Raw genomic sequence first — 57,179 nt, 5'->3', positions numbered from 1 at the left:
CCGGGCGCGAAGGGCGAGGCCACGGACGAGTGACGTGGTTGGGCCGATGCGGCCTCTCGGCGTGCGGCCCCACCGCACACGCCTCAACCTGCCGGTGCGCGGGTGGACGGTCCACCCCCGCCCGGGAGGTGATGTGGTGTCAGGAAGGCTGCTGCGCCTGGTCTGTACGGCGGCGGTCGCGGCCGGCGCGGCCCTCGGGCCCACCCCGTCGGTCGCCGCGCCCGACCCGCTGGACCCGCCCACCGCCGACAACCGCTCCGCCGACAACCGCCCCGCCGACAACCGCTCCGCCGACAACCGCTCCGTTGCCGAGCTGCTCACCGACCTCCAGCGTCTCTACCGCGAGGCCGAGAAGGCCACCGAGACCTACAACGCCACCGAGGAGAAGCTGAGGAAGCAGGCGGCGGCGGTCGAACGGATCGAGTGGCGGCTGGCCCGGGCCCGGCTGTCCCTGCAGGACAGCCGGGGCAACGTCGGCCGGCTGGCGCGGCAGCAGTACCAGAGCCGTACCGACATCTCCCCCTACGTACGGCTGCTGCTGGCCCGCGATCCGCAGCGGGCCCTGGAGCAGGGCCATGTGATCCGGCAGGTGGCGCTGGAGCGGGCGGAGACGGTTCAGCGGCTGGTGAGGAGGGAGGAGAGGGCCGACCTCCTGGCGCGGAAGGCGCGCAGGGCCCTCGACGTGCGGCTCTCCCTGGCCGAGCGGCTGAAGAAGAAGCGGGACGGCGTCCTCGGGCGCCTCAGGGCGGTCGAGGAACTGCTCGCCTCCCTCACGTACGAACAGCTCGACGCGCTCGCCGAGTTGGAGCGGAGAAAGGAGGCCGGGGCCCAGCGGGAGTTCGTGGCCTCCGGGGCCGCGAGCAGCGTACGGCCGCCGACCGCGGAGGGTGCCCGGGCGCTCGCGTTCGCCGTGGAGCAGATCGGCAAGCCGTACCAGTGGGGAGCCGAGGGCCCGGAGGCGTACGACTGCTCGGGGCTCACCTCGCGGGCCTGGGCGCACGCCGGGGTGCCGATTCCCCGGACCAGCCAGGAGCAGTGGGCGAAGCTGGAGCGGGTGCCCATGGAGCGGCTGCGGCCCGGGGACCTCGTCGTGTACTTCCCGGAGGCCACGCACGTCGCCCTCTACCTGGGCAACGGCATGGTGGTGCAGGCGCCGCGGCCCGGGGCGCGGGTCAAGGTGTCGCCCATCGCCGCGAACCCGGTCCTGGGAGCCGTGCGGCCCGACCCCCTCGGGGAGCCCCTGGCGCGCTACACGCCGCCGAAGCTGCCCGAAGGGGCCCTGGACGGGTCCGACACGGGTTACGCGTCGGCGGTGGCGCCGGTGGAGGAGGACCCGGTGACAGAGGACCCGGTGACAGAGGAGAGATAGGCCTCGGTCCTCGCGGGGTCGTAGAAGAAGTTCTCGAAGTCGGCCGGGTCGTCGAAGCCGTTGGCGAAACGATTCGCTACCGGGGGCAGCGAACCGGCCGCTCCGATCAGGTCGAGGACGTGCTCCGGGGGCGCGCCGAGCATGGCGTTCGTCCACTTGGTGACGTGCCGGGCCGTGTCCCAGTAGCGGTCGAAGGTGGACCGCATCCAGGTCTCGTCGAACTCCTTCTCGCCGTGCTCCAGGATCGCGTCCAGGTAGGCGGCGGCGCACTTCGACGCCGAGTTGGAGCCCTGGCCGGTGATGGGGTCGTTCGCGACGACGACGTCGGCGACGCCCAGGGCCAGGCCGCCGCCGGGGAGGTGGGCGACGGGGTTGCGCACGGTGGGGGCGTAGCGGCCGCTCAGCACACCGCCCGCGTCGGTGAGCTCCACCTTGGTGGCCCGGGCGTGCTCCCAGGGCACGAACCGCTCCATCAGATCCAGGGTCAGGGAGAGGTGCTCCGCCGGGTCCTTGACGCCGTTGAAGACGTCGAGCGGGCCGCCGGGTATGCCTTCCCAGAACAGGATGTCGGCGCGGCCGGAGGTGGTCAGGGTCGGCATGACGAAGAGTTCGCCGACGCCGGGGACGAGGTTGCAGCGGACCGCGTAGTGGTCCGGGTGCTCCGGGCGCGGGCCCAGGCCGTGGACGTACGCGACGGCGAGCGCGCGCTGCGGCTCGGTGAAGGGCGAGCGGGAGGCGTCACGGCCGAACATCGACACCAGCTCGCCCTTGCCGGCCGAGACGAGGACGAGGTCGTAGAGGCGGGAGAAGTAGTCGAGGTCGGAGACGGCGGCGCCGTGGATGACCAGCTGGCCGCCGCGCTGCGCGAAGGTGTCCATCCAGCCGGCCATCTTCACCCGCTGGTCCACGGACTGGGCGTACCCGTCGAGCCTGCCCACCCAGTCGATGGCGCGCTGTGTCGGGCCCGGGTCGTGCGAGCCGGGGGCCGCGACCGAGACGCCGAGCCCTTCGATCTTCGGGGCCTGGGACTCCCAGAAGTTCAGCTTCAGGTCGCGCTCGTGCTGCAGTGCCGTGTGGAACATGCACTGCGTCGACATGACCCGGCCGGTGCGGATCTCGTCCGCCGTCCGGTTGGACATCAGGGTGACCTCGTACCCGTGCGACTGGAGTCCGAGGGCGAGCTGGAGTCCGGACTGGCCGGCTCCGACGACGAGTATCTTCCGCATGCGGGGGCTTGTCTCCTGGTGGGGCTACTCGGGCAGGGCGGCTATCGCGTGGGCGCACAGTGCCAGCAGGGTCTCGGTCACGGACCTCCGTTTCCGGGCGTCCATGATCATGACGGGCACGTGGTCGGGGACGGTGAGGGCCTCGCGCACGTCCTCGGGTTCGAACCGCTCGCTGCCCTCGAAGTGGTTGACGGCGACGACGTACGGCAGTCCGTAGCTCTCGAAGTAGTCGAGCGCCGCGAAGCAGTCGGTCAGGCGGCGGGTGTCGGCGAGCACGACCGCGCCGATCGCGCCGCGCACCAGGTCGTCCCACATGAACCAGAACCGCTGCTGGCCCGGCGTGCCGAACAGGTAGAGCACCAGGTCGTCGTCGAGCGTGATGCGGCCGTAGTCCATGGCCACCGTGGTGGTGGTCTTGCCCGGGGTGGCCGTCAGGTCGTCGGTGCCCTCGCTGGCCTCGGTCATCAGCGCCTCCGTCTGGAGGGGCCTGATCTCCGAGACGGCGCCGACGAGCGTGGTCTTGCCGACGCCGAAGCCGCCCGCCACCACGATCTTCGTCGCGATCGGGGCGCGGGTGACGTCCTTCTGCCAGGGTTTCAGCTCCTCCTCGGACTCGGCGGCGGGGGCGAGTCCCCCGGGGACGCGGGGGGAGGCGGGTTCTTGCGCGAGACCCCGGGCGGCGGGGTCTCGGGTGACGCCGGTCAGGGCGTCGGAGCCGCCGGTGGGCGCGGCGGCGGGGGTGACGCCCGGGGAGGAGGCGTCAGAGACGACGGAGTCCACTCAGCACCCTTTCCAGCAGAGCGCGGTCCGGCTGTACCGGTCCGTGCTCCGTTCCGTACACACGGATCTTTCCCTGGTCCGCGAGATCGCTGAGGAGGACACGGACCACACCGAGCGGCATTCTCAGCAGCGCGGCGATCTCCGCCACCGTCCGCATGCGGCGGCAGAGTTCGACGATGGCCCGCAGTTCGGGCATCACCTTGGTGTTGAGTGAACCATTCGTCAGTTCCCGCCGCTCATCGGGGGCTTCGAGAGCGGCGACGAACGTCTCGACGAGCAGGACGTGGCCGAAGCGGGTGCGCCCGCCGGTGAGGGAGTACGGGCGGACCCGGGCGGGTTTGCGGTCCCCGCCGCGGACCGGGAGCTTCGTCCGCGAGCCGCTCATCGCGCGCTCCCCGCCGTCTCCGCCTCCAGCGACCTGCGTAGCTCACTGCGGAGTTCGGGGGTCAGCACGTGCCCGGCGCGGCCGACGAAGAGCGCCATGTGGTACGCGACGACGCTCATGTCGCAGTCCGGGGAACCGTGCACCCCGAGCAGCGAGCCGTCGCTGATCGACATGACGAAGAGGCTGCCCTCGTCCATCGCGACCATCGTCTGCTTGACCCCGCCGAAGTCCATCAGCCTGGCGGCGCCGATGGTGAGGCTGCCGATGCCGGAGACGATGGTGGCCAGGTCGGCGGAGGAACCCCTGGGGCCGGCGGGCCGGCCGGTGCCCGCCTGCCGTGCGTGGGCGTTCCTCCCGGGGTCGGAGGAGAGCAGGAGCAGGCCGTCGGAGGAGACCACCGCGACCGACAGCAGGCCCGGCACCTCCTCGACGAGGTTGGTGAGCAGCCAGTGCAGGTTGCGGGCTTCGTTGCTCAGTCCGAAGGTACTGGGCGCGGTCAACTGCTTGCCTCCTCGGATGTGCCCCCCGATGTGTCCACAGCGTCGTGCTCGTCGTACTGGTCGTGCCGGCGCGCCGCGGGCGCCTTCGTCTCACCGGTCCGTTCGGCGATCTCCGCCGCGACGTCGCGGTGGCCGTTCTTGGCCCCCTGGTGGAACCCGCCGAGGCGGCGGCGCAACTCCTCGGCGTTCACGCCCCCTGTACGCGGCCTGGGGGCCGCCGCGGGCGTGGTGATCCTGGGCGTGCGCTTGGGCAGGCCCTTGTCGGTGAGCCTCGGGGTCTCGCCCTGCTCGGTGCGGCCGGCGTGCGGGTCCTGGGCCGGGTGCGCCGCTTCCCCCTCGTCGGCGGCGCGCTCGTGCAGGTCGGGGCCGATGGCGTACGGGTCGGCGGCGGGCGCGGGGTCCGGGTCCGGGTCCGCCGGCGGGACGGGGGCGAACAGCTCCATCGTGGTCTCGGAGATGCTCTCGGGGGCCGGCTCGGGGACCGCCCCGGACACGGGCTGGTCCTCGGCGGGCTCGTCCGGCCGTACGGCGTCGTCGTCCGGTCGTGCGGCGTCGTCGTACCCGGTGTCGGTCTGCCCGCCGTCCTCCTGCCGGCCGGCGGCCTCGCGCTCCCTCAGCGCGCGCTCGGCCGCTTCGATCAGCGGGTCGCCGTCGCCGTCCGACTCGCGGACGACGACGGTCGAGCGGCCGCGCAGGACGTTGGAGTTGGCCTCGGCGTCCGCGCCGGGCAGGGAGGTGGCGGTGTCGGCCCCTCCCGACCCGGAGGTGGGGACGGCGGTCGCGGGCGCGGTGGCCAGCAGGGGCTTCGGGACGACCACGACGGCCGCGATACCCCCCTGCTTCTGCTCGCGCAGCCGGACCCGGACGCCGTGCCGGTGGGCGAGGCGGGCGACGACGTACAGACCGAGCCCGAGGCCGTCGCCGCCCTCCTGGTCGTACGGCTCCTCGGGGTCGAAGTGCTTGAGGCGGGCGTTGAGCCGCTCCAGCCGGTCGGCGGGGATGCCGAGGCCGTCGTCCTGGACGGACAGCATGACCTCGCCGTTCTCCAGCAGCCAGCCGGAGATCTCGATCGGCTGCTCGGGCGGCGTGGCCGAGGTGGCGTTCTCCAGGAGTTCGGCGACCAGGTGGCTGAGGTCGTCGGCGGCGAACCCGGCGATGTGCGTGTGCGGCGGCAGGGCGGCGATGCGGACGCGGTCGTAGCGCTCGATCTCGCTGACGGCGGCCCGGACGACGTCGACGAGCGGGACCGGACTCGCGTGCTGCTGGCCGTGCTCGGCACCGGCGAGGACGAGGAGGTTCTCGCTGTGGCGGCGCATGACGGTCGCGAAGTGGTCGAGCTTGAACAGCGTGGCAAGCCGCTCGGGGTCCTGCTCGCGCTCCTCCATGCCCTCGATGACGGCGAGCTGGCGCTCGACGAGGCCGAGGGTGCGCAGCGCGAGGTTGACGAAGGTGCCGTGGATGCTGTGCCGGACCTGCTCCAACTGGGCGGACGCGGTGGCGAGTTCGGCGCGCAGCCGGTCGCGTTCGTCGGCCATGGTCTGGCGCTGGCCGATGAGGTGCTTGCGGTCGCCCTCCAGGGGCGTGAGCCGCTCGTGGAGGGCGAGGGCGTGCGCGTGGAGCGCGTTGACGGAGCGCACGACCTGGGCGAACTCGTCGTTGCGGCCGGTGAACGTGACCGGTTCCTCGTGCGCGGGGTCGGCGGCGACGCGGGCCGAGCCGATGCGCAGCACGGCCAGCGGGCGGGTGAGGGTGCGGGCCATGGCGGTGGCGATGCCGATGGTGACGAGGAGGAGGGCGCCGAGGACGGCGACGCGGATCTCCAGCGCGGTGACGTCGTCGTCGCGGAGCTGGGCGAGGTCCTTGGTACGCCGGTCGTTGAGGGAGGCCTCGACACCGCGCATGAGCTCCACGCGGGCGGACAGCGCGGCGTCCAGCTTCGTGGTGCCGGTGTTCAGCTCAGCCCCGGAGAGCGTCGGCTGGTCGGTCAGCTTGGCCAGGTAGGTGTCGGCGGAGGTGACCTCGGGGCCGGTGACCGTGGAGTCGTAGGAGGAGCGGGCGGCGGCGGGTGCCGTCTCGCGGAAGTCGTCGAGGGCGGCGTCGGAGCGGACGCGGGCCTCCTGGGCGGCGGCGGTGAGCTCGTCGCGCTGCTTCCTGTCGGCGGCCGAGGTGGTGGTCTCGGTGGTGGGCAGGCCCGTCACGGGGTCGGTGACCGTCTGCGTGGTCTTCGGCACGCTCAGCGCGGCGAGGAGCAGTCCGCGGGCGGCCGCGGACTGCTGGACGGCGGTGTCGAGCTCGGTGAGCGCGTGGGAGCCGTCGCCCGCGCGGGGCGGGAGCTTCTCGGCCAGTTCCTCGGCGACCGCGTGCAGCTCGGCGATGGCGGCGGAGTAGGCCTCGTGCGCTTGGAGAGCACTGCTCCTGCCGGTGAGCGCCGTTCGCCGGACGGAGGCGATCTCGTTCAGGTCCCGGGCGAGTCGCGCGGGCGCGTCGGCCCTGAGTTCGTCGACCCGCCGGTCGACGCGGGCGCTGCGCTGCTCGCTGGGGGCCTTGGACTTGGGGCGCCCGGCGGCGACGTACGCGGTGACCTCGTCCCGCTCGTCGGCCAGCGCGTGGGCGAGGGTGAGCGCCTGCTGGGTCCGCTCGGCGAGCGTCACCAGGTTCTGCGTGTCGTTCAGCTGGCTGGAGGCGGCGAGGATCGAGGGGGCTCCGGCGCCGGCGACGGCGGCGGCGACCACGGCGACGGCGCCGATGAGCCGATTGCGGACGTGCGCGGGGCGTCCGGTGCCGACGGTGGGCTGGTCGCCGGCCTGCCCACCCGGGTTCGGGGCGGCCTTGGGGGCCGTCTGCCTGCCTGTGCGCCGAGGCCGCTTCTTCTGCACCGGTGCTCGCATTCCTGACTCGTTTACCCATGGGCCCGGGTGACGTCCCGTCAACCTGTGCGTCTTCCCGGTACGGCTCCCGACCCTCCCAGTGCCGGTGGACGGTGATCTCGCATCATCAGACCCGCCACCCGAAGGAGTGAACCCCGGACCGGAGTTGGCGGGCAAGTTTCTCCGGCGCGCTCGACGCGCCCGCGCGGCAGGCCCATTGGACGTGGGCGGCGGCCTTTGGCAGTATTCGCCACCGCGCTTCACCGGACCCGATCATTCCACGCCAAACCCGACGTCTGACCTGCCGGGTCGCGCCCGCCCCGCAACCAATGCAGGCCTTTCGCGATCGTTGTGAAGGGCTCGTGCAGACTGGCCGAATGCGTACGGAACTCGTCTCGGAGCCCGGTGACCCGGCCCGCCCCAACGAGGACTTCGCCGCGGTCGCGCTTCCCGCTTCGGGACAGGGCGGTTCGCTGGTCGTCCTCGACGGCGTGACGCCGCCGCCGGGTGATGACGGCTGTCGACATTCGGTCGCCTGGTTCTCCTCCCGCCTCGGCGGCGCCCTGACCGAACTGTCCGTTTCAGAACGGCATTTGACGCTGTCCGAAGCCCTCGCACAGGCCATCTCTCGTACCGCCGCGTCCCACGCCCAAACCTGTGACCTTTCTCACCCACGCACCCCACAGGCCACAGTGGTCCTCGCCCGATGGTCCGCCGAGACCGTCGAGTACCTGGTGCTGTCGGACTCGGCGCTCCTGCTCGCGGCCCCGGACGGCGCGGTGACGGCGGTCCTCGACGACCGCCTGTCCCGCGTGCCGCGCGCCACGCTCACGTCGGCCGCGCTCACCGACGCGACGCTGCGGAACCGGGAGGGCGGTTTCTTCACCGCGGCGGCGGATCCGTCGGTCGCGTCACGCGCCGTGACGGGGGTGCTCCCCCGTTCCTCGGTCCACGCCCTGGCCGCCCTGACGGACGGCGCCACCCGCTGGGTGGAGAGGTTCCACGAGGGCGACTGGGCAGACCTCCTCACCGTCGTACGGAAGGAGGGGGCCCGGGCGCTGGTGCAGCGCGTACGGGCTCTGGAGACGTCCGGCACCGAGGGGACGCACCTGGGCCGCGGTAAACGGCACGACGACGCGACGGTGGTGTACGCCGAGCTGTGACGCCCCGCGGGCTGGAGGGCGCGCCGGGGGTCAGCCCTCGCTGGTCTGGTTCAGCTGGTGGAGGAGGCGGGCGAGTTCGGCGACCTCGTGGCGGTCCCAGCCCGTCATCTGCCGTACGTACCTCTCCCGGCGGGCGTCGCGTACCCGGCGGAAGCGGGACCGGCCCTCGTCCGTGAGGTGGACGAGCCAGGCGCGGCCGTCCGCGGGGTCGGGTTCACGGGCCACGAGGCCCAGGTGCTCCAGGGCGCGGAGCTGGCGGGACATCGTGGCCTTGCCGACGCCGATGTAGGCCGCGAGGTCCGTGGCCCGCAGCCGGCCCGCCTCGTCCAGGCGGGCCAGCAGCCCGTACGCGGCGGACTCCAGGTCGGGGTGGACCGCGCGGGCCATCTCACCGGACTTGGCGCGGGCGCGGCGCAGGAACACCGTCAGCTCCCGCTCCAGTTCCAGGAAGGCGTGGTCCATGCCTGCCTGCGGGGCGCCGGACTCGATCCGATGCCCCTCACCGTTACCGCCCTCGTGCACGTCAGCGCTCCTGATCCCGTTCCGCGTGGCTGAAGCTTCCGCCAAAGGCCGCCATTGCCGCAGCCGAGTAAGTATTTCGCAGCGGCGGATCAACGGTGGTCTCCGACCCTGTGTCTCACGAGGGTGTTCTCCAAGTGCGGCTTCCTCGCCGGGGGGCTTCTTCCGCCCCCGCCGCCCCTACCCATTCCCGTCCCCTGGGGGCTGCGCCCCCAGACCCCCGCCATCGGCCTGACGGCCTCGTCCTCAAACGCCGGACGGGCTGAGAATCCAAGCCCCGGCTGCGGAAACTCAGCCCCTTGGGGGCGCCTCCCAGCGGTAGCTGGGGGAGTTCGAGGAGCGGGGGCCCGGGGGCCGGCCCCCGAAAACGGGGTCCGGGGCGGAGCCCCGAGCGGGGTCGAAGGGGCAGCGCCCCGAACGGGGTCGAAGAGGCAGCGCCCCGAACGGGGTCGAAGAGGCAGCCCCCGAGCGGGGTCGAAGAGGCAGCCCCCGAGCGGGGTCGAAGGGGCGGAGCCCCTGGGGATGGGACGGGTAGGGGCGGCGGGGGCGAGGGAAAGCCCCGCGCCCCCGCCGCCCCCCTGGACCGGCCCGGGTCAGGCCGCAGCCGGAACCGCCGCCTCCGCCGGGGAGAGGGCCAGGTCGAGGACCTGGCGGACGTCCGTGACGGCGTGGACGTCGAGCTTGTCCAGGACCTCGGCGGGCACGTCGTCCAGGTCGGGCTCGTTGCGCTTCGGGATGATCACCGTGGTGACCCCGGCCCGGTGCGCGGCGAGCAGCTTCTGCTTGACGCCGCCGATGGGCAGGACCCGGCCCGTCAGCGAGACCTCACCGGTCATCGCCACATCCGTACGGACCAGCCGGCCGGAGAGAAGGGAGGCGAGGGCGGTCGTCATCGTGACACCCGCGCTCGGACCGTCCTTGGGCACGGCCCCCGCCGGGAAGTGGATGTGCACGCCCCGGTCCTTCAGGTCGCCCACGGGCAGCTCCAGCTCGGCACCGTGCGAGCGGAGGAAGCTGAGCGCGATCTGCGCGGACTCCTTCATGACGTCACCGAGCTGACCGGTGAGGGTGAGCCCGGCCGCGCCCGTCTCCGGGTCGGCCAGGGAGGCCTCCACGTACAGCACGTCACCGCCGGCGCCGGTCACGGCGAGTCCGGTGGCCACGCCCGGCACGGCCGTGCGCCGCTCCGCCGGGTCCTGGGCGGACTCGGGCACGTGGTGGGGACGCCCGATGAGGCCGCGCAGATCCGCCTCGGTGACCGTGAACGGCAGCTCGCGCTCGCCGAGTTCGTGCTGGGCCGCGACCTTGCGCAGCAGCCGGGCGACGGACCGCTCCAGGTTCCGTACGCCGGCCTCGCGCGTGTACTCACCGGCGAGCTTGCGCAACGCTCCCTCGTCCAGGGTGACTTCGTCGCTCTTCAGCCCGGCACGCTCCAGTTGGCGCGGCAGCAGGTGGTCCCGCGCGATGACGACCTTCTCGTCCTCGGTGTACCCGTCGAGCCGGACCAGCTCCATACGGTCGAGCAGCGCCTCCGGGATGGCCTCCAGCACGTTCGCGGTGGCAAGGAACACGACGTCGCTCAGATCCAGCTCGACCTCCAGGTAGTGGTCCCGGAAGGTGTGGTTCTGCGCCGGGTCGAGGACTTCGAGCAGGGCGGCGGCGGGGTCGCCGCGGAAGTCGGAGCCGACCTTGTCGATCTCGTCGAGCAGCACCACCGGGTTCATGGACCCGGCCTCCTTGATGGCCCGGACGATACGGCCGGGCAGCGCGCCCACGTACGTACGCCGGTGGCCGCGGATCTCCGCCTCGTCCCGCACACCGCCGAGCGCGACCCGCACGAACTTGCGGCCCATGGCGTGGGCGACGGACTCGCCGAGCGAGGTCTTGCCGACGCCGGGCGGGCCCACGAGCGCGAGAACAGCGCCCCCGCGCCGTCCTCCGACCACACCCAGCCCCCGGTCGGCGCGCCTCTTCCGCACCGCGAGGTACTCGGTGATGCGCTCCTTCACGTCCTTCAGGCCGGAGTGCTCGGCGTCCAGGACGGCTTGGGCGCCCCGGATGTCGTACGCGTCCTCGGTCCGCTCGTTCCAGGGCAGTTCGAGGACGGTGTCGAGCCAGGTACGGATCCAGGACCCTTCCGGTGACTGGTCGCTGGACCGCTCCAGCTTGTCGACCTCCTTCAGGGCGGCCTCGCGCACCTTCTCCGGGAGGTCGGCGGCCTCGACGCGGGCCCGGTAGTCGTCGGACTCCTCACCCTCCTTCTCGCCGTTCAGCTCGCGCAGTTCCTTGCGGACGGCTTCGAGCTGACGGCGCAGCAGGAACTCGCGCTGCTGCTTGTCCACGCCCTCCTGTACGTCCTTGGCGATGGACTCGGCGACGTCCTGCTCCGCGAGGTGCTCACGCAGCTGCTCGGTGGCGAGCTTCAGCCGGGCGACGGGGTCGGCGGTCTCCAGCAGCTCCACCTTCTGCTCGGTGGAGAGGAAGGGCGAGTAACCGGAGTTGTCGGCGAGGGCGGAGACGTCGTCGATCTGCTGCACGCGGTCGACGACCTGCCAGGCGCCGCGCTTGCGCAGCCAGCTGGTGGCGAGGGCCTTGTACTCCTTGACCAGCTCGGCGACCTGTCCCGGCAGCGGCTCGGGCACGGTCTCCTCCACCCGGGTGCCCTCGACCCACAGCGCGGCACCCGGCCCGGTCGTCCCGGCGCCGATCCGCACACGTCCGCGCCCGCGGATGAGCGCCCCCGGGTCTCCGTCGGCCAGCCGTCCCACCTGCTCGACGGTCCCGAGCACACCCGTACGCGCGTACGTCCCGTCGATCCGCGGCACCAGCAGCACCTTCGGCTTCCCCGGCTCCGAGCGCGCGGCGGCCTGCGCGGCCTCCACCGCGGCCCGTACGTCGGCGTCGTTCAGGTCCAGCGGCACCACCATTCCCGGCAGCACGACGTCGTCGTCGAGCGGCAGCACGGGCAGGGTGAGCGGTGTGGACGTCGAAGCCATGATCTCTCCCTCGGCAGTCAAGTTGAGCTATGCCGACTCAATGCTCGTGAGCCCTTGATTGTTCCCCCGGGGGTGTTCGCTGTGAGCGATCAAGGATCCGACCGGGCCGAGGAGAGCACGAACAGCCGTCCGCAGAGGCCCGGGACCCCCTACGAATGAGCAGATCAGAGGCGTTGTCAGTGCTCGCCCCTACGATCCGGCCCATGGGCATGATCGGGAATTACGCGCGACTGACGCCGACCGAGTACGAGCGGGCACGGCGGGATCCCGAGTGGGCGTACGCGTTCGTCCAGGAGATGGCCGAGAGCGAGTGGGACGAGGACGACGCGCCGGACGCCGCCGCGGCCCGCTGCCTCGACATCGACAAGGCATGGCACGCGATCGACTTCCTGCTGCAGCGGATCGGCTTCCCCGTCGACATCGTCTTCGGAGAAGAGGAACTCGCCGGGGCCGAGGACTGGGGCTACGGGCCACCGCGCCACCTGCCCCCGGACCGGGTCCGGGCGGCCGCCGAGACGCTTCGGACGATCTCCGCCGACGACCTGACGAAGGGCACCGGCCCCGCGGACCTGGCCGCGGCGGAGATCTACCCACCGGTCTGGGAGCGCGGCGACGGAGCCGAAGAACTCGCGTACGTGACGGGCCATTATGAGGCGCTGGTGCCGTTCTTCGAAGCGGCCGCCCGGGACGGTGACGCCGTGATCGTCTGGTTGAGCTGAGTTCTGGAGAGCGGTTCTAAGAACCCGGCGCCCACCCCAGCCCTGGAGGGCCTCGCGCCGACAGCACCGACGTAATAGGCTTACTGCAAGATCACCTATTACCGAGTGCGTGGGGGGCAGCCGTGGACAACCTGGTGGAAGCCTGGACCGACGGCTGGGTCGTGTCACGGGGTGCCGCCCCACCCGTGACCGAACCCTGGGGCCGCACCATCGACGTGGGCACCGCCGACCACGTGACCCGCCACGTGTTCACCGCCACGAACGGCGAGGTCGACGAGACGGCGGTCCGCAAGGTCGCCGACTCCGTGACCGGCACCGGCGTGTGGCTCAAGGTCTTCGCGGCGCCGGAGACGGTCGGGCCCTGGCTGGGCGAGGGCTGGTGGGTCGACCCGGAACCGGGCTACCTGATGTCCGTGCGCCTGGCGGCCACGACCACCCCGGCCCCCGGCTCCCCACCCCCCGGTTACCGGCTCCGCGCCTGGTCACGGGGCGGCGTGACCCGCGTGATCGTCGCCGCGCCGGACGGCTCCTGGGCGGCACGCGGCCAGACCGCCCCGACGGGCGCGACGGCCGTCGTCGACCAGATCGAGACCTCCCCCGCCCACCGCCGCCGCGGCCTCGGCACCCTCGTCATGCGCACCCTCGCCCACGCGGCGGCCGAACAGGGCGCGGAGAGGGGCGTACTGGCGGGGACACCGGAGGGGCGGGCCTTGTACGCGTCACTGGGCTGGCGGGTCGAAGCACCGCTGACCAGCGCGAAGTTCACCGGGAAGCCGTAACAGCGTGCTGTGCGACGGCGGCGTCCGGGAGCAGGGCCGCACCGGTGTGGAGACCGTCCCGCCCTGGCATCACGGCAGCCCCGCGGGCCGCCCCGCACGGTGCGGAGCCGCCCGCACAACACCGCGGCCCGGCACCGAAATTCACGGTGCCCCCGCGGCGCGGCTGCCAGGATGGCCCCATGAGCACCTCGTACGACGTCCCCGAAGTCATCGATCGTCGCGAGGGCCCGTACGGCGAGGTCGTGTTGCGGCGCCACGGCGAACTGCTGCAGATCATCGCGAACGGGTGCTTCCTGATGGACACCTCCGACGGCCGTTCGGAACGGCTCCTCGTCGACGCGGCCCTGGACGCCTTGGGCGAACGGCCGGAGCCGAGCGTGCTGATCGGCGGTCTCGGCGTCGGGTTCTCGCTCGCACACGCGGCGGCCAACCCGCGATGGGGGCGCATCACGGTGGTGGAGCGCGAGCCGGCCATCATCGACTGGCACCGGCGCGGCCCGCTCGCCGAGTTGTCCTCCGATGCGCTCGCGGACCCTCGTACGGAGATCGCGGAAGCGGATCTCGTGACTTTCGTCAATGAGATGTCCGACACATATGACGCGCTGTGCCTGGACATCGACAACGGACCCGACTGGACCGTCACGGAGGACAACGACAGCCTGTACGCGCCCTCCGGACTCACAAGCTGCGCAAGCGTGTTGAAGCCGGGCGGGGTACTCGCGGTGTGGTCGGCGCAGCCGTCAACGGAATTCGAGGAAACCTTGGGGAATGCCGGGTTCCAACACGTGCGTACCGAAGAGATCCCGGTTGCCCGAGGCGTTCCCGACGTCGTGCACCTCGGGATCCGCCCTGGATAGCCGCGGCACCGTAACTGCCCGTACGCTGCTCCTCTGACGCCGATCATTCATGCGGCAACCGCAGTCATGCGCAATCAAGGGATCACCCCACGGATTCCGGAAAGCAACACAGGGGCGGGCGATGGAGCAGACACACACCTCCCACAACGGCACGGCGACGACCCCGGGCGCGCAGCGCCGGGTCCTGGTCGTGGAGGACGACACGACGATCGTCGACGCCATCGCGACCCGCCTGCGGGCCGAGGGGTTCCTCGTGCAGACCGCGAGTGACGGTCCGGCCGCCGTCGACACCGCCGAGGCCTGGCAGCCCGACCTGCTGATCCTCGACATCATGCTGCCGGGCTTCGACGGCCTTGAGGTGTGCCGCCGGGTGCAGGCGCAACGGCCGGTGCCGGTGCTGATGCTCACCGCGCGGGACGACGAGACGGACATGCTGGTCGGCCTCGGCGTCGGCGCCGACGACTACATGACGAAGCCTTTCTCCATGCGGGAGCTGGCCGCGCGCGTGCACGTCCTGCTGCGCCGGGTGGAGCGCGCCGCGCTGGCCGCGTCGACCCCGCGCTCGGGCATCCTGCGCCTGGGTGAGCTGGAGATCGACCACGCGCAGCGCCGGGTGCGGGTGCGCAGCGAGGACGTGCACCTCACGCCGACCGAGTTCGACCTCCTGGTGTGCCTCGCGAACACCCCGCGTGCCGTACTCTCTCGCGAGCAGCTGCTCGCCGAGGTGTGGGACTGGGCGGACGCGTCCGGGACACGGACCGTGGACAGCCACATCAAGGCGCTGCGGCGGAAGATCGGGGCGGAGCGGATCCGCACGGTGCACGGTGTGGGGTACGCGCTGGAGACCCCGACGCCCTGAGCCGGTGGTCGCGTAGGGGGCTGGTGGCGGTATGAGCGGTCTCGGTGAGTCACGCAAGGGCGAGGGACCCCTGGGCGGTCTGCGCCCGTTCTCGATCAAGACCAAGCTGGGCACGCTCGTCGTCGTCTCGGTCCTGATCACCACGGGTCTGTCGATGATCGCGGTGCACACCAAGACAGAGCTCCGCTTCATCACGGTCTTCTCGATGATCGCCACACTTCTCATCACGCAGTTCGTGGCGCATTCGCTCACCGCGCCGCTGGACGAGATGAACGCGGTCGCCCGGTACATCTCGCACGGTGACTACACGCGCCGGGTGAACGACAGCCGCCGCGACGAGCTGGGCGACCTGGCCCACACGATCAACCTCATGGCCGACGAGCTGGAGGCCCAGGACCGCCAGCGCAAGGAACTCGTGGCGAACGTCTCGCACGAGTTGCGCACGCCCATCGCGGGCCTGCGCGCCGTCCTGGAGAACGTGGTGGACGGCGTCTCCGCCGCCGACCCCGAGACGATGCGCACGGCCCTGAAGCAGACCGAACGCCTCGGGCGCCTGGTCGAGACCCTCCTGGACCTCTCCCGCCTGGACAACGGCGTCGTCCCCCTCCGCAAGCGCCGCTTCGAGGTGTGGCCCTACCTGTCGGGTGTCCTCAAGGAGGCCAACATGGTCGCCTCGGCACGCGGCGGCATCGCCTCGGACTCCGGCAAGCACACGCGCACGGACGTCCACCTGCACCTGGACGTGCACCCTCCGGAGCTCACGGCCCACGCCGACCCCGAGCGCATCCACCAGGTCGTGGCCAACCTGATCGACAACGCGGTCAAGCACAGCCCGCCGCACGGCCGCGTGACGGTGAAGGCACGACGCGGCAGCACACCCGAGTCCCTGGACCTGGAGGTGCTGGACGAGGGCCCGGGCATCCCCCAGTCCGAGTGGCACCGCGTGTTCGAACGCTTCAACCGCGGCGCCGTGCGCTCCCCCCACGGCCCCGGCAGCGACGGCGGCACCGGCCTGGGCCTCGCCATCGCCCGCTGGGCCGTGGACCTCCACGGCGGCCGCATCGGCGTGGCCGAGTCCAAGCGCGGCTGCCGCATCCAGGTCACCCTCCCGGGCGTGCCCTCCCAGCGCACGCCCGGCTGAGGCTCTGCGTACCCCTCTGCCGGGTGACGGGCGCTGCCGGGCACGTTCTCTTCAGGGGCGCGGGGAACTGCGCGACAAGCCGCAACGAACCCGCGCCCGCCCACAAACAGAACCCGGCAGACGCGTAGTACCGGCCAACCGCCGGAGGCACCTGGCTGGATCGAAGTCACACGTCCGGGACTTCCATCTGTGCCAAGTTGACGTAAAGTTCGATGTGGAGCCACAAGATCCGTGTGCGTCCGCGCTGGCGGACACGTGTGATCAGGCCGTCGTCACGCGCGGAGCTCCGCGCACGTCGCCGCAGGCCCGCGCCGCGGCATGCGTTTCGAAGAGAAACCTCGCTTGTTTCCCGCCATTTCCAGCACTGAAACACGCTTTCCGATGTGACTTACACGACGATGGACCGGCCCGGCCTCACCTTCACCGCCACGGAGGCGTAGCCTTTATTCCCGCTGTCCATCACCTTGTGAAGCGGAAGAGGGCGGTTGCCGCCGTGTCGCCACAGTCCCCCAGTAACTCGAGCATCTCGACCGACGCCGACCGAGCGGGCAAGGACCCCGCCGCGGCCTTCGGGCCCAACGAGTGGCTCGTCGACGAGATCTATCAGCAGTACCTCCAGGACCCGAATTCGGTAGACCGCGCCTGGTGGGACTTCTTCGCCGACTACAAGCCAGGGGCGGCCACCGCCCCGGCTCCGGCGGGCACCACCACCCCCCAGGCTCCGGCCGTGCCTGCCGCTCCCGCTGCCCCGGCCGCGCCGGCGGCCCCCTCGGCTCCGGCCCGGGCCGCCGCCCCCGCACCGGCCACGCCGGCCCCCGCGGCCCCTAAGCCCGCCGCCGCGCCGGCCGCTGCCAAGCCCGCCGCCCCCGCGAAGCCGGCGAAGAAGGCCGAGCCCGCCGCGCCCGCCGAGGGCCCCGAGCTGGTGACGCTGCGTGGTCCGTCGGCCGCCGTCGCGAAGAACATGAACGCCTCCCTGGAACTGCCCACGGCCACGTCCGTGCGCGCGGTCCCGGTGAAGCTGCTGTTCGACAACCGCATCGTCATCAACAACCACCTCAAGCGCGCCCGCGGCGGGAAGATCTCCTTCACGCACCTCATCGGGTACGCGATGGTGCAGGCCATCAAGGCCATGCCGTCGATGAACTGGTCGTACGGCGAGAAGGACGGCAAGCCGACCCTCATCAAGCCGCCGCACGTCAACCTGGGCCTGGCCATCGACCTGGTCAAGCCGAACGGTGACCGCCAGCTCGTCGTCGCGGCGATCAAGAAGGCCGAGACGCTGAACTTCTTCGAGTTCTGGCAGGCCTACGAGGACATCGTCCGCCGCGCCCGCGACGGCAAGCTGACGATGGACGACTTCTCCGGCGTCACGGTCTCCCTGACCAACCCGGGCGGCCTCGGCACCGTGCACTCCGTGCCGCGTCTGATGCCCGGCCAGTCGGTGATCATGGGCGTCGGCTCCATGGACTACCCGGCGGAGTTCCAGGGCACCTCCCAGGACACCCTGAACAAGCTCGGCATCTCCAAGGTCATGACGCTCACGTCGACGTATGACCACCGGGTGATCCAGGGCGCCGCGTCCGGCGAGTTCCTGCGCCAGGTCGCGAACCTCCTCCTCGGCGAGAACAAGTTCTACGACGAGATCTTCGAGGCGCTGCGCATCCCCTACGAGCCGGTCCGCTGGCTCAAGGACATCGACGCCTCGCACGACGACGACGTCACGAAGGCCGCCCGCGTCTTCGAGCTGATCCACTCCTACCGGGTCCGCGGCCACGTCATGGCCGACACCGACCCGCTGGAGTACCGCCAGCGCAAGCACCCCGACCTGGACATCACCGAGCACGGGCTCACCCTGTGGGACCTGGAGCGCGAGTTCGCGGTCGGCGGCTTCTCCGGCAAGTCCCTGATGAAGCTGCGCGACATCCTCGGCGTGCTGCGAGACTCGTACTGCCGCACCACCGGCATCGAGTTCATGCACATCCAGGACCCCAAGCAGCGCAAGTGGATCCAGGACCGCATCGAGCGCCCGCACACCAAGCCGGAGCGCGAGGAGCAGCTGCGCATCCTGCGCCGGCTGAACGCCGCGGAGGCGTTCGAGACCTTCCTGCAGACGAAGTACGTCGGCCAGAAGCGCTTCTCCCTGGAGGGCGGCGAGTCCGTCATCCCGCTGCTCGACGCGGTGCTGGACTCGGCCGCCGAGTCCCGCCTGGACGAGGTCGTCATCGGCATGGCCCACCGCGGCCGCCTCAACGTGCTGGCGAACATCGTCGGCAAGTCGTACGCGCAGATCTTCCGCGAGTTCGAGGGCAACCTCGACCCGAAGTCGATGCACGGCTCCGGCGACGTGAAGTACCACCTGGGCGCCGAGGGCGTCTTCACGGGCCTGGACGGCGAGCAGATCAAGGTCTCGCTCACCGCCAACCCCTCCCACCTGGAGGCGGTCGACCCGGTCCTGGAGGGCGTCGCCCGCGCCAAGCAGGACATCATCAACAAGGGCGGCACGGACTTCACGGTCCTGCCGGTGGCCCTGCACGGCGACGCGGCCTTCGCGGGCCAGGGCGTCGTGGCCGAGACCCTGAACATGTCGCAGCTGCGCGGCTACCGCACCGGCGGCACGGTCCACGTGGTCATCAACAACCAGGTGGGCTTCACCGCGGCCCCCGAGTCCTCCCGCTCGTCGATGTACGCGACGGACGTGGCGAGGATGATCGAGGCCCCGATCTTCCACGTGAACGGCGACGACCCGGAGGCCGTGGTCCGCGTCGCGCGGCTGGCCTTCGAGTTCCGCCAGGCGTTCAACAAGGACGTGGTGATCGACCTCATCTGCTACCGCCGCCGCGGTCACAACGAGTCGGACAACCCGGCCTTCACCCAGCCGCTGATGTACGACCTGATCGACAAGAAGCGCTCGGTGCGCAAGCTGTACACCGAGTCCCTCATCGGTCGCGGCGACATCACCCTGGAAGAGGCCGAGCAGGCGCTGCAGGACTACCAGGGCCAGCTGGAGAAGGTCTTCACCGAGGTCCGCGAGGCCACCTCGCAGCCGGCGTCGGGCGACTCCCACGACCCGCAGGAGGGCTTCCCGGTCGCGGTGAACACGGCCGTCTCCGCCGAGGTCGTCAAGCGCATCGCCGAGTCCCAGGTCAACATCCCCGACCACATCACCGTCCACCCGCGTCTGCTGCCGCAGCTGCAGCGCCGTGCGGCGATGATCGAGGACGACGCGATCGACTGGGGCATGGGCGAGACGCTCGCGATCGGCTCCCTGCTCCTGGAGGGCACCCCGGTGCGCCTCTCGGGCCAGGACTCCCGCCGCGGCACGTTCGGCCAGCGCCACGCGGTCCTCATCGACCGTGAGACGGGCGAGGACTACACCCCGCTGCTGTACCTGTCGGACGACCAGGCGCGCTACAACGTCTACGACTCCCTGCTGTCCGAGTACGCCGCGATGGGCTTCGAGTACGGCTACTCGCTCGCCCGGCCGGAGTCCCTGGTCATGTGGGAGGCCCAGTTCGGCGACTTCGTCAACGGCGCCCAGACCGTCGTGGACGAGTTCATCTCGTCGGCGGAGCAGAAGTGGGGCCAGACGTCCGGCGTCACCCTGCTCCTCCCCCACGGCTACGAGGGCCAGGGCCCCGACCACTCCTCGGCCCGCCCGGAGCGGTTCCTGCAGCTCTGCGCCCAGAACAACATGACGGTCGCCATGCCGACCCTGCCGTCGAACTACTTCCACCTCCTGCGCTGGCAGGTGCACAACCCGCACCACAAGCCGCTGGTCGTCTTCACCCCGAAGTCGATGCTGCGCCTGAAGGCGGCGGCGTCGAAGGCGGAGGAGTTCACGACGGGCCAGTTCCGCCCGGTCATCGGCGACACGTCGGTGGACCCGGCGGCGGTGAAGAAGGTCGTCTTCACGGCGGGCAAGGTCTACTACGACCTCGACGCCGAGCGGAAGAAGCGCGGCGTCACGGACACGGCGATCATCCGCCTGGAGCGGCTGTACCCGCTCCCGGGTGCCGAGGTGCAGGCGGAGATCGCCAAGTACCCGAACGCCGAGAAGTACCTGTGGGCCCAGGAGGAGCCGGCCAACCAGGGTGCCTGGCCGTTCATCGCGCTGAACCTGATCGACCACCTGGACCTGGCGGTCGGCGCGGACGTCCCGCACGGCGAGCGCCTGCGCCGCATCTCCCGCCCGCACTCGTCGTCTCCGGCGGTGGGCTCGGCGAAGCGCCACCAGGCCGAGCAGGAACAGCTGGTGCGTGAGGTGTTCGAGGCGTGAGCCACTGAGCGTCCCTGCCTGACGAGAGGGCCCGGCCCCGGTTTCCCGGGGCCGGGCCCTTCGGCGTCCCGGTCGCGTCAGGTCGCCTGCGGCTCGAAGTCCCAGTAGGGGCGGTTGCGGGAGCGCGCCGAGATGGTGTGGACGTGCTGCTTGCCCAGCGTCGCGGCGAGGTCCTGCAAGGCTTCCTGCTCGACTTTCTCGGCCTGCTGGCGGTCCCTCAGGCCGCGTAGGTCGGCGGCGTGAGCGATGCGGGCGGACAGGGTCAGGGGATGGGTACGCCCCAGTGCCTCCGTGGCCCTGGTGACCGTGTCCCCGCTGAGGGCGGCAGCGGACTCGGTGTCGCCGACGAGGTTGCGCACGGCGGCCGCGTTGATGGCGCAGCCCAGGGTCCACGGGTGGTTCTCGCCCACCGCGGCGGCCATGTCGGCCAGCGCCTGCTCGATCAGGGCACTGGCGTGGTCGCGCTCGCCCACGCTGCGCAGGATCAGCGCCTGGTTGGCGCGGACGCCGGCGATGAACGGATGCCCTTCGGTGAGCATCATCTCGTAGCGGGCGATGATGGATTCACTCGTCTCGCGCGCCTGGTCGATGTCGCCGTGCTCCCGTGCGAAGCAGCTCTGGCTGACGGCGAACAGCAGAGTCCACGGGTGCGTTTCGCCCATGACCCGCTCGCCACGCTCCAGTACGCGGGCGAACAGCAGGCCCGCCTTGTCCCGCTCACCGCTGCGGTACTGGCAGAGCGCGAGGTTGTGCTCGGCACGCAGGGTCTGCGGATTGTCCGCTCCCATCACGATGCGGTGTTCGCGCACGCTCTTCGCCTGCACCGACTCGGCCTCCGTGTAACGGCCCAGCAGACGCAGGTCGATCGCGTAGGAGGTCTCCGAGAAGAGGGTCCATGGATGCCGGCCCCTCAGCAGTGCGCGGCGCGCCTCCAGCGTGCGGCGGTCGATGTCGAGGGTCTCCTCGTAGCGGCCCAGCAGCCGCAGCGACGCTCCCCGGTTGTTCAGGGCGTTGAGGGTCCGCGAGTCCTGGTCGCCGAGCAGTTCGCGGTAGGTGCTGAACAGCCGCTCGGACAGCTCCAGCGCCTCCTCGTAGCGGCCGAGGCCCCGCAGGTCCGCGGCGAGGCCACTGGCCGCGCGCAGGTAGTCCAGGTCCCGCTCGCCGCGCTCCTGGCGCAGGTGCTCGACGGCCGCCCGCTCGATGGCCTCCGTGCTCTGGTAGTCCCCTGCCGAGCGCAGCGAGTTGGCGTAGTGGTAGGTCAGCTCCCAGATCCGGGAATGGGTCTCGCCCAGCAGGGACCGCCACGCCTGAAGGGCACGCTCGCCGAGCCTGATGCCCGAGGTGTACTCGCCGGTGAACCACATGTAGCGCAGGCAGTTGAGGACCAGCCGCTGCACGTTCGGATCCGTGCTGTGCAGGACGTCCGCGTACTCCAGGTGCGGGACGATCTCCGCGTACGCGTCCCACAGGCGGGTGTCGGTGGGGCGCCCGGGGTCCGCCGCCGCCAGCGCGCGCCGCACGACGTCGATGAACTCCTGCCGGTCCTCCTCCGGCATGTCCTTGCGCACGATCTGGTGCACCATGCGGTGCAGGTACAGCGACTCTCCGGAGGAGGCGGCCTCGTCGCCGGGGGCCGACTCGTGGGACTCCAGACGGACCACGGAGTACTGGCGCAGCTGGTTGATCGCCCTGTTCCACAGCAGGGGGTCGTTGACCAGTCCGGCGATCTGTTCGGGCATCTGGTCGAGCGGCATCTCCTTGAGCAGCCGCACGGGAATCGAGCCGGGCGCGAAGAAGGTGCACAGCCGCAGCAGGTCCACTGACTCCTGGACGGTCTCGCGGAGCTTGTTCAGCAGTATCGACCAGGCCGTCTGGAACGCGAGCGGGAAGTCCGCGGAGACCTTGACCACGTCCTGGTCGATGCCGCCCTCCAGCAGGCCGATGTACTCCTCGACGGACAGGTCGGAGTCGTTGAGCCAGCCCGCCGTCTGGTCCAGCAGCAGTGGCAGGTCCTCCAGCGCGTCGGCCAGCTGGTCGGCCTCCGCCTCCGTCAGCCGCGGTGCGCGGCGCCGGATGAACGCCACCGACTCGTCCCGGGCGTAGACCGGCACCGCCAGGAGGCGGCTGTTGTGCTCGCCCCACTCCGGATTGCGCGAGGTGATCAGCACGTGGCCGGGTCCCGTCGGCACCAGGTCCCAGATCTGGTCGGGCTCGTCGGCGCCGTCCAGGATCAGCAGCCAGCGCGCGTACGGGTCGCCGCGGCGCAGCGAGTCCCGTACGGCGCGCAGTCGCTCGCCGTACTCGGCGCCGGTGGACAGCCCCAGTCTCGGGGCGAGTTCGGCGAGGAAGCGCCGGTACGTGACCCGGCTCTCGGCGTTGACCCACCACACGACGTCGTACTCGGAGCCGAACCGGTACACGTACTCCGCGGCGAGCTGGGTCTTGCCCACCCCCGACATGCCGTGCAGCGCCACCACGCCCGCGCCCTGTTCGGAGCCCTGCAACAGGTGATAGGCCTCGTTGAGCTGTGGCTCGCGGCCGGTGAAGCGGGTGTTGCGGCGTGGCACCCCGCCCCACACCTCGGGCATGGCAGCGGGGAAGCGCGGCCCGCGCCGCTCGCCGTCCCCCGAGTCCGGCAGCGGATCGCCCGTCAGGTCGAGCCGGTCCAGCAGACGCCGCTCGGCCTCGTCCGCACCCATGTTGGTCAGGTCCGTCGGCGCGAGCGCCGCGGTGGCCGTGGGGACCGAGGACGTGGTGACCGAGACGGCCGCGAAACGCGACGGGTCCGGTGCCACGACCTCGCGCAGGGCCGCGTTCCACTCCTCGTGGGTGCGGGGGCCCATCTGGAAGTACCACTCGCTGACGATGATGAGGATCCGGCCCTCGGCCAGTTTCAGATCACGCAGCAGGTCCACCAGGGGGATCTCCGCCGGGGCGTCCCATCGCAGGTACACGACACGGAGCCCGCGCCGTTCCAGTCGGTCCCCGATCCAGACCGCCCAGGGCCGGTTGAAACCGGCGAAGCTGATCGTGACCGTTTGCTTCGCGGCCCCCCTCTCGGTTGGCCTGACCGGCGTACGAGCTCCAGACATGCAGCGGCCTCCCCGCGCGTAATGGTAGAACTTCGACGCTGCGCCGCGATAGCCACTGTCGGCGACGGGCGGTGACGCTTCGGTTCGTTTCCTCGGCCCGACGATCTTCGCGCAAGAGATCGCGGACTGCTCGCGGGCTGGTCGCAAAGGCTGCTGAAAGCCTCACTCATTCGGCCTCATCCCCCCTTGTTCGCAGGGGGCGCGATGGAAGCGTTGCGCTGCATCCACAGGGCGCGCGCGGCGCTCACGTACGCCCGTGCGCGGGCGGTATGCCCCCTTGGCGCCGGGTGCTCCGCCATCCGCTCGTACACCGCGACCATCTGGTCGACGAACCGGCGGCCCCGCGGGGTGAGGTCGGGGGAGCCGACGAGAGCCGGCAGCACCGCCCCGGTCTGCTCGCGATGGCGCGCGTGCCGGCCCCAGGCGGACTCCTCATCGGCGGGATGAGCTCCGGCGAGCGCGCGGCGGTGGAAGAAGTCCGCGAGGGCCAGGTGCGAGTACGCCCCCTGCAGCAGGCCGTCGTACGGCCGCGGATCAGGGCGCCAGGGCGCGAAGTACCGTTCCTGAGGGCTCGCCCGATGGAGCGTCACCATGTCGCTGAGCGCGGCGAGTTTGGTGTGGTGCAGCTCATGGATGAGCGTCGCCGCGAAAGCTCCCGGGGTGGGTGGCGTACTGCTGAGCAGAGCGCCGAAGGCCTCGCGCCGGGTGCCGCTGTGACTGCCTGTGCCAGGGCCTCCCGCACGCGCGCCGTGCGGCATCCGAAGGGGCACCAGGCAGCGCAGGAGAGCGGCTGCCTCGACGACCCGCTGCTCGCCGCCGAGGCGGAGCTCGGCAGCGGTGCCCGACCAGGACTGGAGCCACTGCTTGCGCTCCGTGTCGTCCAGGGTCACCGGGCCGTCCAGCCGCCAGTGGCGCGGGCCGCCGCGCACGACGCGACAGGGGTCGAGATCGTCGAGCGGCACGGGCGCGGCACCCGGCAGGAGGCCGGGCAGCGCGTACGCGGGTGTCCAGGCGGAAGCCGAGGACCAGGCCCCGACACCGCTCTCCAGGTGCACCACGGTGTCCACGGCCCCGGCCTGGCGCAGGGTCAGCCGTCCGCGCCGGTGGACCACGTCGATCCGGACGTCCCCCGACGCGGCCGTACGCAGCATCCCCAGAGAGGGAAGGGTGAGAGCTCCCCCGACGGCCGTCAGGGGCAGGGCGAAGGGAATTCCACACCGCACCGCGGCCGCCGCGGCGACCGTACTGAAGTAGGCCAGATCGTGGCTCAGTTCATGGGCCTGCTGCTTCACGTCCGGCCCGGCTTCCGCACCGAGCCCGCGCAGACAGCGCCTGGCCCAGGGCCCGACCAAGGGGTAGAGGAGACGGGCGCGGGCGGGAGAGCGTGGCGTGCTGGTGGACACCCCCGTGTCGCCGGCCCCGTACCTCGTGGTCCCGCCCACGGCCGACGCCACTCGGTCAGCCTCCTCCAGCAGCTCCCAGTCCTCCCGCAGCCGCACCCGGGCCGCGGCGGAACACACCGAGGCGTCGGCCCTGTCCGCCGCGTCCAGCACCGCACGCAGCATCAGCATCCGCCGCGTGTCCTGGTCGCGGATCAGGAGGGCGAGGGTGTCGGGGCCGCACTCGGTGCGGCCGAGTTCGAGGAGCGCGCGGTCCGGGACCGGCCGGAGTATCACAGGGCGCCTCCGTCGCGAGAGGCGGATGACAGGGCGGGGGCCGGCGCCACTGCCTCGGTCAGGCGGGCCGCCACGTGCCTGATGAAGCGCTGGATGTCCGTGCAGTAGACCGACGGGTTGGCGAAGCCGTGCCCGGAGCGGTAGCGGTGGGCGTAGTGGCCGCCGCCGCAGACGTGGAGGAGCGGGCATGCCCGGCAGTCCGCGGCCAGAGCTGCGGGGCCCGCCTGGCGGGCGGCCGCACCCGGGTGGCGCAGGGCCTCGTCGAAGTCGTGGTGGAAGACGTCCAGGCCGGTCTCCGCCGCGCCGGCGTAGCAGGACTTCAGTGAGTCCACCTGTTCGATCGATCCGTCCGTTTCCACGACCACCGCGTCGAAGGGCGCCAGGCCCAGTGACTCCGTGGCGGCCGGCAGACCCAGCAGCAGGGCGACGCACTCCTCGAAGAGCCGTACCCGCGTCTCCCGCCGCCCGGCCCGCCACCAGCGGTCGAAGACGGCGCACAGCCAGTCCCCGTAGCGGGCACCTTCGAGGTGCGGTGGCGGGGCCGACCAGTTGCCGTGGGGCAGGAGGAGGTCCAGGGCCGGCGGGCGCAGGGCGAGGAGGGAGTCGTACGTTTCGAGCGGGTCCAGCGTCGGGTCCACGACCGTGAGGATTCCGGCGTACGAGGACGGGAAGCGGTCCGCGAGCAGGCGTGCACCGCGCACGGCCGCGGGCCAGGACGGGCGCCCGGTGCGGTCGGCGCGCCGTGCGTTGTGGGCGGGCAGGCCACCATCGAGGCTGATACCGACGCGGATGCCCTGACGGGCAAGCGTGGTGAGGCGGCTCTCCGTCAGAAGGGTGGCGTTGGTCTGGACGGTGGCGTGCACCGCGCAGGTGGGCGGGACCCTGTCGCGGACGAGGCCGGTGAAGCCCGCGAGCGTGTCCGCTCCCGCGAGCAGGGGTTCGCCACCGTGCAGGACCAGGGAGAGCGCCGTCAGCCCGTGGGCGCGCGCGTGCCCGGCGATGCGGGACGCGGTGTGGTCCAGGACGGCGGGCGGTGCGGCGGCCGGACGGGTACGCCAGGAGTCGTCGGGTCCCTCGTAGAGGTAGCAGTAACGGCACGCGAGATTGCAGCGGCCGTGCGCCTTCACGATGAACTGCCTGAAAGGTAACGGGCCTTCGGGCACCGGGCCGTGGGGAGGGACCATTTCCGACACTCAGGCACCCCCATGCTGGACGGCCGGCGCCTGCGCGTGACGGCCCCTGCCCGTGCGGGGGCCATTCCCGGACCGGGAACCGACAAACGCCTGGCGTTCCCTCCTGACCGGTTCCGCAAATGTTTTCGACCGGAAGTGACTCCTCATGAGCGGCGGATCGCTGCCGGGAGTCCGCGGTCTCCGGCCCTCAGAAAGAGCTGGTGAACGCCCACAACGTCTCGCTCGGTCGGGTCACCCGCTCCCTCAGATCCTCCACCAGCTCGTTCAGCACCGGATGCTGAATCGTCCTCAGCTCCGCCAGGTCCAGCTCCAGCAGATCAGGGAGCGGAGCCTCCGGGCCCGCGGGACACGCGTCCCCGGCGGGCGTCCGCCCCACCGGCTCCCGCACGGACTCGCCCCGTACGTCCATCCTCGGTTCTCTCCCCTCTCCCCTGTCACTCCAGCTCCGCCAGCCGCTGCGCCGTCTGCCGGGCCGTCGGCTCGCCCGTGCTCACCATGTCGTCCGGCAGCCGGGACCACTCGGCCCGGGCGGACCGGTAGGCCTCGCGGGCGGCGCGCGGGCGGGCGCCCGCCTCGTAGGACATACCCCGCCAGTGGTGCGCCTGCGCACCCAGCTCCACGGCTTCCTGGCGCCGGCGATCGGTCTCGGCCACGTTCTCGGCCTCGCGGGCCGACTCCGCGGCTCTGCGGAACGCGTCCACCGCCTCGTCGAGGCGCGGCTGACGGCCCAGGCTCTGGTACGCCTCGAACTGGACCTGACCCAGTTCGAGCCAGCACCGGGCCGCCAGCAGGGGGTCGTCCGCGTCGGCCGCCTCGGCCGCCGCCAGGCCGAACAGGTACTCGGCCTCGCGCAGGTCGACGCGGTCACCCCGGCCGCGGTACCTCAGCATCAGGGCCCGGCCGAGCAGGAGGAGGCGGTGGGCCAGCCGGCCGGTGCCCGCCGGGGTCTCCGTGCGGCAGTCGCGCAGGACGCGGATCGCGCGGGACAGGTGGTCCGGGGATGCGCCGCCGGTCTCCAGCCCCGCCCGGCGCAGGAGCACCTCGCCCCATTCGGCGAGCACGTCGGCGTGGGCGGGGGCGTCCCGCGGCATCCGCTGGGCGGCCTCGCCGAAGCGGGCGGCCGCGTCCTGGAGTTCACGCGGGTCGCCCGAGTCGGCGTACCGGGTGACGTGGATGCGGCCGGAGCGGATCAGCAGTGCGGCGCGCAGGGTCTGGTCACGGGTGGTGGTCAGTGCCCCCTCGACGCGGGCCCGGACGTCGTCCAGGTCGCCGCCCGCCCTGAGGAGCGCGTCGACCAGGTCGAGGAGAACACGGACGCGTTCGCGTGACGCCTCGGGGGTGGCCGTGCCGGCTTCCGTGGCTGCCTCCAGCGCCGTACGCAGCGACTGGGCGCCCTGTTCCGCGTACCCGCGGGCCTGCTCGGGGTCGGCCGTGGCGCCGGACAGGCGGAGCAGGATCCGGCCGTGGGCGAGCGGGAGTTCGGGCGGGTGCTCACCGCGGTCGGGCCAGGCGTCGGCGAACGCCTCCAGCATGCCGACCGCCCCCTGGAGCAGCGCGCTGTCCCCGCCGAGGCGCCACTGGGTCTCCAGGGCGCCCACCCGTTCCAGGGTGAGCCGCAGCGCCTCCCTGTCGTCGTCGAGGTGGGGGTCGGCGCAGGCCACCGCGTACTCCCGGTCGGCGCGCCGCAGCAGGTCGAGCGCGCCCCGCCGGTCGCCGTGGCGCCTGCGGTCGGTGGCGGCCGAGCGCAGCACCCGGGCCAGGACGGCTCGTTCGCGTACGGCGCCGGGGTGGGCCACGGCCCGTTCGGCCGCCGTCTCCGCCTCGCGCAGCAGGTCGGCGCCGCCCTGCACCTCCCACAGGCGCAGCGCGCAGTGGGCGTACTCGGCCCACAGCTCGGGGTCCCGGTCGTCGGGTCGTTCGTGTTCGGTGGCACCGCGCAGGAACTGCACGGCGTCGATCAGGTCCTGGACCATGCCCTCGCGGTCGAAGCGTGCGACCAGGTCGCGGGCCCGGTTCACCGCCTGGTGCGTGGGCCGCTCCTCGACCGCGCCGGTGCGCTCCCGGCTGCCGTACAGCGCCAGTTGCCGGGGCAGCGGCATGAACCGCTCCAGGACGCGGGCGGCCACCTCCGCGAAGGGCTGCGGGACGAGGGCCGGGGCGCCGTTGAAGCCGTTGTCGACGGTCCCGCCGGGGTAGCCGTCGCCGGGCACGTACGGGCGTCCGGGCGTCCCCTCGCGACCGCCACCGCTGCCACCGCTGCCACCGCCGGCGTCGCCGCCGCCGTCGCCGAGCTGGGCGAGGGCGAGCGCCGGGAAGTTGGGGCCGCCCTTGCCGAAGCGCTGTTCGATGTACTCCGAGCAGTGCTTGAGGACCAGCATGGCCTCGTCCCGGCCCAGCGGGGACAGCAGCGACTCCTGCACGCCCGGCGCGAACTCGTACCACGGGGCGCCGTCCGTCCCGTAGTCCGGCCTGGCGCGCGTGAGCAGGCCGCTGAGCAGGACCTCGGCGAGCTCGGACGGGCCGGAGTCGGGCAGCATCGTCCGCTGCACGAGCTGCATCACCGGCAGGCACAGCGGGGCCGCCGCCAGGTAGACGGCGAGCCGTCCGGCGGCCGGGGAGGCGGTGGAGCGGAACCGGCTGACCAGTTCCAGCGCGGAGGGGCGGCGGCCGGGCCGTGCCACCGGGGCGGGCGGCTGGTCCGCGCGCACCCAGCCGACGGCACCGGCCACCGGGCCCGCGCCGGCCCCGGACAGCAGCCGCGCCCAGGCGCCCAGCGCGACGGGCTCGGGCGGCAGGACGGGCACGGGGAGCGCGCCCTTGCGGTTCTCCGGCGTTCCTCCGGGAGCCGTGCGCACACGCAGCGCGGCGGCGCCGCCGAGGGCCTCGCCCCGGGTCAGCTCGCCGTAGGTGACGGGCAGCCGGGTGCGGTTCCACATGCGTTGCGGCAGCGGCTGGAGTACCGCGGCGGGGGCCTGCCGGGCCAGGTGGTGCAGCAGGCGGTGGGCCTGGCCGCTGTGCCAGAGGGGGCCCGCACAGTCGCTGACGAGGAGGGTGATCCGGCGTCCGGTGGGATCGCTGAGCCGGTCCGTGGAGTGCAGCGGCGCCGCGTACACCTCCGGGCTGCGGCTGACGGCCGGGGCACCGTCCGGGCCCTGGTGGAGATGGCTGACCTGGATGTCCCAGAAGGCGCCCAACTGGCCGAAGACCTGCTCCAGTTCGGCGAACATCCGATCCCACACGCGCATCGACGACGAGGCGTCCATGACCAGCTGCAGCCGGGCGTCGGCACGGGTCACCGCCCGGTGGACCGGCAGGATCAGCCCGCCGGCCCGCGCGCTCAGCTCGGCCGTGGCGGTCTCGTCGAGCACCTTGCGCAGGGGCGGCGCGGCGCTGCGGTAGCCCTGCAGCGGCCGCAGCGCGCGCTGGAGTTCGAGGGGGGCGGGGAAGGCGGGGGCCGCGGGAACCCCGACCGGCAGCGCCGTCGCCCGGCCCGGCCCGTCGGCGCGCGGCGCACCGTGCTGCGGCACCGGGTACAGGGCCACGCGCCTGTCGCCCTCCCCGTCGTAGGGCTGCGGCCGCGGCGGCACGGGAGGTGGCGGGGTGTCCCCCTCGCCGGTGGACGTGGTGGCGCCGGGAGCCGGCGCGCCGGCCTCCGCGTGCCGTACGCCGGGCGGCGTGGGCGGCTCGGTCTCCTCGTCGCCGTTCCCTGGCCGCGTCCAGCGGGCGAGCCACAGGGCGTCGCACAACGCCTCGCCGTCCGGGTCGAGCCCGATCTCCCTGAGCCGGGCGATCAGTTCGGCGATCGGGTCGTCCCCGGACAGGCCGGACGCTCCGTCGGTCCGGGGCGCGCCTGATGCTCCGTCGGTCCCGGGCACGCCGGACGAACCGTCGCTCCCGGGCACGCCGGATGCTTCGTCATCTCCGGGCACGCCAGACGAACCGTCGGCCGCGGGCACGCCGGATGCTTCGTCATCTCCGGGCAGGCCAGACGAACCGTCGGCCGCGGGCACACCAGACGAACCATCGGCCGCGGGCACGCCGGATGCTTCGTCATCTCCGGGCACGCCAGACGACCCATCGGCCGCGGGAACGCCAGACGAACCGTCGGTCCCGGGCACGCCGGATGCTTCGTCATCTCCGGGCACGCCAGACGACCCATCGGCCGCGGGCACACCAGACGAACCGTCGCTCCCGGGCACGCCGGATGCTTCGTCATCTCCGAGCACGCCAGACGAACCGTCGGTCCCGGACATGCCGGACGACCCGTCGGCCGCGGGCACGCCAGACGATCCCTCGGCCGCGGGCATGGCGGGCTGCCCGGCGTCGGGGTGCCGGTCGTCGGGGTGCCGGTCGTCGGGGTGCCGGGCGTCGGGGTGCCGGGCGTCGGGGTGCCGGGCATCGGGGTGCCGGGCGTCGGAGTATCCGGCGTCGGGGCCCTCGCCGGGTGTTCCGCCGGAGGGGCCCGGACCGTGGCGCGCGGCGGCGTCGGGCATCAGCGCCTCACCTCGGGCGGTCGAGTCGCTGGATGAGCAGGTCGGCGAGTCGGTCGCGGCTGGTCGGGGCTGCCGCGTCGGTGAGATAGATCGCGTTCAGCAGCTGGTCGGCGGCGAGGAGTTCACTGCGGGAGCGTTCCAGGAAATGGGTGATCAGGTCGTCTCCGCGCCGCGCGGCCTCGTCACCGAGATGGGCGCGTACGAAGGTGGCGAGCCGTTTGTGGTCCGGCCGGCCGAGCTCCAGGTGGATGCAGCGGCGCATCAGCGGGGCGGGGAAGTCCCGCTCGCCGTTGCTGGTGAGCACCACGAAGGGGAACGCGCGGCAGCGCACCCGGCCGTCGCGCACCCGCACCTTGGCGCCGTCGGCTGTGAGCACCTCGGCCTCGCCGTCCGGCAGCCGGTCGGCGACGCGCTCCAGTTCCGGGATGGCGAACTCGCCCTCCTCCAGTACGTTGAGCAGGTCGTTCGGCAGGTCGATGTCGCTCTTGTCGAGCTCGTCGATGAGCAGGACGCGGGGTGTGTCGTACGGCAGCAGGGCCGTACCGAGGGGGCCGAGGCGGATGTAGCTGCCGATGCCCTCGACCGCTCCGGGGTTGCCCGCCGCGTTGCCGAACCCGCCCTGCGCGGCGATCTGCACGTCCTGGAGCCGGGCGATGGCGTCGTAGTGGTAGAGGCCGTCCTGGAGCGTGGAGCGGCTGACGATGGACCACTTGAGGACGTTGCCCAGGCCCAGTTCGTACGCGACCGAGTGGGCCAGTGTGCTCTTGCCCGCGCCGGGGCTGCCGGTGACAAGGAGGGGGCGGCGCAGATAGAGGGCCGCGTTGATCATCTCGAGTTCCTCGGCGCCGGGCCGGTGCAGCTCGGCGAGGTGCCGGTGCGCGCCGAGCCGGCGGTTCCGGGAGCCGTCCGCGCCGGGGCCGGCGGTCTCCCGGCTCGCGAAGTCGCGCCACGGCGGGGGTGGGGGCAGCCGGTCCATGCCGTCGTGGGGTTCGCCGGCGCCTCGGTAGATGAGCCACTCGCTGGATTCGGTCATGGTCCGGTCCTCGTCGTCACTCGTCCGTCCCTGGCAGCCGTCGAACATGTGGTGTCGAACATGCGTTACGGTCCGTCGAACGTCCCTCACGGTATCGACCCTCGGGAGGCCTGGTAAGAGCCCGGCGGGCTCGGTGGCCGGGTCGGGTCATGGGGCCTCCAGCAGGTCATCACCGGTGCCGGGGAGGGGGTGGTGCGGATCGTCGTAGAGCAGCGCGATGCCGTCCGCCCAGAACGTCTCCGTGCGCCCCGCGCGCACCCCCGCCCGCAGCGTGCGCACGAGTTCCGGAAGCCGGTCGGCGCCACCCGCGACCGCGACCGTGTCGCCCGCCCTCCGGTGGAACTCGCCGCACACGGAGTCCCGTCCGCCCCGCCGGCGCCGCCACAGGACCACGCCGAAGCCGCCGTGCACGATCCGGGCGAGCGCCATCGTGTCGTCCTCGAAGCGCTGGTCGCCGTAGCGGCACAGCACCGGAACGGCGCCGTGGTGCAGACCGCGCAGCCGGTTCACCGTCGGTACGGGTATCCGTAATCCGTCGTCGCAGTCCAGGATTTCCGCCTTGGCCGCGTGCGCGTGCACCCAGTGCCAGCGGGAGGCGCGCTCGTCGTGCGGGTCGTGCGGGTCGTGCTCGTCATGCCCGCCATACTCGCCCCGCGGGCCGCCCCCGTACGGCAGCTCCTGCTCAATTGGCCAGAACTCGCCGCCGCCCAGGGGCTGTTCACGTTCCGCGCTGCGGACGATGACGGGGCGGTACGTGCCCAGCGGCTGCTCTCCGGGCGCCAACTGCCAGGCGTCCACGTCGAGTCCGAGCAGCGCATGAGGCAGCGCGACCTGGAGGACGGCGGGACCGTCGGCTTCGTCGCACTGGCGGAACGCCTCGGCCAGCGGCGCGGCCAGACGCTCGCACAGCCGGTCCAGGGGGACCTGCTCGGCCTCGTCGAGGCGCTCGGTCCCCCCGTCGGGGTGCACCACGGAGACCCGCCAGTCGCAGTGGTCGGGCTGCCAGCCGCGCGGGAGGAGTTCGAGCAGCGCGGACCGGCGGAACGCGCCGTGCGCGGGCGCCACCTCCTGCTCCCCGTGCGCGGGCGCCACCACGTGCTCCCCGTGCGCGGGCGCCGCCACGTGCTCCCCGTGCGCGGGCGCCGCCACGTGGTGTACGGAGTGCGGCTGCGCGTGTCCCTGACCGCCCGACGGCGGCCGCGACGCCTGGGACCGCTGCCGCATCCACTCCGTCCGCTGCTCGGAGAACCTGCGCCGGTGCTTGGGGGCGAGGCGCTGCGCGGCCTGCCGTACCCAGTCCCACAGGGCGTCCTCGGCCTCCTGGGTGCCGGGCGTGGAGTACGGACGCTCGGCGAACAGCACCGCGACCACGTAGTCGAGGATGAGCTTCAGCGCACCGTCGTGGCGCGCGCTGACGTACAGCGCGCCGAGACCGTCGCGCCAGCCGCGCGGCGCCGGTGGCGGAACCGCGGCCTCGTGGTCCGGCAGGGAGTCGAGGATGTCGAGGAGGTCGCGGGTGCTGGCGGGAGGCGGGAGGTCCGCGAGCCGGCCGAGCAACTCGATGCGCTGGTCGGGGCTGAGCGTGCGCCCGGGACGCGCACCGAGCCGGCCCTGTGCGTCGGCCCAGGTGGGACGGACCGAGTCGGCGTGCTGCCGGTCCCGGTGGTAGCGGTCATGGGCGTGGAAGACCGCCTGGTACGAGTCGTCGTGCTCGGCGCGCGTCCCTCCCCACGGTACCGGCAGCGTCCGTAACTGCTCGACGCCCATGGAGGTGCCGCCGCTGCCGCGGTCCGACCGGGACTTCAGGATGCCGATGACCTCGCCGCGCTCGGGATCGACCACCGGTCCCCCGGAGACGCCGGGCGGCAGGTCGTTGTCGCCCAGCCGCGTCTGCACACCCGCGGACGCTCCGCGCACCCCGCCGTGCACCGACAGCGGCCCGTCCAGCAGCACCAGCTGCCCGCCCAGCACGGTCCACCCGGCGTAGAGCACCCTGCTCTCGCTGTAATACGCCGCGGGCCGCTCGGAGACGTACACGCACTCGTGGTCCACGGGTTCGCGGAGCCGTACGAGGGCGAGGTCGGGGGCCGGCCAGGTGCCCTGCGGGGGGAGCCCGGCGTACTCCGGGAGGGTGGCCGCCACCTCTCCGGCGACAGCGGACGTACCCCGGTACGGGCCGTTCTCGTACACCACCGTGACCTCACCCCCCTTCCCGCTCCTCGGCACGTGCGCGCAGGTCAGAACCCAGTTCGGCGCGACGAAGAAGCCACTGCCGAGAAACGTCCCGGGCTCGTCGAGGGCATACCCGACCCCCGCCCGATGGATGCGCACTGTCGCGGCCATGACGAGTTCACGGAGCGCACGGTGGGCGTCGCCGAATCCGTCCGATGCGCCCGGGGCGTGCCCGCCCGTCATGCCCCGCCCCTGGTGGAGGGGGCGCCCGCGCCTCCCTGCACCGAAGCGCCGGAAGACGCGCCCGCGCGCCCGTCACCGAGGCGCACACCGTCGGCCGACCGGGGAGCGGCCGAGCCGGGGGCGGAGGGAGCTGGGACGGAGGGAGCTGGGACGGAGCCTGCCCCGTCCGTCCCCGCCTCCTCAGGGACGGAGGCGGTGTCGGCGGCCGAGCCCGTACCCGACGAGCCGGAGACGGGCGAGCCCGGGTCGGGCGGCCCGCCGTTCCACGTCAGCGTGACCTTGATGCCCGCCTTGGCCTCACCGTCCGCGAGCAGGCCGACGACCTTGCCCGCCTTCGCCGTCAGCTCGATCCCGAACTCGACGCTGACCTCGTCCGGGCGCACCGCCCGCAGCGGTTCGGCCAGCGAGCGCGCGACACTCGTGACGACCGCCTGCAGGCTCTCGACCTGCGCTTCCACCCGTTCCGCGAACCCCGTGTCCGTGTACGACAGCTCCCCGGACTGAACCGCCAGCTCCTCGGCCCCCGATATCCGGGCCCACACGGGCGTCCCGTCCGGCATCTCGATCCGCGCGACGCGCGTCACCGCGTCCTCCATGGCATCCCCCGTTCCCCCGAGCCCCATGGCCCCGCCCGCCCGTCGCGCGCAGGCCAGGGGCGTGGTGGCCGGCCCGCGAGCACCCCTCGGGCGCCCCGCTCCGCCGCATATCCTTTTCCTTGACTTCTCGCACGGGAAGTCCTCGCCCTTTCTTCCCGTAAGGGAAGTGTTCTTCCCGCCAGGGACGATTCCCACCCCTCACAGAACCAACGGAGCACCATCCATGTACTTCACCGACCGCGGCATCGAGGAGCTGGAGAAGCGGCGCGGCGAGGAGGAGTTCACCTTCGAGTGGCTCGCCGAGCAGCTCCGGACGTTCGTCGACCTGAACCCGGACTTCGAAGTACCGGTGGAGCGCCTGGCCACGTGGCTGGCCCGGCTGGACGACGAGGACGACGACGAGTAGATCGACACGTGGGGCATGCGGGACGTACCGGCCCAGCCGCTGTGACGTTTCGTGTCAGTGCCCCGGTCCAGCGTGTCCGCGTGACCTCACTCTTGCAGTCCTACGCCTACTTACGCCCTCGGCCGTGCGTGAGTCCGCCGCCGGCCACACCCTCGCGCTGGAGACCCCCGGCGGTGCCACACCGTCCGGTGAGGCGGCCCATCCGCGGTTCTTCAACGGTTTCCTGACCGCGCCGGCCGCCGCTTCGGCGGCGTTGCTGACGGTCGCCGAAGTGGCGGTCACCCGCTACTACCAGCCGGGGGCGTCGGCCTCACCGGACCCGGTGGTGACGGCGGGCGGCGACCGGCTGCGGATGGAGTCCTTCTCCGGCTGCTGCGGCGTCTACGCGCGCCTGGACGTGCTCGCTGCCGGCCTCGACGGTGACGACGTCGGTCACGGCACCAGCAACGTCGACATCAACTCCCCGCCGCGGAGGGCACTCGCGAGGATCGGCGGCCTCGACCCGCTGCATCTGGCCGTCGGTCCGGACGAGATGGAGGTCAGGACGTTACGTACTGCCCGTCGTGGCCAAGCCCCGGCCCGTACCCGGCCCCATCGCGACGGCCGCCGAGGTCGCGCAGGAGGTCGCAACGGTCGTGGCGAACGACCAGGACGTGGTGGCGTTCGAGCGCGCGCTGGACGGACTGGTTGGGCACGCCCGTCTCGACCGGACCGCTCTGGCCGCGGCGCTGCAGCCGGTCATACGCAGGGAGCCGCGCTGGTCCTCCGACTCCGCCCAGGCCGATCTGTACGACGTGGCGCGGGCGGTACGGGGCGAGGAACCGAGGGAGCGCGCCGTCCACGTCCGCGACGCCGTCCTGCGGGACGGACACGCCCACTCCCTGGCCGGCACGCTGCTCATGGCCCGGCCGACCGAGGCGATCGACGTCATCAAGTCCGGGACGCAGCCGTTCCTGCTGGCCGTGCCGGCCCTCGCCACCGGAGCCCTGGACGCCGCGGTGCTGGTGGAACGGATCTCGGCGTTGGACGACCTCGGCGTCACTCCCGCTCCGGTCGACCTGGCACAGGCGTTGCTGCGGGTCACCCCGATCCGGGAGGAGCGGGTACTGCGCGCGGCCGGCGACCTGCGCTCCGAGGCCGGACAGCGGCTGGCTCGGTGGCTGAACCAGGGCGGCCTGCCGCGCCAGGAATCCGAGCCCGAAGGGTGGCACGGGTCGCAGCATGCGGACGTCACCTCGGAGTGGTGGACCCCCGCCCGGCCCGGCGTGGTCCTCGACCCTCCGCTCCCGCCGGCAGCCGCCGCCCTGGTCGGGCCGTACCGGCACGCGTACATCGCGGAGCCGCCCGCGCCCTTCTGGGGGCGCAGTTGCCGCATCACCGCGAGGAGGTGATGGCCCGCGACTACTTCGGGTCCCGCGACACCTCCCGGAGGTGGACCCGTGTCCTGCCGTTCGTCACGGAGTCCGGCGGCCCCGCGGGATACGCGGTGCACTTGGCTCTCGCGTTCGGCGTGTCGTACGCCCGGCAGGATGAACGGGACGCGGCGGTGGACGCGTTGCCGGTGCTCGCCGCGCGGGGCCGGTTGGACGGCAAACCGCTCGGGCGCCGGCTGTCGGAGCTGCTGCGCTGCGGGCCTGCCACTCACCTCAAGTGGGCCGAGGCGAACCGGGTGTACGGCTCACTGCGCGCCGCGGCCGACACGGGCTCCTACGCCACCGTGTGGTCCTACTCGAAGCGGCCCTGCCGGGACTGCTGCTTGACACACCGGTCCGGGGCGCGGGGGCGCTCCTCTCCCTCGCCGTCGAGTGCGCCTCGCGCTGCGCCGCCAAGGGGGAGATGGCCGAGGTCGTGGCGGTGGCCGGGCGCACGGGATCGAGCCAGTTGGTGAAGAACGCCAGGCTGCTGCGCGACGTGTTGCGCTGAGAGGGCTCGCCTCCCGCGCGCGTACGGCCGCCAGGGCCCGCGCGCGGGAGGCGGGCGCGCTTCCCCTCACGGGGGCGTCGGGCTGCCGTGGGCCGGCGCCAGGCACGGCCATGACGCGCGACGGGCGTCGACCGACGGGGCTGAGCAGGCCTGGGCTTCCGGGGCCCGAGGGGCGCCGCCGACGAGGGAGCGACAGGGAGCGACGAGCGGGCTACGCCGCACGTCCCCGGGGCGTCACCCGAACGGGTGCCTTGACTTTCCATGACCGCGATATATCGTGAATAACGGAAGACGCGATATGGCGCGTCCCGTCCGGTCGAGGAGGTCGGCACCATGCCCGAGTGGTCCGTCGCTGAGCCGCAGAAGCTCACGTTCGACGACCCCGTGACGACCCTCCACGTGCGCATCGTCAGCGGAACGGTGAACGTGATGGGCACGGACGAGGGTTCCCCCCGCCTGGAGGTCTCCGACATCGAGGGCCCACCCCTGACGGTGACGCAGGAGGACGGCACGTTGACGGTGACGTACGACGACCTCCCCTGGAGGGGTTTCCTGAAGTGGCTCGACCGCAAGGGCCGGCGCCGCGATGCGCTGGTCTCCCTGGCGGTCCCGGCGGGCACGCGCGTCGAGGTGGGCGTCGTCGGCGCGACGGCCGTCGTCTCCGGGCTCGACGGGCGCACGGACGTGAAGAGCGTCTCGGGCGACACGACTCTGGTCGGCCTCTCGGGCCCGGTGCGTGCGACGACGGTCTCGGGGAGCGTGGAGGCGCAGGCCGTCACCGGCGACCTCCGGATGAGCTCCGTCTCCGGTGATCTGACGGTCATCGAGGGCTCCTGCCCGACCGTGAAGGCGGACTCGGTGAGCGGCTCGATCATCCTCGACCTCGACCCCACGAACCGCCCCACGGACGTCGGCCTCACCAGCGTCTCCGGCGAGATAGCCATCCGTCTCCCCCACCTCGCGGACGCGGAGGTCGAGGCCAACACAGCGAGCGGCATCATCTCCAACGCCTTCGACGACCTCCGGATCAGCGGCCCCTGGGGCGCCCACAAGATGACGGGACGCCTGGGCGAGGGCAACGGCCGGCTGAGGGCGACGACGGTCTCCGGCTCGATCGCCCTGCTCCGCAGGCCCCCGTCGGAGGACGAGCCGTGGGACACGGACCCGGGGCCCGCACCGCACTCTTCGAACGCGCCGATCCCCCCGGAACCGGAGGATCCGATACCGGTCGGCACCGCCTCCGGCGAGAATGCGTCCGACGGCACGACCGACAAGAAGGTGCTCTGACATGCCCCCCGTCTTCGCCCACGGACGCCTCCGCCTCTACCTGCTGAAGCTGCTGGACGAGGCCCCGCGCCACGGCTACGAGGTGATTCGCCTCCTGGAAGAGCGCTTCCAGGGTCTCTACGCGCCGTCAGCGGGCACCGTCTACCCGCGCCTTGCCAAGCTGGAGGCCGAGGGCCTGGTCACCCACACCACCGAGGGCGGCCGCAAGGTGTACGCGATCACGGACGCGGGCCGCGCCGAGCTGGCCGACCGCAGCGGCGAGCTGGCCGACCTGGAGCTGGAGATCCGCGAGTCGGTGGCGGAGCTGGCCGCGGAGATCCGTGCCGACGTCAGGGGCGCGGCGGGTGACCTGCGCCGTGAGATGCGCGTGGCGGCCTCCGAGGCCCGCAAGGGCAACAGGGCCGACCCCGGACAGCACGGCTCGCTCGGCGATTTCGGCCAGTACGCCGACAACGAGGCCTGGCGCGCCGCGAAGGAGGAGATGCGGCGCGTCAAGCAGGAGTGGAAGGAGCAGGCCCGCCGCGCGAAGGACGAGAGCCGCCGGGCCCGCGAGGAGGCCCAGCGGGCCCGTCACCAGGCCAAGGAGGCCCAGGAGCGCGCCCGTACCCAGGCGCAGGAGGAGGTCCAGCGCATCGCCAGGCGCGTCCAGGAACAGGTCCAGGACCACTTCGCGCGGGGCGACTGGCCGACCGGTGTGCGGGAGGGCCTGTCCGAACTGGCCAAGGAGTTCGGCGATTTCGGAAAGAACTTCGGCAAGGACTCCGGGAAGGATGTCGGCCCGGACTTCGGCTTCGGCCGCCCAGGAGCGGCAGCCGACACGACCGCGGACAAGGCCCCGGAGACGAGCACGGCAGAGTCGTCGAAAACCGCCCCACCGCACCCGGAGTACACGACCACCCCGGCGGGCTTCCCCGCCGAGTACGAGCCCGTGTGGGCCCACGAGCCCTCCACGGGCCATCCCGCCCGCGACCTCGACCGCCTCCTCGACCGCTTCCGTGACGACATCCGCGACGCGGCTCGCGACCACGGCGTCACCGAGGACCAACTCCGCGAGGTCCGACGCCACCTGTCCACGGCGGCGGCCCACATCGGGGCGGCGTTGCGGGTACCCAAGGCCTGAGGGCGAGCGGTGGTGCGTACGGCGGCGTGCAAGGAGGTGTACGCGGAGGCCGAGACGGTCGAGGCTCCCAGGACCTCAGCCGGCCTTCGCCTCTTCCCCGCCGCCCCGGAGCACCCGCTCCACCGCCACATACGTCACCCCGTGATCCGCGAGGGCCTCTGCGGCGACTCCCGGGCGGGCCGTGAGGGCCAGGAGGAGGTGCTCGTCTCCGACATGGCGGTCGCGACGGGCCAGGGCGACGCGGAGGGACTGGGACAGCAGATCCTTGGCACCCCGGGAGAAGGGACGGTGCCGGGACCACCGGCCGCCTCTCCCCCTCGCCCTGCCCGACTCCAACGCCCCCACCCCATGCACCTCTTCGACCCGGGACACGATCTCCGTCAGGTCGATCCCGAGACCGGAGAGGGCCTCCGCGTCGGCGCGGGACAGCCCGCCCCGCCGGCGGGCCTCCGCGACCGCACGCCCCACGGAGCCCCGCCGCCCGGCCAGCCCCAGGGCGTCGAGGGCGAGCGCGGCGCGGCCCGCCTCCCGGTCGAGCAGCGCGAGCAGCAGGTGCTCCTCGTCGACCACGGCCGCGCGCGAGCGTTCGGCGTGGTCGACCGCGCCGAGGACGACGGCGCGGGCGTCCTTCGTGAACCGTTCGAACATCATCGCCTCCCGTACTTCTTGTGCACGGCCTGCCTGCTCACTCCGAGTTCGGTGGCGATCTCCTGCCACGACCACCCCTGTTGGCGCGCACTGCGCACCTGAACCGCCTCCAGCTGCTCCAGCAGCCTCCGCAGTGCGGCGACCGCCCGCAGTCCGATCCGCGGATCACGGTCACCCGCACGCGCTGCGAGATCCGTTGCTTCGGTCATGATGTCAATGTAAGTTGACACGCCCGGCGACGTCAACCCCAGTTGACATTCCCTTCTCTCCCCAGACACACGAAAAGGCGGGCTCGACAGCGCCGAGCCCGCCTTTCACGAGGTCACCCGCAGAACGGGGACCCCCACGCCTCAAGAAGTCGTCAGCACGATCTTCCCGAACAGATCACCGGCCTCCAGACGCTCGAAGCCCTCGCGCGCACGGTCCAGGGGCAGTACCTCGTCGATCACCGGCCGCACACCCGTCGCCGCGCAGAAGGACAGCAGATCCTCCAGCTCGTCCTTCGTGCCCATCGTGGAGCCGACCACCTTCAGCTCCAGGAAGAAGATACGGGTCAGTTCGGCGTGGGAGGGACGGTCACCGCTGGTGGCACCCGAGATGACGAGCGTGCCACCGGGCTTCAGGGACTTCACGGAGTGGGACCAGGTCGCGGCGCCCACGGTCTCGATGACGGCGTCGACGCGCTCCGGGAGCCTCGCCCCCGACTCCAGCGCCTCCACCGCACCCAGTTCCACGGCCCGCTTGCGCTTCGCCTCGTCACGGCTGGTGGCGAACATCCGCAGTCCGGCGGCCTTGCCCAGCACGATGGCCGCCGTGGCCACGCCGCCCCCGGCCCCCTGCACGAGCACCGAGTCGCCCGGCCGCACCCCGGCGTTGGTGAACAGCATGCGGTACGCCGTCAGCCACGCCGTGGGAAGACAGGCCGCCTCCTCGAACGACAGCTCCTTGGGCTTCTTCAGCACGTTCCACGTGGGTACGGCGACGAGTTCGGCGAAGGTGCCCTGGTAGCGCTCGGTGAGGATGGAGCGGGGCTCGTTCGGGCCCACCCCGTGGCCGCTCTGGCCGATCACCGAGTGCAGCACGACCTCGTTGCCGTCCTCGTCGACGCCGGCCGCATCGCACCCCAGGATCATCGGCAGCTTGTCCTCACCCAGCCCGACGCCCTTCAGGGACCACAGGTCATGGTGGTTCAGCGAGGCCGCCCTCACCTTCACGGTCGTCCAGCCGGGCCTCGGTTCGGGAGCCGGGCGCTCCCCCAACTCCAGCCCGTGAAGAGGCTGGTCACGGTCAATCCGAGCAGCGTAAGCAGCGAACATGACCTTGACCCTAGGGCTCCGCCCGAACCTAGGGAACCAACCCCGCCTGTGACATGCCCCTCCGGGGTGCCGCGGGGGCCACTCGTCCGGGGCGCGTCCGGCGCCGCCGGGCACGGCCCGTGCTTCTAAGGGGCGCGGGGAACTGCGCGACAAGCCACGACGGGCCCGCACCCGACCCCACACAGAACCCGGCAGACGAGGCCGACCCGACCCCCCCTGACACAACCGCAGGCACGCACCCAGACGCCAACCCGGAAAACAGTTCGGGCCCCGCCCAACCGGACGGGACCCAAACCCACAGAACGATCCCCGCGGAGCCAACCCGCCAGAGCCAACCCGCGGAGCCAACCCGCTATCGGCGGGCCACGCCCTCCGCCCGGGCCGCCGCCGCGACCGCCGCGGTGACCGCCGGGGCGACCCGCTCGTCGAAGGGCGACGGGATGACGTAGTCGGCCGCGAGGTCGTCACCGACGACCGACGCCAGCGCCTCCGCCGCAGCGATCTTCATGCCCTCGGTGATCCGGGAAGCCCGCACCTGCAGCGCGCCGGCGAAGATCCCGGGGAAGGCCAGCACGTTGTTGATCTGGTTCGGGAAGTCCGACCGCCCGGTGGCGACCACGGCCGCGTACTTGTGGGCGACGTCCGGGTGCACCTCGGGGTTCGGGTTGGCCATGGCGAACACGAACGCCCCGTCGGCCATCGACGCCACCGCGGGCTCCGGCACCGTGCCGCCGGACACGCCGATGAACACGTCCGCACCCGCCAGCGCCGCCTCCAGCGACCCGGACAGCCCGGACTTGTTCGTGATCTCCGCGAGCTCCCGCTTGACCGGGGTCAGGTCGTCCCTGTCGGCCGACACAACGCCCTTGCGGTCCGCGACCGCGACGTCCCCGATCCCGGCCTCCAGGAGCATCTTCGCGATGGCGACACCGGCCGCACCCGCGCCCGAGATCACCGCCCGCAGGTCGCCCAGCTCCCGCCCGGACAGCCGCGCGGCGTTCCGCAGTGCCGCCAGCGTCACGACCGCCGTACCGTGCTGGTCGTCGTGGAAGACCGGGATGTCCAGCCGCTCCTGCAGCCGCCGCTCGATCTCGAAGCACCGCGGTGCCGAGATGTCCTCCAGGTTCACACCGCCGAACGAGGGCGCGAGCCGGACCACCGTCTCGATGATCTCGTCCACGTCCGTGCAGTCCAGCGCGATCGGCACGGCGTCGACGCCCCCGAACTGCTTGAACAGGATCGCCTTGCCCTCCATCACGGGGAGGGAGGCCTCCGGCCCGATGTCGCCGAGGCCGAGGACAGCCGTGCCGTCGGTCACCACGGCGACCACGGACGACTTCCACGTGTAGTCGTGGACGAGGGCCGGCTGCTCGGCGATGGCGGTGCACACACGCGCGACGCCGGGCGTGTAGGCGAGGGACAGGTCGTCCTTGTCGCGGACCGGCACGGTGGCCTGCACGGCCATCTTGCCGCCGCGGTGCAGCGCGAAGGCCGGGTCGAAGGAATCGAGGGGCTCGCCCCCGCCTTCCTGGTCCGCGTTGCCGCCGCTCTTGTCGGTGCGAGGATTCACGATCTCCGCTGCCATGTTCTGTTTACCCCTTAAGTCTTCATTGTTTGAGGGTGTCCACTCCCGGTCAGGGGTGGGCGGGCACCACGCAAAGGTCCCGATGACCTATACGCACGGACGGATGGCCGAATGGCCGATACGTACAGGCGGATGGCCGGATACGCACGGGCAATGCGCGACGGGCGCGCCGCACACGCGCCCTGGGCCCCGGATGAGGGGTGTAAGGAACCTTCTTACCGGACGGACCGCACCGGCGACGAGTCCATCACGCGAAGATCACACGCCGAAGAGGCGAGGTGTGACCGGTTTCGCCGAACCCGCGAACACCTCCGTGACATGTCACACAACAGGCGCGACAACAACCGCCGACGGGCCGCACACATGAGGGGTTAGCGTTCGACCGCATACTGAGATGCACCGAAGATCTTCCGGCCGGAAGGGCGTATTCCCGCACGGGATGCGGCCATCGACGACCGTCCCGCGGCGGTTCGGGGGTCACCCGTTATCCGATTTTGACATATCCAGTCACCTGAATGCCCAAGTCCGAATGGCAAGATGCCGTAATCACACAAGGTCGCCACACCCAATGACGTGTGCTGTCGTGACCCAACGGCACAACCGTTGCATCTCCCATCCACCCCAGCCGGAGGACACCACCATGAAGGCAGGCAAGACCCGTCGCACCACCGCCATGCGCTCCCGGACAGCCGCGGTCGGAGCGATCGCGGTAACGGGCGCCCTGCTGCTCACCGGCTGCGGTGACCAGACCAAGGACAGCGGCAGCGACTCGGAGACCGCGAACACGAGCTCCGCGCCGCTCGCCGACAAGCTGCCCGCGGACATCCGCAAGGCGGGGGTCATCAAGGTCGGCTCGGACATCGCGTACGCGCCGGTCGAGTTCAAGGACGAGTCCGGCAAGACGGTCGGAATCGACCCCGACCTGGCCGACGCCATGGGCAAGCAGCTCGGCGTGAAGTTCGAGTTCGAGAACGGCACCTTCGACACGCTGCTCGGCGGTCTGCGCTCCAAGCGCTACGACATAGCGATGTCGGCCATGACGGACACCAAGGACCGCCAGGAGGGTGTCGACTCCGAGACGGGCAAGAAGGTCGGCGAGGGCGTCGACTTCGTCGACTACTTCACCGCGGGTGTCTCGATCTACACCAAGAAGGGCGACACCCAGGGCATCAAGACCTGGGCGGACCTGTGCGGCAAGAAGCTGGTCGTCCAGCGCGGCACGGTCTCGCAGGACCTGGCCAAGGCCGAGGCGAAGAAGTGCCCCAAGGGCAAGCCGATGTCCATCGAGGCCTTCGACAACGACCAGCAGGCCCAGACCCGGCTGCGCTCGGGCGGCGCGAACGCCGGCTCCTCCGACTTCCCGGTGGCCGCGTACGCGGTGAAGACCTCGGGCGGCGGCAAGGACTTCGAGCTCGTCGGCGAGCAGGTCGAGGCGGCCCCGTACGGCATCGCGATCGCCAAGTCGAACACCGAACTGCGGGACGCCGTCAAGGCGGCGCTGGACGCCGTCATCGCCAACGGCGAGTACGACAAGATCATCAAGAAGTGGGGCGTCGAGGACGGCGCGGTCAAGGAAGCCACCATCAACGGCGGCAAGTGAGCGCGTACCCCTCATCGCGTCACTGAAAGGCAACATCCGTGACTGACATCAAGAAGGCGGACAGGCCGGCGGACACCCCGCCGGCCGGGCCGGAGGCCATCAAGGCCGTCCCGGTCCGGCACTACGGCCGGTACGCCGCCGCGGTCGTCGCCCTCGGCATCCTGGGGCTGCTGATCTGGGCCTTCGCACGCGGCAACATCAACTGGGGAGCGATCCCCGACTACTTCTTCAACGACCGCATCGTCACGGGCGTCCGCGAAACGCTGCTGCTGACGCTGCTCTCGATGATCATCGGCATCGTCGGCGGCGTCGTGCTCGCCGTGATGCGGCTGTCGAAGAACCCGGTGACCTCGTCGATCGCGTGGTTCTACATCTGGTTCTTCCGGGGCACCCCGGTCCTGGTCCAGCTGTTCGTCTGGTTCAACCTCGGCTTCGTCTTCGAGTACATCAACCTCGGGCCGGTCTACAAGGACGAGTGGTCCGACTTCATGACGCCGTTCCTGACGGCGCTGCTCGGACTCGGCCTGAACGAGGCCGCGTACATGGCGGAGATCTGCCGTGCCGGTCTGCTGGCCGTCGACGAGGGCCAGACGGAGGCCGCGCACGCGCTCGGTATGAGCCACGGCAAGACCCTGCGCCGGATCGTCATCCCGCAGGCGATGCGCGTGATCGTGCCGCCCACGGGCAACGAGGTCATCAACATGCTCAAGACGACCTCGCTGGTGGCCGCGGTCCAGTACTACGAACTTCTGCGGTACGCCCAGGACATCGGCCAGACCTCCGGCGCCACGGTCGAGATGCTCTTCCTGGCCGCCGCCTGGTACCTGATCCTCACCTCGATCCTGAGCGTGGGCCAGTACTACGTCGAGCGGTACTACGCGCGCGGCTCCAGCCGCCAGCTGCCGCCGACCCCGTTGCAGAAGGTCAGGGCCAACCTGCTGTCCCTGTCCAACCGTTCGGCGACGACGGGAGGCACCGCGTGACCGCCATGGTGAAGGCCGAGGGCGTCCACAAGTCGTTCGGCCACGTGCAGGTCCTCAAGGGCATCGACCTCGAGGTGAAGTCGGGTGAGGTGTTCTGCCTCATCGGGCCCTCAGGCTCCGGCAAGTCGACCTTCCTGCGGTGCATCAACCACCTGGAGAAGATCAACGGCGGCCGCCTGTACGTGGACGGGGAGCTGGTCGGCTACCGCCAGAAGGGCGACAAGCTGTACGAGCTCAAGGACAGCGAGGTCGCCCTGAAGCGCCGGGACATCGGCATGGTCTTCCAGCGCTTCAACCTGTTCCCGCACATGACGGCCCTGGAGAACGTCATGGAGGCGCCGGTCCAGGTCAAGGGTGTCAGCAAGGGCGAGGCCAGGCAGCGGGCGATGGATCTGCTGGACCGGGTCGGTCTCGCCGACAAGGCGGGCAACTACCCGACCCAGCTGTCCGGCGGCCAGCAGCAGCGCGTGGCCATCGCCCGGGCGCTGGCGATGGACCCGAAGCTGATGCTCTTCGACGAGCCGACGTCGGCGCTCGACCCCGAGCTGGTCGGTGACGTACTCGACGTCATGCGCGACCTCGCCGAGTCCGGCATGACGATGGTCGTGGTCACCCACGAGATGGGCTTCGCCCGCGAGGTCGGTGACAGCCTCGTCTTCATGGACGGCGGTGTGGTCGTCGAGTCCGGCAATCCCCGTGACGTCCTGACGAACCCGCAGCACGAGCGCACGCAGTCGTTCCTGTCGAAGGTTCTGTGACGCTCCGCTGAGAACCCGTCCGAGCAGGGCCCCGGAGGGGCGGTACGAGTCGTCGTACCGCCCCTCCCGCGTTGTCCCGGCCCGGCCGCCCGCGCCGCCGACAGCGGTCCGGGCGGCCGCGCAGAGGCGTGTACGGCTACTTGAGCGCGAGCACCAGCGAGTCCGAGGGCGAGCACCACACCGCCCGGGCCTCCGCGAAGCCCTTCTCCCGCAGCGTGCGCGCGTGCCACTCGACGGAGTGGAAGTCGCCGTCCGCGTGATCGCCGTAGATCTCGAAGCGGCGGGCGGTGGGCTCGGCGAGGACGGGGTCCTGGGCGGCGAGCTGCCACCATGCGGCCCAGTCGAGGACCCCGTCCCGCTCGGCCTGATCCATCCGGGCGTGCCGGTGCGCACGCTCCGCCGCGTTGATCCGGGGCGTCGACTCGTCGATCATGTGGTCCGCGTTCATGAAGACACCACCGTCGCGGACGAGCTCCGCGACCTGACCGTAGAGGGCCGCGAGGGGTTCGGTGGGCAGCCAGTGCAGTGCGGTGGCGGTCAGCACGGCGTCGTACGTGTCGTACGGCAGCCGCGTCACCCATGCGGGGTCCTTCAGGTCGGCCGTCACCAGCGTGACCCGGTCGTCACCGCCGAAGGTGCCCTCCGCGATGGCGAGGAGGGCCGGGTCGAGGTCGACGCCGACGCTGGTGGACTCAGGGAACCGCGCGAGCAGCCTGGCCGTGATACTTCCCGTACCACAGGCGAGATCCAGAACACGGGGTGCGGGGCCGGCGACGGCCTCGACCATGTCCAGCATCACCCGGAACCGCTCCTCGCGGTCCGGCAGGTACCACTCCTGCTGCCGGTCCCAGCTCTCCTGCCAGGCCTGCCAGTCGGTTCCGGTGGTGGTGGTCATGAGAGCCCCTTTCAGCACTGCGTCTCCACAGCACCCCGTAATACCCTGAAAGCACAGTTGGTCGTTACCTCTCCGCCCGCACGACAATAGAGCGCCACCGTAAGGACTACAAGTGGAACTGGCCTATTACTCGGACTACGCGGTCCGTCTCGTCAACACCGAGGAGCCGACCCGGGGCACGGACACGCTCACCTCGGTGGACGCCGTCCGCGATCTCTTCGGGGGCAACCAGTCGGCGGCCCGCCGCGCCACCGACGCCGACGTGACCCGCTTCCGTTCGGTCCGGGCACGGCTGCGCGCGGTCTTCGAGGCGGCGGACGGCGGCGACGAGACGCTGGCGGTGGACCTTCTGAACTCACTCCTCCTGGAGTTCCCCGTCAGCCCGCAGATCTCCGGCCACGACTTCCGGGACGACGACGGACGTCCCCTGTGGCACATGCACCTGGCGGACCACCCCTCGAACGCGACCGCCGGCTACGCCGCCATCGCCGCGATGGGCCTGGCCTTCCACCTCACCGAGTACGGCGTGGACCGCCTCGGCCTGTGCGAGGCCGCGCCCTGCCGCAACGCCTACCTCGACACCTCCACCAACCGTTCCCGGCGCTACTGCTCGGACCGCTGCGCGACCCGCGCCAACGTGGCCGCCTACCGGGCCCGCAAGCGCCTGGAGGCGGACCGGTCGGCGAGCACGGGCCGGGCGGCCACCAGCGCCCAGCGCACGAGCGCGAACGGCGAACGCTGACCGTCGGGCCGGGGCCGGGGCCGGTACCGGAACCGGACCTTGCCGAGCACGAGCTCGTCCGGCACGACCCCGTAGTCCGTGCTGTCCCCACCCGCGTACGGATTGTCACCGAGCACCCACCAGCCGCCCTCACGCCGCTCGGCGGCCCGCTTCACCACCAGGAGGTCCTGCTGGAAGGGATGCCGCAGGACGACCACGTCACCGGTCCTCAGGCGCGCCCCGTAGTGCACGACCAGCCGGTCCCCGTGCCGGAGCGTGGGCACCATCGACGGCCCCGTCACCTCGGCCACCCCGAACGGCAGCACGGCCCTCCCCCGCTCCGTCTCCTGCGACAGCTCCGGCATCACCGGCACCTCCCCGGTCGGGTCCTCCACAGTCCCAGTCTCACCCCGGACTTTTGTCCTAAGCCCATGGGGGCACTCGCGAAAACCCCTTCCCCAGGGAGTAATGTCCCACCTGAGAAGACGATCACGAGGAAGGATTGCTCCATGCTTTCCCGCCTGTTTGCCCCCAAGGTCAAGGTCAGCGCGCACTGCGACCTGCCCTGCGGTGTGTACGACCCGGCCCAGGCCCGCATCGAGGCGGAGTCGGTGAAGGCCGTGCAGGAGAAGATGGCCGCCAACGACGACCCGCACTTCCAGGCTCGCGCGACCGTCATCAAGGAGCAGCGCGCCGAGCTCGCCAAGCACCATGTCTCCGTCCTCTGGAGCGACTACTTCAAGCCGCCGCACTTCGAGAAGTACCCGGAGCTGCACCAGCTGGTCAACGACACCCTCAAGGCCCTCTCGGCCGCCAAGGGGTCCACCGACCCGGCGACCGGCCAGAAGGCGCTCGACTACATCGCCCAGATCGACAAGATTTTCTGGGAGACCAAGAAGGCCTGACCGAAGGCCATATCGCGACGACCGGCGAGCGGTGCACCCTCGCGGGCCCGCGAACTCAAGGAAGGGGCCCGGCCGACACCACGGCCGGGCCCCTTCGCGCATCCTGGCTCACCTCCGCGGCCCCGCCCCCTTCCAGGTGCGGGAGTAGCCCTCTCTCAGGGGCCCGCCGACGAGGTCGAGGACGGCGCGCGTGGCAGTGGCGAGAGGTGTCGGATCGGCCCGTTCGGCGACGGCGAGATGGCCGTCGAGGAGGGACCGGCCGAGCACCGGGTCGGCTGCCAGGAGACGGCGGGGCAGCCATTTCCCGCCACCGGTCCAGGCGTTGTGGTGGGCCGTGAGGAGATCGGCGGCGTCCTGCAACGCCCGGCCCGCCACGACGAGTCGCTCATGGCGGTCGGTCGTGTCGCACAGGTCGTCCAGCAGACGGTGAGGCCGTACCGCAGCCCTTCGACGTCCTGCGGGGTGAGCGGCTCCGGCCCTGCGGACAGCAGCTCACGGGCTCTGGCCCGGGCGTCGGACGCGTGTCCGTCCGGGTCGTGGACGGTGACGGATTCCGCGTAGATGAACAGCATGGTGCCGCGGCGGCTCCTCCTGTCCGAGGCGAAGACCTCCTCCAGCGCGGAGCGCGTGTGCAGGAAGGCCTCCACCACCCGCGCATCGTGGCGCACCGTCTCCCTCCGAGGCACCGAGCCCTCCGGAAGCAGCACCGCCACGTCAAGGTCGCTGGTGGGCGTGGCGTGGCCGCGAGCCGTGGAGCCACCGAGGACGGCCGCGAGGGCGTCCGGGTAACGGGTGGCCACCAGGCGCACGGCCTGCTCGACGGGTTCGGCAGTGGCGGGCATGTCCGGCATCGTGCCAGAGATCCGCCCGCTGAGCTGCGGGTTTCAAGGCCCGAGTAGATTGTCCGGGGAATCGGTGCCCCACGCGCTGGTACGCGGGTTCCCACCTGCTCCCGAACCGTACGAGAGCGAGCGGCGCGCATGGCTGAAGCGATCCGATGGGCTTACGTCTTCGTCGACCGGCCGATGGCCCGGTTCGAGCAGGCGTGTGACTTCTGGACGGCGGTGACCGGCACCAGGCTGTCGGAACGCCGGGGCGAGCAGGGCGAGTTCGTCACCCTGCTGCCCGAGGGCGCTGACGCCTGTGTGAAGGCGCAGGGGGTCGAGGACGGGGACGGCGGCGCTCACATCGACCTCGCCGTCGAGGACCCGTCTGCTCTGGCCGACGCGGCGGTCCGGCTGGGGGCCGAGGTCGTCGCCCCGCTGCACATCGGAAAGGTGCTCCGCTCCCCCGGCGGTCAGCTGTTCTGCGCGGTGCGCTGGGACGGGGAGTCCGTACGGCCGCCGGTGGTCGGGCAGAGCCGTCTGGACCAGGTGTGCGTCGACGTGGCCCCGGCCGCCTTCGCCACCGAGGTCGCCTTCTGGACCGGCCTCACGGGCTGGGACTCGCGGCCGGGCGCGCTCCCGGAGTTCCACGTACTGAGGCCGCCCGCCGGTCTTCCCCTGCGCGTCCTGCTGCAGCGCCTCGGCACCGATCGCCCCACCTCCGCCCATCTCGACCTCGCGTGCGCCGACATCGCCGCGGTCCGGGCCCGGCACGAGGAGCTCGGCGCCACGTTCGTCGCCGACGGCGCCCGTTGGACGGTGATGCGGGACCCTGCGGGCGGCACGTACTGCCTGACGGGCCGCGACCCGGAGACGGGTGGGCTGCCGGTCTCCTCCCCTGCCTGAGGCTATGGCTTCAGCCTGGCCGCCCGCGCCCGCAGATAGCGCCGTTCGGGGAGGCTGAGCGTCTTGCGGGCGGCCGGCTCGCAGGTGCCGCGGGCCGATTCGGTGTCGCCGGTCCGTTCGAGGAGATGGGCGCGGACCGCGTCGAGGCGGTGCGCCGCGCCCGGTGGGTGGCGGGCCGGGTGTCTCGGCGGCGCACGGCGTTCCGGTTTACTTCGGCGGCGGCGCGCCCGCGGTGCCCTTCACCGCCGATCCGCCGGGCTGCTTGCCCCTGGCGCCTTCCTCGGTCGGCTCGACGTACGCGGTGCACTGGGGGTTCCGGCACGGCCCAGGGGTCCAGAGAGGCACCCAGGCGCCGAGCGTCTTGTGCCGCCGTACCACCGTGGCCACGGGCTGTCCGCAGACGGGACAGACCTGCTCGTCTCTGTCCATTCCCCCAGAGTATTGCGGGACGGTGGCGTGCGCTCCCCTCGCGTCAGCACTTCCTGGTGTACGTCCGCACGACCGCCCCGTTCCGCAACGCGCGCCCGGAGACGGGCGGGGCCCGCGCACCGTGGGGATGCGCGGGACCTGCCTGGCCGGAGCCACCGATGCCGTACGAGGTCAGGTCAGCACGGTACCGGCGGCTCCGGGGTCTTGATCGCGGTGGCGTCGTCCGCGTGGACGGGCTGGTTCCCGGCTGCGCGGACGCGTCGCTCAGTTGCTGCGCCGCGTCACGAACTCCGCCAGCGCGAGGAGGCCGCCCGCCGCCTCCGGGTCGGGGACCGCGCGGGACAGCTCGTGCATCGCCCGTGACATACGGTCGGCCGCCTGCCCCTGGGCCCAGTCGCGACCGCCCGCCCGTTCCACCGCGAGGACCGTGCGCTCCAGCTCTCCCTCTTCGTACGGCAGCCCGTACAGCTCGGCGAGTTCGGCCGCCGCCGGGGTTCCGGAGGTGAGCGCGGCGACGACGGGCAGCGACTTCTTGCGGGCCATGAGGTCCGCCCCGGCCGGCTTGCCGGTGCGCCTCGGATCACCCCAGATGCCGATCACGTCGTCGATCAGCTGGAAGGCGAGCCCGGCCGCACGCCCGAACGCGTCCAGCGCCTCCACGTCCTCGTCGTCCGCGCCCGCGTACAGCCCTCCCAGCGCGCAGGCGCACCCGAGCAGCGCGCCGGTCTTGGCCTCCGCCATGGCGAGCACCTCGTCCAGGGTGACCTCGCCGGGGGCTCGCCTCTCCATGGCCGTGTCCGCGTGCTGACCGGCGCAGAGCTCGACGACACAGGCCGCCAGCCGGGCGGCGGCCGCCGCGGACGCCGGATGCGGGTCCTCGGCGAGCAGCCGCTGGGCCAGCGCCTGCAGGGCGTCCCCGGCGAGGATCGCGTCCGCGTCGCCGAACACGGCCCACGCGGTGGGCCGGTGCCTGCGGGTGGTGTCCCGGTCCATGACGTCGTCGTGGAGCAGCGTGAAGTTGTGCACCAGTTCCACCGCCGCGGCGGCGGGTACGGCGGCGGACCGCGGGCCGCCGAGTGCCGAGGCCGCGGACAGCACGAGTGCCGGCCGTATGGCCTTGCCCGCTCCGCCCGTCGCCGGGGTGCCGTCCGCATGCTCCCAGCCGAAGTGGTAGCGCGCGACCCGGCGTATCGGAACCGGCAACGACTCGACGGCCCGGCGCAGCTCGGGGTCGACCGACGCCCGAGCCCGCTCCAGGATCCCCGCCGCCTCCTGTGCGTCGAGGGGGCTCGACGAGCCCTGCGGTCCGATCGCCCCCGCGATGCCCGCCGAACCAGCGGAGCTCACCTCACCAACGGGGTGCGTCGAACCTGCGGGGCTCGCCGAGCCTGCCGAACGGGCGCCCCCTGCCGGGCTCACCTGGTGTGTGGGAGACGCCGGGGACATCGGTGCGGCCGGCCTGTTCGCCCCTGTCATGGACTCACCCACGGGCTCGCCTCGGGGAGACCTCGCAGCACAGGGCGTCGGGGCGCGGTCGGTCACCGCCAGCGGCCGATCTCGACGTTCTCCAGAACGCCGAGCGCGTCGGGCACGAGCACCGCCGCCGAGTAGTACGCCGTCACCAGGTACTTGATGATCGCCTGTTCGTTGATGCCCATGAACCGCACGGACAGGCTTGGCTCGATCTCGTCCGGGATGCCCGACTGCCGGAGCCCGATGACGCCCTGCTCCTCCTCTCCGGTACGCATGCAGATGATGGACGTCGTCCTGGCGTCGCTGACCGGGATCTTGTTGCACGGGAAGATCGGCACCCCGCGCCAGGTGGGGATGCGGTTGCCCGCGATCTCGACGCTCTCCGGCACGAGCCCGCGCTTGTTGCACTCACGGCCGAACGCGGCGATCGCACGCGGGTGGGCGAGGAACAGCTTCGAACCCCGCCGCCGGCTGAGCAGCTCGTCCAGGTCGTCGGGGCTGGGCACGCCGTCGTGCGGCTGGAGACGCTGGTCGTACTCGCAGTTGTGGAGGAGCCCGAACTCGCGGTTGTTGATGAGCTCGTGCTCCTGGCGCTCCTTCAGCGCCTCGACCGTCAGCCGGAGCTGCTGCTCCGTCTGGTTCATCGGCTGGTTGTAGAGGTCCGCCACGCGCGTGTGGATGCGCAGGACGGTCTGGGCGACGCTCAGTTCGTACTCACGCGGTGCGGCCTCGTAGTCCACGAACGTGTGCGGGATGTCCGGCTCGCCGGTGTGGCCGGCGGCGAGCTCGATCTCCTTCTCGCCGTACTTGTTGGTGCGCTGGGCGGGGATGGAACGCAGCTGCTGGAGGTGCTCGCGCAGGGAGTCGGAGCGCTCCGCGATCTGTTCGAGGGCCTGGCGGGGCAGGGCGAGAACGGTACACGCGGTCACCGCGCGTGCCGTGTACTCCCAGATCGCGCCCGGGTCGAGGAGCGCCTGGTCGCCGAAGTACGCCCCGTCAGCGAGGACACCCAGGACCGCGTCGTCCCCGTACGGGCCCGTGCCGATCTTCTCCACCTTGCCGTGGGCCAGCAGGAACACCTCGTCGGCGGGGCTGCCGAACTCCGCGAGCACCGTGCCGGCGCCGAACTCCCGCTGCTCGCAGCGCCGGGCGAGCTCGCCCAGGACGTCGTCGTCCTCGTACGACCGCAGGGCCGGCAGTTCACCCAGCTCGGCCGGGATGACCGTGACCTGGTCACCCGTCTTCACGAAGGTGATGCGGCCGTCGCCCACCGCGTAGCTGAGCCGCCGGTTCACCCGGTACGTGCCGCCCTGCACGTTCACCCACGGCAGCATCCTCAGCAGCCAGCGGGAGCTGATCTCCTGCATCTGGGGTGCGGACTTGGTGGTCGTGGCCAGGTTCCGCGCGGCTGAGGTGCCGAGACTCTGCTGCGGCTTCTCCTGCGCGTGGACCTCTTCGCCTACCGACATAAAGGAATGCCCTCCCGGTCGTGCCCTGGTCTCGCGGTCATGCGCCGATCTCACGGACAAGCCTTCCAGCACGGAGGGTGATCGTGCTATTACCCGAAAGAGCGGGAATGGATCTTCCCCGCGCTGGGCACACTGTGGGCCCCCGCCGGGCGGCGGGGCCGGGCGGCGGGGCCGGAGCAGCCGGGCGGGAAGCTGGGAACTTCAAGATCCGGTCGTCCGTTTGCCGTTGTGACGGGCCCTTCGACACCTTCGACGCCTTCGACCAACCGACACACCATCCACCCTTCGACCCACTCGATCTGCTCGATCCATCGATCCATCGATCCACTCGACGACGGGAGACGTCATGGCAGGCTTTCTGGACCGCGCCAAGGAGCAGGCACAGCGCGGCCTTGTTCAAGGCAAGCAGAAGCTCGACGAGGTGCAGACCCAGCGGGCGGGCAGCGATCTGCTGAAGAAGCTCGGCGCTGCGTACTACGCCGAGCGGCGCGGCACCGGTTCACCGGCCGCCACGCAGCAGGCCCTCCAGGCGCTGGAAGCCCACATCGCCACCCACGGCGACGGCGTCCTGCGGGGCTGACGCGGGGGCGGCCCCCCACCGCCCCCGCGCCGGGCTCACCGCACAACTGCCCGATTCCACCTCCGGACGACTGACGTCGACGGTCCGACCGTCATCCCGGTGGGAACCTCACGCCCCTACGCCCGGCAGCCGCCTGACCGGATCGGCTCGCTCACCGTACGAAGGGGCTGGTCGCGGCAGTCGGGTTGGGAGTACAAGCTGCGGTACGAGGCGGCCGCGACAGGTGGCCGTTGCCCAGTGCGAAGGAGGCGGTCATGGCCCCACCCATGTCCGCGGGCAGGTTTCTCACCATCCTCAGGGACGAGGGCGTCACAGTCGTCGAGGTCGGTGACTGGGAGCACCACAACCGCAATCACCAGGGCCCTTGGGGGCCGGTCCACGGCGTGATGATCCACCACACGGTGACGTCGGGCAGCGAGAGAACCGTGCAGATCTGCCGCGACGGCTACTCGAGCCTGCCCGGCCCGCTGTGCCACGGCGTCATCACCAAGGACGGCCGTGTCCACCTCGTCGGCTACGGCCGCGCCAATCACGCCGGGCTGGGCGACGACGACGTCCTGCGGGCGGTGATCGCCGAGACGGCGCTCCCGCCGGACAACGAGGCGAACACGGACGGCAACCGCCACTTCTACGGCTTCGAGTGCGAGAACCTCGGCGACGGCGAGGACCCCTGGCCCGAGGCCCAGTTGGACGCCATCACGCGTGTCTCCGCGGCGGTCTGCCGCCACCACGGCTGGACGGCCCGCTCGGTGATCGGCCACCTGGAGTGGCAGCCGGGCAAGGTGGACCCCCGCGGCTTCACGATGGCGTCGATGAGGGGGCGCATCCACGACCGGCTGACGTGACACGCGCGTGCGGCTGAGGGCGGGGTGGTGGTCGCGACCACCACCCCGCCGGCACACCGCGACAATGGGCAGGTGACCAGCCTTGCCGCCCTGCAGCCGAACCTGCCGTCGCCCCTCCAGCACATCGAGGACGAGAGGTTCGGGCGGCACGGTGTGCGGCTGGTGGTGAAGCGGGACGACCTGATCCATCCGGAGCTGGTCGGGAACAAGTGGCGCAAGCTCGCCCCGAACCTGCGCGCGGCGGCGGGCCGCCCCGTGGTCACCTTCGGTGGCGCCTACTCGAACCACCTGCGGGCCACGGCCGCCGCGGGTCGCCTGCTGGGGCTGCCCACCGTGGGGGTGGTACGGGGCGAGGAACTGGCCGACCGCCCCCTCAACCCCTCGCTGGCCCGGTGCGCGGCCGACGGCATGCGGCTGCACTTCGTCGCGCGGTCGGCGTACCGCCGCAAGGCCGACCCCGAGACGCTGGACGCGATGCTGCGCGCCGCGGGCGCCGAGGACGCGTACGTCGTCCCCGAGGGCGGCAGCAACTCCCTCGCCGTACGCGGCTGTCGCACCCTCGGCGAGGAACTGCGCGGCCGGGCCGACGTGGTGGCGCTGGCCTGCGGCACCGGCGGGACCCTCGCCGGACTGGCCGCGGGCCTCGCCCCCGGACAGCGTGCCCTGGGGGTCCCCGTCCTGCGGGGCGGCTTCCTGACCGCCGAGATACGCGCCCTGCAGCAGCGGGCCTTCGGCGGCGCCCGCGGCGACTGGTCCCTCGACGAGCGCTTCCACTTCGGCGGCTACGCCCGTACCACCCCGCACCTCGATGCCTTCGCCGAGGAGTTCGAACAGCGCCACGGACTGCCGGTCGAGCGGCTCTATGTGGCCAAGATGCTGTACGGACTCGTCGCCCTCGCCGCGGAGGGCGCCTTCCCCCGCGGGTCGACCCTCGCCGCGGTGATCACGGGAGCGCCGTTCGCCACCTGAGCAGTCAATGCGCAGCAGGCCTGCGCAACCCCGCTGTCGCCGTCATCACGATCGGGTGCGCCGTACTCCTCGGGGTGGGCGGCGCGCTCACGCCCCGGCGACTGACCGCCAAGCGCATCGTGGTCAACTCGGGCAAGGCCGAGGCGTGGTTCAGCCGCTGAACGAGTGCCCCGTGGTCCGCCCGGCCATCAGCGACGCCGGAGCGGCCCGCGAGGAGACGCCCGTCTTCCGGTAGATCCACCGGTGCGCCCAAGACCGTTCGGGGCGTGCGGCTGAGTTGGGCTCACTCCTGCTCAGTCCCCCGGAACGGTATGTGGGCCATGCTGCGCAAGGGCCCGAGCTCCGCCGCCTGCTGGGCGAAGTCGCTCGCGGCGGCCGTGTCGCCCTCGTACGCCTCCCCCAGCGCCGCGACGGACAGCGCGCCCGCCACACCGGCCTCGTCCCCCAGGGAGGGGGCCACCGCGAGGGTCCGCGCGACGTCGGAGCGCACGGTCGGATACGACGCGTCGTGCGGGGCGGAGGAGCCCAGTTCCTGCCCGAGCGCCACATAGTCGGCGGGCGACGGCGCGGGGTCCCGGTGCAGTTCGCGGCGCAACAGCGCGA

The 57,179-nt window shown here is 71.9% G+C and carries 49 protein-coding genes and 1 pseudogene (2 of these 50 cut by a window edge); 24 read left to right on the top strand and 26 right to left on the bottom strand.

Annotation, left to right across the window (positions count from 1 at the left end; all coding sequences use genetic code 11):
• Together ACZ49J_RS23200 and ACZ49J_RS23195 are read left to right on the top strand one after the other, a co-directional pair.
• A protein-coding gene (locus tag ACZ49J_RS23200) for a hypothetical protein (RefSeq protein ID WP_467450831.1) crosses the window boundary here: on the top strand, positions 1-33 show its 3' portion. 279 nt of this gene lie to the left of the window's left edge; only the last 33 of its 312 coding nucleotides appear in the window; the start codon falls outside the window, past its left edge; its stop codon occupies positions 31-33.
• Between the two features lie 103 nt (positions 34-136).
• Complete coding sequence (locus ACZ49J_RS23195) at positions 137-1,369, top strand: C40 family peptidase (RefSeq protein WP_467450832.1); 1,233 nt, start codon at positions 137-139, stop codon at positions 1,367-1,369.
• Here the strand turns inward: ACZ49J_RS23195 and ACZ49J_RS23190 are convergent.
• From ACZ49J_RS23190 to ACZ49J_RS23170, 5 genes are all read right to left on the bottom strand, one after another.
• The gene (locus tag ACZ49J_RS23190) at positions 1,300-2,595 is read right to left on the bottom strand and encodes a styrene monooxygenase/indole monooxygenase family protein (protein WP_467450833.1); all 1,296 of its coding nucleotides are present in this window, start codon (positions 2,593-2,595) and stop codon (positions 1,300-1,302) included. The genes ACZ49J_RS23195 and ACZ49J_RS23190 overlap by 70 nt on opposite strands.
• 24 nt (positions 2,596-2,619) lie before the next feature.
• A complete protein-coding gene (locus tag ACZ49J_RS23185; RefSeq protein WP_467450975.1) occupies positions 2,620-3,195 on the bottom strand; it encodes a GTP-binding protein in 576 nt (191 codons plus the stop codon).
• 160 nt (positions 3,196-3,355) lie between these two features.
• Positions 3,356-3,760, bottom strand: a complete 405-nt coding sequence (locus ACZ49J_RS23180; protein WP_467450834.1) for a DUF742 domain-containing protein — start codon at positions 3,758-3,760, stop codon at positions 3,356-3,358.
• Complete coding sequence (locus ACZ49J_RS23175; protein WP_467450835.1) at positions 3,757-4,260, bottom strand: roadblock/LC7 domain-containing protein; 504 nt, start codon at positions 4,258-4,260, stop codon at positions 3,757-3,759. The genes ACZ49J_RS23180 and ACZ49J_RS23175 overlap by 4 nt, the downstream gene beginning before the upstream one ends.
• Positions 4,257-7,148 (bottom strand): sensor histidine kinase, encoded by a 2,892-nt coding sequence (locus ACZ49J_RS23170; RefSeq protein WP_467450837.1) that lies wholly within the window; start codon positions 7,146-7,148, stop codon positions 4,257-4,259. The genes ACZ49J_RS23175 and ACZ49J_RS23170 overlap by 4 nt, the downstream gene beginning before the upstream one ends.
• Positions 7,149-7,504: 356 nt before the next feature.
• Here ACZ49J_RS23170 and ACZ49J_RS23165 point away from each other — a divergent pair, with 356 nt between their 5' ends.
• On the top strand, positions 7,505-8,290 hold the full coding sequence (locus tag ACZ49J_RS23165; protein WP_467450839.1) for a protein phosphatase 2C domain-containing protein: 786 nt from the start codon (positions 7,505-7,507) through the stop codon (positions 8,288-8,290).
• A 30-nt stretch (positions 8,291-8,320) separates the two neighbouring features.
• Here ACZ49J_RS23165 and ACZ49J_RS23160 read toward each other — a convergent pair whose 3' ends face one another.
• The gene (locus ACZ49J_RS23160) at positions 8,321-8,752 is read right to left on the bottom strand and encodes a MarR family winged helix-turn-helix transcriptional regulator (protein ID WP_467450976.1); all 432 of its coding nucleotides are present in this window, start codon (positions 8,750-8,752) and stop codon (positions 8,321-8,323) included.
• A gap of 650 nt (positions 8,753-9,402) precedes the next feature.
• Positions 9,403-11,805, bottom strand: a complete 2,403-nt coding sequence (lon, locus tag ACZ49J_RS23155; protein WP_467450840.1) for an endopeptidase La — start codon at positions 11,803-11,805, stop codon at positions 9,403-9,405.
• Positions 11,806-12,008: 203 nt separating this feature from the next.
• On the opposite strand from lon, the gene ACZ49J_RS23150 reads away from it, so the two are divergent.
• The 6 genes from ACZ49J_RS23150 (at position 12,009) to ACZ49J_RS23125 (ending at position 20,436) form a co-directional block, all read left to right on the top strand.
• On the top strand, positions 12,009-12,524 hold the full coding sequence (locus ACZ49J_RS23150) for a YfbM family protein (RefSeq protein WP_467450841.1): 516 nt from the start codon (positions 12,009-12,011) through the stop codon (positions 12,522-12,524).
• Between the two features lie 122 nt (positions 12,525-12,646).
• A complete protein-coding gene (locus ACZ49J_RS23145; protein WP_467450842.1) occupies positions 12,647-13,303 on the top strand; it encodes a GNAT family N-acetyltransferase in 657 nt (218 codons plus the stop codon).
• Between the two features lie 179 nt (positions 13,304-13,482).
• Entirely contained in the window at positions 13,483-14,160 is a 678-nt protein-coding gene (locus ACZ49J_RS23140; RefSeq protein ID WP_467450977.1) for a spermine/spermidine synthase domain-containing protein, read from the top strand.
• Positions 14,161-14,281: 121 nt separating this feature from the next.
• The gene (locus tag ACZ49J_RS23135; protein WP_467450843.1) at positions 14,282-15,019 is read left to right on the top strand and encodes a response regulator transcription factor; all 738 of its coding nucleotides are present in this window, start codon (positions 14,282-14,284) and stop codon (positions 15,017-15,019) included.
• Positions 15,020-15,050: 31 nt separating this feature from the next.
• Positions 15,051-16,160, top strand: coding sequence for a HAMP domain-containing sensor histidine kinase (locus ACZ49J_RS23130; RefSeq protein WP_467450845.1), 1,110 nt, complete (start codon positions 15,051-15,053; stop codon positions 16,158-16,160).
• Positions 16,161-16,653: 493 nt separating this feature from the next.
• Entirely contained in the window at positions 16,654-20,436 is a 3,783-nt protein-coding gene (locus tag ACZ49J_RS23125) for a multifunctional oxoglutarate decarboxylase/oxoglutarate dehydrogenase thiamine pyrophosphate-binding subunit/dihydrolipoyllysine-residue succinyltransferase subunit (protein WP_467450847.1), read from the top strand.
• Between the two features lie 77 nt (positions 20,437-20,513).
• On the opposite strand, the gene fxsT is transcribed toward ACZ49J_RS23125, so the two are convergent.
• The 8 genes from fxsT to ACZ49J_RS23085 form a co-directional block, all read right to left on the bottom strand.
• Complete coding sequence (gene fxsT / locus ACZ49J_RS23120) at positions 20,514-23,528, bottom strand: FxSxx-COOH system tetratricopeptide repeat protein (protein WP_467450848.1); 3,015 nt, start codon at positions 23,526-23,528, stop codon at positions 20,514-20,516.
• Positions 23,529-23,704: 176 nt separating this feature from the next.
• On the bottom strand, positions 23,705-25,201 hold the full coding sequence (locus ACZ49J_RS23115; RefSeq protein ID WP_467450978.1) for an aKG-HExxH-type peptide beta-hydroxylase: 1,497 nt from the start codon (positions 25,199-25,201) through the stop codon (positions 23,705-23,707).
• Positions 25,201-26,388, bottom strand: a complete 1,188-nt coding sequence (locus ACZ49J_RS23110; RefSeq protein ID WP_467450850.1) for an FxsB family cyclophane-forming radical SAM/SPASM peptide maturase — start codon at positions 26,386-26,388, stop codon at positions 25,201-25,203. Before ACZ49J_RS23110 ends, ACZ49J_RS23115 begins: the two co-directional genes overlap by 1 nt.
• Before the next feature lie 196 nt (positions 26,389-26,584).
• The gene (gene fxsA, locus ACZ49J_RS23105; RefSeq protein ID WP_467450851.1) at positions 26,585-26,806 is read right to left on the bottom strand and encodes an FxSxx-COOH cyclophane-containing RiPP peptide; all 222 of its coding nucleotides are present in this window, start codon (positions 26,804-26,806) and stop codon (positions 26,585-26,587) included.
• Between the two features lie 25 nt (positions 26,807-26,831).
• Positions 26,832-30,272, bottom strand: coding sequence for an SAV_2336 N-terminal domain-related protein (locus ACZ49J_RS23100; protein WP_468350027.1), 3,441 nt, complete (start codon positions 30,270-30,272; stop codon positions 26,832-26,834).
• Between the two features lie 625 nt (positions 30,273-30,897).
• Entirely contained in the window at positions 30,898-31,923 is a 1,026-nt protein-coding gene (locus ACZ49J_RS23095) for an AAA family ATPase (protein WP_467450852.1), read from the bottom strand.
• 147 nt (positions 31,924-32,070) lie between these two features.
• The gene (locus tag ACZ49J_RS23090; RefSeq protein WP_467450853.1) at positions 32,071-34,338 is read right to left on the bottom strand and encodes a VMAP-C domain-containing protein; all 2,268 of its coding nucleotides are present in this window, start codon (positions 34,336-34,338) and stop codon (positions 32,071-32,073) included.
• A complete protein-coding gene (locus ACZ49J_RS23085) occupies positions 34,335-34,922 on the bottom strand; it encodes a CU044_2847 family protein (RefSeq protein ID WP_467450854.1) in 588 nt (195 codons plus the stop codon). Before ACZ49J_RS23085 ends, ACZ49J_RS23090 begins: the two co-directional genes overlap by 4 nt.
• A 235-nt stretch (positions 34,923-35,157) precedes the next feature.
• Here ACZ49J_RS23085 and ACZ49J_RS23080 point away from each other — a divergent pair, with 235 nt between their 5' ends.
• The 6 genes and pseudogenes from ACZ49J_RS23080 (at position 35,158) to ACZ49J_RS23055 (ending at position 39,670) form a co-directional block, all read left to right on the top strand.
• Complete coding sequence (locus tag ACZ49J_RS23080) at positions 35,158-35,340, top strand: DUF6104 family protein (protein ID WP_467450856.1); 183 nt, start codon at positions 35,158-35,160, stop codon at positions 35,338-35,340.
• Positions 35,341-35,464: 124 nt separating this feature from the next.
• Positions 35,465-35,927: pseudogene (locus ACZ49J_RS23075) on the top strand (SWIM zinc finger family protein); the annotation flags it as partial.
• Entirely contained in the window at positions 35,904-36,731 is an 828-nt protein-coding gene (locus ACZ49J_RS23070) for a hypothetical protein (protein WP_467450984.1), read from the top strand. The pseudogene ACZ49J_RS23075 and the gene ACZ49J_RS23070, both read left to right, overlap by 24 nt.
• 328 nt (positions 36,732-37,059) lie before the next feature.
• On the top strand, positions 37,060-37,263 hold the full coding sequence (locus tag ACZ49J_RS23065; RefSeq protein ID WP_467450858.1) for a hypothetical protein: 204 nt from the start codon (positions 37,060-37,062) through the stop codon (positions 37,261-37,263).
• A 333-nt stretch (positions 37,264-37,596) separates the two neighbouring features.
• Complete coding sequence (locus tag ACZ49J_RS23060; RefSeq protein WP_467450859.1) at positions 37,597-38,550, top strand: DUF4097 family beta strand repeat-containing protein; 954 nt, start codon at positions 37,597-37,599, stop codon at positions 38,548-38,550.
• A gap of 1 nt (position 38,551) precedes the next feature.
• Complete coding sequence (locus ACZ49J_RS23055) at positions 38,552-39,670, top strand: helix-turn-helix transcriptional regulator (RefSeq protein WP_467450861.1); 1,119 nt, start codon at positions 38,552-38,554, stop codon at positions 39,668-39,670.
• 75 nt (positions 39,671-39,745) lie between these two features.
• Here the strand turns inward: ACZ49J_RS23055 and ACZ49J_RS23050 are convergent, their stop codons facing one another.
• The 4 genes from ACZ49J_RS23050 to ACZ49J_RS23035 all read right to left on the bottom strand — a co-directional run bounded on the left by ACZ49J_RS23050 (position 39,746) and on the right by ACZ49J_RS23035 (position 43,219).
• On the bottom strand, positions 39,746-40,318 hold the full coding sequence (locus ACZ49J_RS23050; RefSeq protein WP_467450980.1) for a Clp protease N-terminal domain-containing protein: 573 nt from the start codon (positions 40,316-40,318) through the stop codon (positions 39,746-39,748).
• On the bottom strand, positions 40,318-40,527 hold the full coding sequence (locus tag ACZ49J_RS23045; protein ID WP_467450862.1) for a helix-turn-helix domain-containing protein: 210 nt from the start codon (positions 40,525-40,527) through the stop codon (positions 40,318-40,320). The genes ACZ49J_RS23050 and ACZ49J_RS23045 overlap by 1 nt, the downstream gene beginning before the upstream one ends.
• Before the next feature lie 141 nt (positions 40,528-40,668).
• Positions 40,669-41,634 carry a zinc-binding dehydrogenase gene (locus ACZ49J_RS23040; RefSeq protein ID WP_467450863.1) on the bottom strand — a complete coding sequence of 322 codons (966 nt, stop codon included), beginning with the start codon at positions 41,632-41,634 and terminating at the stop codon, positions 40,669-40,671.
• A gap of 352 nt (positions 41,635-41,986) precedes the next feature.
• A complete protein-coding gene (locus ACZ49J_RS23035; protein ID WP_467450865.1) occupies positions 41,987-43,219 on the bottom strand; it encodes an NAD(P)-dependent malic enzyme in 1,233 nt (410 codons plus the stop codon).
• Between the two features lie 640 nt (positions 43,220-43,859).
• Between ACZ49J_RS23035 and ACZ49J_RS23030 the strand changes: the two genes are divergently transcribed.
• From ACZ49J_RS23030 to ACZ49J_RS23020, 3 genes are read left to right on the top strand one after another with little or no spacing between them, the layout of a single operon-like run.
• Complete coding sequence (locus ACZ49J_RS23030) at positions 43,860-44,819, top strand: ABC transporter substrate-binding protein (protein WP_467450867.1); 960 nt, start codon at positions 43,860-43,862, stop codon at positions 44,817-44,819.
• A gap of 38 nt (positions 44,820-44,857) precedes the next feature.
• Positions 44,858-45,802, top strand: coding sequence for an amino acid ABC transporter permease (locus ACZ49J_RS23025; RefSeq protein ID WP_467450868.1), 945 nt, complete (start codon positions 44,858-44,860; stop codon positions 45,800-45,802).
• Positions 45,799-46,560, top strand: coding sequence for an amino acid ABC transporter ATP-binding protein (locus ACZ49J_RS23020; protein ID WP_467450869.1), 762 nt, complete (start codon positions 45,799-45,801; stop codon positions 46,558-46,560). Before ACZ49J_RS23025 ends, ACZ49J_RS23020 begins: the two co-directional genes overlap by 4 nt.
• A 136-nt stretch (positions 46,561-46,696) precedes the next feature.
• On the opposite strand, the gene ACZ49J_RS23015 is transcribed toward ACZ49J_RS23020, so the two are convergent.
• Entirely contained in the window at positions 46,697-47,455 is a 759-nt protein-coding gene (locus ACZ49J_RS23015; protein ID WP_467450870.1) for a class I SAM-dependent methyltransferase, read from the bottom strand.
• A gap of 112 nt (positions 47,456-47,567) precedes the next feature.
• On the opposite strand from ACZ49J_RS23015, the gene ACZ49J_RS23010 reads away from it, so the two are divergent.
• Positions 47,568-48,197, top strand: coding sequence for a CGNR zinc finger domain-containing protein (locus tag ACZ49J_RS23010; RefSeq protein WP_467450871.1), 630 nt, complete (start codon positions 47,568-47,570; stop codon positions 48,195-48,197).
• Here ACZ49J_RS23010 and sodX read toward each other — a convergent pair.
• A complete protein-coding gene (gene sodX, locus ACZ49J_RS23005) occupies positions 48,101-48,541 on the bottom strand; it encodes a nickel-type superoxide dismutase maturation protease (RefSeq protein ID WP_467450981.1) in 441 nt (146 codons plus the stop codon). The two genes, ACZ49J_RS23010 and sodX, sit on opposite strands and share 97 nt — an antisense overlap.
• A 144-nt stretch (positions 48,542-48,685) precedes the next feature.
• On the opposite strand from sodX, the gene sodN reads away from it, so the two are divergent.
• Positions 48,686-49,081 carry a superoxide dismutase, Ni gene (sodN, locus tag ACZ49J_RS23000; protein WP_031140564.1) on the top strand — a complete coding sequence of 132 codons (396 nt, stop codon included), beginning with the start codon at positions 48,686-48,688 and terminating at the stop codon, positions 49,079-49,081.
• Positions 49,082-49,236: 155 nt separating this feature from the next.
• Here the strand turns inward: sodN and ACZ49J_RS22995 are convergent, their stop codons facing one another.
• Positions 49,237-49,923 (bottom strand): nucleotidyltransferase domain-containing protein, encoded by a 687-nt coding sequence (locus tag ACZ49J_RS22995; RefSeq protein ID WP_467450872.1) that lies wholly within the window; start codon positions 49,921-49,923, stop codon positions 49,237-49,239.
• 138 nt (positions 49,924-50,061) lie between these two features.
• Here ACZ49J_RS22995 and ACZ49J_RS22990 point away from each other — a divergent pair, with 138 nt between their 5' ends.
• Positions 50,062-50,811 (top strand): VOC family protein, encoded by a 750-nt coding sequence (locus ACZ49J_RS22990; RefSeq protein ID WP_467450873.1) that lies wholly within the window; start codon positions 50,062-50,064, stop codon positions 50,809-50,811.
• A gap of 207 nt (positions 50,812-51,018) precedes the next feature.
• Here ACZ49J_RS22990 and ACZ49J_RS22985 read toward each other — a convergent pair whose 3' ends face one another.
• The 3 genes from ACZ49J_RS22985 to ACZ49J_RS22975 form a co-directional block, all read right to left on the bottom strand.
• Entirely contained in the window at positions 51,019-51,240 is a 222-nt protein-coding gene (locus ACZ49J_RS22985; protein WP_467450875.1) for a hypothetical protein, read from the bottom strand.
• Between the two features lie 264 nt (positions 51,241-51,504).
• Complete coding sequence (locus ACZ49J_RS22980; protein ID WP_467450876.1) at positions 51,505-52,728, bottom strand: family 2 encapsulin nanocompartment cargo protein polyprenyl transferase; 1,224 nt, start codon at positions 52,726-52,728, stop codon at positions 51,505-51,507.
• Between the two features lie 50 nt (positions 52,729-52,778).
• Positions 52,779-54,182, bottom strand: a complete 1,404-nt coding sequence (locus tag ACZ49J_RS22975) for a family 2B encapsulin nanocompartment shell protein (RefSeq protein ID WP_467450877.1) — start codon at positions 54,180-54,182, stop codon at positions 52,779-52,781.
• A gap of 346 nt (positions 54,183-54,528) precedes the next feature.
• Here ACZ49J_RS22975 and ACZ49J_RS22970 point away from each other — a divergent pair, with 346 nt between their 5' ends.
• The 3 genes from ACZ49J_RS22970 to ACZ49J_RS22960 all read left to right on the top strand — a co-directional run bounded on the left by ACZ49J_RS22970 (position 54,529) and on the right by ACZ49J_RS22960 (position 56,576).
• Positions 54,529-54,762: a hypothetical protein gene (locus ACZ49J_RS22970; RefSeq protein WP_467450878.1), complete on the top strand. Its 234-nt coding sequence runs from the start codon at positions 54,529-54,531 to the stop codon at positions 54,760-54,762.
• A 254-nt stretch (positions 54,763-55,016) separates the two neighbouring features.
• A complete protein-coding gene (locus ACZ49J_RS22965) occupies positions 55,017-55,607 on the top strand; it encodes an N-acetylmuramoyl-L-alanine amidase (RefSeq protein ID WP_467450879.1) in 591 nt (196 codons plus the stop codon).
• Positions 55,608-55,679: 72 nt separating this feature from the next.
• Entirely contained in the window at positions 55,680-56,576 is an 897-nt protein-coding gene (locus ACZ49J_RS22960) for a 1-aminocyclopropane-1-carboxylate deaminase/D-cysteine desulfhydrase (protein ID WP_467450881.1), read from the top strand.
• Between the two features lie 283 nt (positions 56,577-56,859).
• Here the strand turns inward: ACZ49J_RS22960 and ACZ49J_RS22955 are convergent, their stop codons facing one another.
• A protein-coding gene (locus ACZ49J_RS22955; protein WP_467450882.1) for a hypothetical protein crosses the window boundary here: on the bottom strand, positions 56,860-57,179 show its 3' portion. The gene runs 229 nt beyond the window's last position; 320 of the gene's 549 nt are visible here — the last part of the coding sequence; its start codon lies beyond the right edge, outside the window; it ends in the stop codon at positions 56,860-56,862.

Source organism: Streptomyces sp. NPDC030840, assembly GCF_055572015.1.
This window is presented reverse-complemented; position numbering and strand designations above follow the sequence as displayed.

Coding starts and splice junctions, on each gene's coding strand:
- ACZ49J_RS22970 (WP_467450878.1), top strand. CDS start 54,529: ATGGCAGGCTTTCTGGACCGCGCCAAGGAGCAGGCACAGCGCGGCCTT.
- ACZ49J_RS23035 (WP_467450865.1), bottom strand. CDS start 43,219: ATGGCAGCGGAGATCGTGAATCCTCGCACCGACAAGAGCGGCGGCAAC.
- ACZ49J_RS23150 (WP_467450841.1), top strand. CDS start 12,009: ATGGGCATGATCGGGAATTACGCGCGACTGACGCCGACCGAGTACGAG.
- ACZ49J_RS22995 (WP_467450872.1), bottom strand. CDS start 49,923: ATGCCCGCCACTGCCGAACCCGTCGAGCAGGCCGTGCGCCTGGTGGCC.
- ACZ49J_RS23015 (WP_467450870.1), bottom strand. CDS start 47,455: ATGACCACCACCACCGGAACCGACTGGCAGGCCTGGCAGGAGAGCTGG.
- ACZ49J_RS23160 (WP_467450976.1), bottom strand. CDS start 8,752: ATGGACCACGCCTTCCTGGAACTGGAGCGGGAGCTGACGGTGTTCCTG.
- sodX (WP_467450981.1), bottom strand. CDS start 48,541: ATGCCGGAGCTGTCGCAGGAGACGGAGCGGGGGAGGGCCGTGCTGCCG.
- ACZ49J_RS22975 (WP_467450877.1), bottom strand. CDS start 54,182: ATGTCGGTAGGCGAAGAGGTCCACGCGCAGGAGAAGCCGCAGCAGAGT.
- ACZ49J_RS23130 (WP_467450845.1), top strand. CDS start 15,051: ATGAGCGGTCTCGGTGAGTCACGCAAGGGCGAGGGACCCCTGGGCGGT.
- ACZ49J_RS23055 (WP_467450861.1), top strand. CDS start 38,552: ATGCCCCCCGTCTTCGCCCACGGACGCCTCCGCCTCTACCTGCTGAAG.
- ACZ49J_RS23030 (WP_467450867.1), top strand. CDS start 43,860: ATGAAGGCAGGCAAGACCCGTCGCACCACCGCCATGCGCTCCCGGACA.
- ACZ49J_RS23165 (WP_467450839.1), top strand. CDS start 7,505: ATGCGTACGGAACTCGTCTCGGAGCCCGGTGACCCGGCCCGCCCCAAC.
- ACZ49J_RS23140 (WP_467450977.1), top strand. CDS start 13,483: ATGAGCACCTCGTACGACGTCCCCGAAGTCATCGATCGTCGCGAGGGC.
- ACZ49J_RS23110 (WP_467450850.1), bottom strand. CDS start 26,388: ATGGTCCCTCCCCACGGCCCGGTGCCCGAAGGCCCGTTACCTTTCAGG.
- ACZ49J_RS23040 (WP_467450863.1), bottom strand. CDS start 41,634: ATGTTCGCTGCTTACGCTGCTCGGATTGACCGTGACCAGCCTCTTCAC.
- ACZ49J_RS23090 (WP_467450853.1), bottom strand. CDS start 34,338: ATGACGGGCGGGCACGCCCCGGGCGCATCGGACGGATTCGGCGACGCC.
- ACZ49J_RS23170 (WP_467450837.1), bottom strand. CDS start 7,148: ATGCGAGCACCGGTGCAGAAGAAGCGGCCTCGGCGCACAGGCAGGCAG.
- ACZ49J_RS22965 (WP_467450879.1), top strand. CDS start 55,017: ATGGCCCCACCCATGTCCGCGGGCAGGTTTCTCACCATCCTCAGGGAC.
- ACZ49J_RS23045 (WP_467450862.1), bottom strand. CDS start 40,527: ATGACCGAAGCAACGGATCTCGCAGCGCGTGCGGGTGACCGTGATCCG.
- ACZ49J_RS23050 (WP_467450980.1), bottom strand. CDS start 40,318: ATGTTCGAACGGTTCACGAAGGACGCCCGCGCCGTCGTCCTCGGCGCG.
- ACZ49J_RS23095 (WP_467450852.1), bottom strand. CDS start 31,923: ATGACCGAATCCAGCGAGTGGCTCATCTACCGAGGCGCCGGCGAACCC.
- lon (WP_467450840.1), bottom strand. CDS start 11,805: ATGGCTTCGACGTCCACACCGCTCACCCTGCCCGTGCTGCCGCTCGAC.
- ACZ49J_RS23060 (WP_467450859.1), top strand. CDS start 37,597: ATGCCCGAGTGGTCCGTCGCTGAGCCGCAGAAGCTCACGTTCGACGAC.
- ACZ49J_RS23190 (WP_467450833.1), bottom strand. CDS start 2,595: ATGCGGAAGATACTCGTCGTCGGAGCCGGCCAGTCCGGACTCCAGCTC.
- ACZ49J_RS23135 (WP_467450843.1), top strand. CDS start 14,282: ATGGAGCAGACACACACCTCCCACAACGGCACGGCGACGACCCCGGGC.
- sodN (WP_031140564.1), top strand. CDS start 48,686: ATGCTTTCCCGCCTGTTTGCCCCCAAGGTCAAGGTCAGCGCGCACTGC.
- ACZ49J_RS22985 (WP_467450875.1), bottom strand. CDS start 51,240: ATGGACAGAGACGAGCAGGTCTGTCCCGTCTGCGGACAGCCCGTGGCC.
- ACZ49J_RS23180 (WP_467450834.1), bottom strand. CDS start 3,760: ATGAGCGGCTCGCGGACGAAGCTCCCGGTCCGCGGCGGGGACCGCAAA.
- fxsA (WP_467450851.1), bottom strand. CDS start 26,806: ATGGACGTACGGGGCGAGTCCGTGCGGGAGCCGGTGGGGCGGACGCCC.
- fxsT (WP_467450848.1), bottom strand. CDS start 23,528: ATGTCTGGAGCTCGTACGCCGGTCAGGCCAACCGAGAGGGGGGCCGCG.
- ACZ49J_RS22990 (WP_467450873.1), top strand. CDS start 50,062: ATGGCTGAAGCGATCCGATGGGCTTACGTCTTCGTCGACCGGCCGATG.
- ACZ49J_RS23080 (WP_467450856.1), top strand. CDS start 35,158: ATGTACTTCACCGACCGCGGCATCGAGGAGCTGGAGAAGCGGCGCGGC.